This window comes from Streptomyces sp. NPDC006193, from assembly GCF_040613915.1.
Classification (GTDB): domain Bacteria; phylum Actinomycetota; class Actinomycetes; order Streptomycetales; family Streptomycetaceae; genus Streptomyces.
The window spans coordinates 56,703-113,405 of record NZ_JBEXTB010000012.1 but is presented as its reverse complement, the minus strand read 5'-3'; the positions used below and the strand labels follow the sequence as shown (position 1 = coordinate 113,405).

Annotated in this window: 45 protein-coding genes and 5 pseudogenes (1 of these 50 cut by a window edge); 28 read left to right on the top strand and 22 right to left on the bottom strand. The window is 74.7% G+C overall.

Annotated features, from left to right (window positions below):
• The 5 genes from cobN to cobI form a co-directional block, all read left to right on the top strand.
• Positions 1-3,224: the 3' portion of a cobaltochelatase subunit CobN gene (cobN, locus tag ABZ261_RS14485; RefSeq protein WP_356858923.1), read on the top strand. It extends 427 nt beyond the left edge of the window; 3,224 of the gene's 3,651 nt are visible here — the last part of the coding sequence; the start codon falls outside the window, past its left edge; it ends in the stop codon at positions 3,222-3,224.
• Between the two features lie 79 nt (positions 3,225-3,303).
• A complete protein-coding gene (locus tag ABZ261_RS14480; RefSeq protein WP_356858921.1) occupies positions 3,304-5,307 on the top strand; it encodes a putative cobaltochelatase in 2,004 nt (667 codons plus the stop codon).
• Positions 5,307-5,906, top strand: coding sequence for a cob(I)yrinic acid a,c-diamide adenosyltransferase (cobO, locus tag ABZ261_RS14475; RefSeq protein WP_356858919.1), 600 nt, complete (start codon positions 5,307-5,309; stop codon positions 5,904-5,906). The genes ABZ261_RS14480 and cobO overlap by 1 nt, the downstream gene beginning before the upstream one ends.
• Positions 5,903-7,273, top strand: a complete 1,371-nt coding sequence (locus tag ABZ261_RS14470; RefSeq protein ID WP_356859018.1) for a cobyrinate a,c-diamide synthase — start codon at positions 5,903-5,905, stop codon at positions 7,271-7,273. The genes cobO and ABZ261_RS14470 overlap by 4 nt, the downstream gene beginning before the upstream one ends.
• The gene (cobI, locus tag ABZ261_RS14465; RefSeq protein WP_356858917.1) at positions 7,270-8,001 is read left to right on the top strand and encodes a precorrin-2 C(20)-methyltransferase; all 732 of its coding nucleotides are present in this window, start codon (positions 7,270-7,272) and stop codon (positions 7,999-8,001) included. Before ABZ261_RS14470 ends, cobI begins: the two co-directional genes overlap by 4 nt.
• 14 nt (positions 8,002-8,015) lie before the next feature.
• Here cobI and ABZ261_RS14460 read toward each other — a convergent pair whose 3' ends face one another.
• Complete coding sequence (locus ABZ261_RS14460) at positions 8,016-8,747, bottom strand: ZIP family metal transporter (protein WP_356858915.1); 732 nt, start codon at positions 8,745-8,747, stop codon at positions 8,016-8,018.
• Positions 8,748-8,892: 145 nt separating this feature from the next.
• Here ABZ261_RS14460 and cobM point away from each other — a divergent pair, with 145 nt between their 5' ends.
• The 6 genes from cobM to cobC are packed head-to-tail and all read left to right on the top strand — an operon-like array spanning position 8,893 to position 15,219.
• Positions 8,893-9,711, top strand: a complete 819-nt coding sequence (gene cobM, locus ABZ261_RS14455; protein ID WP_356858913.1) for a precorrin-4 C(11)-methyltransferase — start codon at positions 8,893-8,895, stop codon at positions 9,709-9,711.
• On the top strand, positions 9,708-10,940 hold the full coding sequence (gene cbiE / locus ABZ261_RS14450) for a precorrin-6y C5,15-methyltransferase (decarboxylating) subunit CbiE (protein WP_356858911.1): 1,233 nt from the start codon (positions 9,708-9,710) through the stop codon (positions 10,938-10,940). The genes cobM and cbiE overlap by 4 nt, the downstream gene beginning before the upstream one ends.
• A complete protein-coding gene (cobJ, locus tag ABZ261_RS14445; RefSeq protein ID WP_356858909.1) occupies positions 10,937-12,643 on the top strand; it encodes a precorrin-3B C(17)-methyltransferase in 1,707 nt (568 codons plus the stop codon). Before cbiE ends, cobJ begins: the two co-directional genes overlap by 4 nt.
• A complete protein-coding gene (locus ABZ261_RS14440; protein WP_356858907.1) occupies positions 12,640-13,236 on the top strand; it encodes a precorrin-8X methylmutase in 597 nt (198 codons plus the stop codon). The genes cobJ and ABZ261_RS14440 overlap by 4 nt, the downstream gene beginning before the upstream one ends.
• Positions 13,233-14,162, top strand: coding sequence for a sirohydrochlorin chelatase (locus ABZ261_RS14435; RefSeq protein WP_356858905.1), 930 nt, complete (start codon positions 13,233-13,235; stop codon positions 14,160-14,162). The genes ABZ261_RS14440 and ABZ261_RS14435 overlap by 4 nt, the downstream gene beginning before the upstream one ends.
• Complete coding sequence (cobC, locus tag ABZ261_RS14430; protein WP_356858903.1) at positions 14,152-15,219, top strand: Rv2231c family pyridoxal phosphate-dependent protein CobC; 1,068 nt, start codon at positions 14,152-14,154, stop codon at positions 15,217-15,219. The genes ABZ261_RS14435 and cobC overlap by 11 nt, the downstream gene beginning before the upstream one ends.
• 800 nt (positions 15,220-16,019) lie before the next feature.
• Here the strand turns inward: cobC and ABZ261_RS14425 are convergent.
• The 4 genes from ABZ261_RS14425 to ABZ261_RS14410 are packed head-to-tail and all read right to left on the bottom strand — an operon-like array spanning position 16,020 to position 19,600.
• Positions 16,020-17,111: an amidohydrolase family protein gene (locus ABZ261_RS14425; RefSeq protein ID WP_356858901.1), complete on the bottom strand. Its 1,092-nt coding sequence runs from the start codon at positions 17,109-17,111 to the stop codon at positions 16,020-16,022.
• A gap of 19 nt (positions 17,112-17,130) precedes the next feature.
• Positions 17,131-17,925: an amino acid ABC transporter ATP-binding protein gene (locus tag ABZ261_RS14420; protein ID WP_356858899.1), complete on the bottom strand. Its 795-nt coding sequence runs from the start codon at positions 17,923-17,925 to the stop codon at positions 17,131-17,133.
• Positions 17,922-18,755: an amino acid ABC transporter permease gene (locus tag ABZ261_RS14415; RefSeq protein WP_356858897.1), complete on the bottom strand. Its 834-nt coding sequence runs from the start codon at positions 18,753-18,755 to the stop codon at positions 17,922-17,924. Before ABZ261_RS14415 ends, ABZ261_RS14420 begins: the two co-directional genes overlap by 4 nt.
• A complete protein-coding gene (locus tag ABZ261_RS14410; RefSeq protein WP_356858895.1) occupies positions 18,752-19,600 on the bottom strand; it encodes a transporter substrate-binding domain-containing protein in 849 nt (282 codons plus the stop codon). The genes ABZ261_RS14415 and ABZ261_RS14410 overlap by 4 nt, the downstream gene beginning before the upstream one ends.
• Positions 19,601-19,739: 139 nt before the next feature.
• Here ABZ261_RS14410 and ABZ261_RS14405 point away from each other — a divergent pair, with 139 nt between their 5' ends.
• Positions 19,740-20,840 (top strand): aminotransferase class V-fold PLP-dependent enzyme, encoded by a 1,101-nt coding sequence (locus tag ABZ261_RS14405; RefSeq protein ID WP_356858893.1) that lies wholly within the window; start codon positions 19,740-19,742, stop codon positions 20,838-20,840.
• 388 nt (positions 20,841-21,228) lie between these two features.
• On the opposite strand, the gene ABZ261_RS14400 is transcribed toward ABZ261_RS14405, so the two are convergent.
• The 3 genes and pseudogenes from ABZ261_RS14400 to ABZ261_RS14390 all read right to left on the bottom strand — a co-directional run bounded on the left by ABZ261_RS14400 (position 21,229) and on the right by ABZ261_RS14390 (position 24,169).
• The gene (locus ABZ261_RS14400; protein WP_356858891.1) at positions 21,229-22,290 is read right to left on the bottom strand and encodes an aminotransferase class V-fold PLP-dependent enzyme; all 1,062 of its coding nucleotides are present in this window, start codon (positions 22,288-22,290) and stop codon (positions 21,229-21,231) included.
• A 95-nt stretch (positions 22,291-22,385) separates the two neighbouring features.
• Positions 22,386-23,113: pseudogene (locus ABZ261_RS14395) on the bottom strand (DsbA family oxidoreductase).
• A gap of 60 nt (positions 23,114-23,173) precedes the next feature.
• Positions 23,174-24,169: a helix-turn-helix domain-containing protein gene (locus tag ABZ261_RS14390; protein ID WP_356858889.1), complete on the bottom strand. Its 996-nt coding sequence runs from the start codon at positions 24,167-24,169 to the stop codon at positions 23,174-23,176.
• Positions 24,170-24,239: 70 nt separating this feature from the next.
• Between ABZ261_RS14390 and ABZ261_RS14385 the strand changes: the two genes are divergently transcribed.
• On the top strand, positions 24,240-25,628 hold the full coding sequence (locus ABZ261_RS14385) for an MFS transporter (RefSeq protein ID WP_356858887.1): 1,389 nt from the start codon (positions 24,240-24,242) through the stop codon (positions 25,626-25,628).
• Positions 25,629-25,753: 125 nt separating this feature from the next.
• Here ABZ261_RS14385 and ABZ261_RS14380 read toward each other — a convergent pair whose 3' ends face one another.
• The gene (locus tag ABZ261_RS14380; RefSeq protein WP_356858885.1) at positions 25,754-27,283 is read right to left on the bottom strand and encodes an aldehyde dehydrogenase family protein; all 1,530 of its coding nucleotides are present in this window, start codon (positions 27,281-27,283) and stop codon (positions 25,754-25,756) included.
• A gap of 127 nt (positions 27,284-27,410) precedes the next feature.
• Here ABZ261_RS14380 and ABZ261_RS14375 point away from each other — a divergent pair, with 127 nt between their 5' ends.
• Together ABZ261_RS14375 and ABZ261_RS14370 are read left to right on the top strand one after the other, a co-directional pair.
• Complete coding sequence (locus tag ABZ261_RS14375; protein ID WP_356858883.1) at positions 27,411-28,181, top strand: IclR family transcriptional regulator; 771 nt, start codon at positions 27,411-27,413, stop codon at positions 28,179-28,181.
• Positions 28,182-28,277: 96 nt separating this feature from the next.
• Positions 28,278-29,732: a penicillin-binding transpeptidase domain-containing protein gene (locus ABZ261_RS14370; RefSeq protein WP_356858881.1), complete on the top strand. Its 1,455-nt coding sequence runs from the start codon at positions 28,278-28,280 to the stop codon at positions 29,730-29,732.
• A gap of 89 nt (positions 29,733-29,821) precedes the next feature.
• Here the strand turns inward: ABZ261_RS14370 and ABZ261_RS14365 are convergent, their stop codons facing one another.
• Entirely contained in the window at positions 29,822-30,619 is a 798-nt protein-coding gene (locus ABZ261_RS14365; protein ID WP_356858879.1) for an HAD family acid phosphatase, read from the bottom strand.
• A 304-nt stretch (positions 30,620-30,923) separates the two neighbouring features.
• On the opposite strand from ABZ261_RS14365, the gene ABZ261_RS14360 reads away from it, so the two are divergent.
• The 4 genes from ABZ261_RS14360 to ABZ261_RS14345 are packed head-to-tail and all read left to right on the top strand — an operon-like array spanning position 30,924 to position 34,757.
• Complete coding sequence (locus ABZ261_RS14360) at positions 30,924-32,042, top strand: beta-ketoacyl synthase N-terminal-like domain-containing protein (RefSeq protein ID WP_356858877.1); 1,119 nt, start codon at positions 30,924-30,926, stop codon at positions 32,040-32,042.
• Positions 32,039-32,587 carry a polyketide synthase gene (locus ABZ261_RS14355; protein WP_356858875.1) on the top strand — a complete coding sequence of 183 codons (549 nt, stop codon included), beginning with the start codon at positions 32,039-32,041 and terminating at the stop codon, positions 32,585-32,587. Before ABZ261_RS14360 ends, ABZ261_RS14355 begins: the two co-directional genes overlap by 4 nt.
• Positions 32,584-34,038: a class I adenylate-forming enzyme family protein gene (locus ABZ261_RS14350; protein WP_356858873.1), complete on the top strand. Its 1,455-nt coding sequence runs from the start codon at positions 32,584-32,586 to the stop codon at positions 34,036-34,038. Before ABZ261_RS14355 ends, ABZ261_RS14350 begins: the two co-directional genes overlap by 4 nt.
• Positions 34,035-34,757 (top strand): alpha/beta fold hydrolase, encoded by a 723-nt coding sequence (locus ABZ261_RS14345; protein ID WP_356858871.1) that lies wholly within the window; start codon positions 34,035-34,037, stop codon positions 34,755-34,757. The genes ABZ261_RS14350 and ABZ261_RS14345 overlap by 4 nt, the downstream gene beginning before the upstream one ends.
• 36 nt (positions 34,758-34,793) lie before the next feature.
• On the opposite strand, the gene ABZ261_RS14340 is transcribed toward ABZ261_RS14345, so the two are convergent.
• The 6 genes from ABZ261_RS14340 to ABZ261_RS14315 form a co-directional block, all read right to left on the bottom strand.
• A complete protein-coding gene (locus tag ABZ261_RS14340; protein WP_356858869.1) occupies positions 34,794-35,645 on the bottom strand; it encodes a hypothetical protein in 852 nt (283 codons plus the stop codon).
• On the bottom strand, positions 35,642-36,685 hold the full coding sequence (locus ABZ261_RS14335) for a methyltransferase (protein ID WP_356858867.1): 1,044 nt from the start codon (positions 36,683-36,685) through the stop codon (positions 35,642-35,644). The genes ABZ261_RS14340 and ABZ261_RS14335 overlap by 4 nt, the downstream gene beginning before the upstream one ends.
• 66 nt (positions 36,686-36,751) lie before the next feature.
• Positions 36,752-37,837, bottom strand: a complete 1,086-nt coding sequence (locus tag ABZ261_RS14330; RefSeq protein WP_356858865.1) for a histidinol-phosphate transaminase — start codon at positions 37,835-37,837, stop codon at positions 36,752-36,754.
• Positions 37,834-38,220 (bottom strand): cupin domain-containing protein, encoded by a 387-nt coding sequence (locus tag ABZ261_RS14325; protein WP_356858863.1) that lies wholly within the window; start codon positions 38,218-38,220, stop codon positions 37,834-37,836. The genes ABZ261_RS14330 and ABZ261_RS14325 overlap by 4 nt, the downstream gene beginning before the upstream one ends.
• Positions 38,220-39,293, bottom strand: a complete 1,074-nt coding sequence (locus tag ABZ261_RS14320; protein WP_356858861.1) for an SAM-dependent methyltransferase — start codon at positions 39,291-39,293, stop codon at positions 38,220-38,222. The genes ABZ261_RS14325 and ABZ261_RS14320 overlap by 1 nt, the downstream gene beginning before the upstream one ends.
• Before the next feature lie 79 nt (positions 39,294-39,372).
• Positions 39,373-39,702 carry an acyl carrier protein gene (locus ABZ261_RS14315; RefSeq protein ID WP_356858859.1) on the bottom strand — a complete coding sequence of 110 codons (330 nt, stop codon included), beginning with the start codon at positions 39,700-39,702 and terminating at the stop codon, positions 39,373-39,375.
• A 696-nt stretch (positions 39,703-40,398) separates the two neighbouring features.
• Between ABZ261_RS14315 and ABZ261_RS14310 the strand changes: the two genes are divergently transcribed.
• Genes ABZ261_RS14310 through ABZ261_RS14280 form a run of 7 tightly spaced genes read left to right on the top strand, consistent with a single transcriptional unit; the run spans position 40,399 to position 50,906 of the window.
• Positions 40,399-41,358, top strand: a complete 960-nt coding sequence (locus ABZ261_RS14310; protein WP_356858857.1) for a 2-dehydropantoate 2-reductase — start codon at positions 40,399-40,401, stop codon at positions 41,356-41,358.
• 25 nt (positions 41,359-41,383) lie between these two features.
• Positions 41,384-41,692, top strand: a complete 309-nt coding sequence (locus tag ABZ261_RS14305; protein ID WP_356858855.1) for a phosphopantetheine-binding protein — start codon at positions 41,384-41,386, stop codon at positions 41,690-41,692.
• Positions 41,689-45,759 (top strand): amino acid adenylation domain-containing protein, encoded by a 4,071-nt coding sequence (locus tag ABZ261_RS14300; protein ID WP_356858853.1) that lies wholly within the window; start codon positions 41,689-41,691, stop codon positions 45,757-45,759. The genes ABZ261_RS14305 and ABZ261_RS14300 overlap by 4 nt, the downstream gene beginning before the upstream one ends.
• A gap of 19 nt (positions 45,760-45,778) precedes the next feature.
• A complete protein-coding gene (locus ABZ261_RS14295) occupies positions 45,779-46,792 on the top strand; it encodes a zinc-binding dehydrogenase (RefSeq protein WP_356858851.1) in 1,014 nt (337 codons plus the stop codon).
• A 12-nt stretch (positions 46,793-46,804) separates the two neighbouring features.
• The gene (locus tag ABZ261_RS14290) at positions 46,805-48,046 is read left to right on the top strand and encodes a polyketide synthase (RefSeq protein WP_356858849.1); all 1,242 of its coding nucleotides are present in this window, start codon (positions 46,805-46,807) and stop codon (positions 48,044-48,046) included.
• A gap of 45 nt (positions 48,047-48,091) precedes the next feature.
• Positions 48,092-48,520 (top strand): nuclear transport factor 2 family protein, encoded by a 429-nt coding sequence (locus ABZ261_RS14285; RefSeq protein ID WP_356858847.1) that lies wholly within the window; start codon positions 48,092-48,094, stop codon positions 48,518-48,520.
• A 43-nt stretch (positions 48,521-48,563) separates the two neighbouring features.
• Positions 48,564-50,906, top strand: coding sequence for an amino acid adenylation domain-containing protein (locus ABZ261_RS14280; protein ID WP_356858845.1), 2,343 nt, complete (start codon positions 48,564-48,566; stop codon positions 50,904-50,906).
• Positions 50,907-50,964: 58 nt separating this feature from the next.
• On the opposite strand, the gene ABZ261_RS14275 is transcribed toward ABZ261_RS14280, so the two are convergent.
• From ABZ261_RS14275 to ABZ261_RS14260, 4 genes and pseudogenes are all read right to left on the bottom strand, one after another.
• Positions 50,965-51,918, bottom strand: a complete 954-nt coding sequence (locus tag ABZ261_RS14275) for a M28 family metallopeptidase (protein ID WP_356858843.1) — start codon at positions 51,916-51,918, stop codon at positions 50,965-50,967.
• A 271-nt stretch (positions 51,919-52,189) separates the two neighbouring features.
• A pseudogene (locus tag ABZ261_RS14270) lies at positions 52,190-52,421 on the bottom strand (dihydroxy-acid dehydratase); the annotation flags it as partial.
• Between the two features lie 80 nt (positions 52,422-52,501).
• Positions 52,502-52,897, bottom strand: a pseudogene (locus ABZ261_RS14265) (GntR family transcriptional regulator); the annotation flags it as partial.
• Positions 52,898-53,049: 152 nt separating this feature from the next.
• Positions 53,050-53,649 (bottom strand): TIGR03086 family metal-binding protein, encoded by a 600-nt coding sequence (locus ABZ261_RS14260; RefSeq protein WP_356858841.1) that lies wholly within the window; start codon positions 53,647-53,649, stop codon positions 53,050-53,052.
• A 189-nt stretch (positions 53,650-53,838) separates the two neighbouring features.
• Here ABZ261_RS14260 and ABZ261_RS14255 point away from each other — a divergent pair, with 189 nt between their 5' ends.
• Entirely contained in the window at positions 53,839-55,071 is a 1,233-nt protein-coding gene (locus tag ABZ261_RS14255) for an MFS transporter (RefSeq protein ID WP_356858839.1), read from the top strand.
• Here the strand turns inward: ABZ261_RS14255 and ABZ261_RS14250 are convergent.
• Both ABZ261_RS14250 and ABZ261_RS14245 read right to left on the bottom strand, forming a co-directional pair.
• Positions 55,008-55,298: pseudogene (locus ABZ261_RS14250) on the bottom strand (hypothetical protein); the annotation flags it as partial. The gene ABZ261_RS14255 and the pseudogene ABZ261_RS14250 overlap by 64 nt on opposite strands.
• Positions 55,296-55,517 (bottom strand): annotated as a pseudogene (locus ABZ261_RS14245) (dihydrodipicolinate synthase family protein); the annotation flags it as partial. The pseudogenes ABZ261_RS14245 and ABZ261_RS14250, both read right to left, overlap by 3 nt.
• 241 nt (positions 55,518-55,758) lie before the next feature.
• Here ABZ261_RS14245 and ABZ261_RS14240 point away from each other — a divergent pair.
• Complete coding sequence (locus tag ABZ261_RS14240) at positions 55,759-56,568, top strand: NAD(P)-dependent oxidoreductase (RefSeq protein WP_356858837.1); 810 nt, start codon at positions 55,759-55,761, stop codon at positions 56,566-56,568.
• The last annotated feature ends 135 nt before the right edge of the window (positions 56,569-56,703 follow it).

Sequence of the window (56,703 nt, the reverse complement as noted above, 5' to 3'; positions counted from 1 at the left end):
GCGCGTACGAACTCCGCGACGGCCGTCCGACCGTGGGCGTGCTGTTCTACCGGGCGCACGAACTGAGCGGCAACACCGCGTTCGTGGACACCCTGTGCGAGGCGATCGAGGCGCACGGGGCCAACGCCCTGCCGGTGTACTGCGGTTCGCTGCGCGGCGCGGACCCCGGGCTGTACGAGCTGCTGGGCCGGGCCGACGCGCTGGTCGCCACCGTGCTCGCGGCCGGCGGCACGCACGCCTCGCACGCCTCGGCGGGCGGCGACGAGGAGTCCTGGGACGTGGGCGCGCTCGCCGAACTGGACGTCCCCGTGCTGCAGGGCCTGTGCCTGACCTCGTCGAGGAGCGCCTGGGAGGAGTCCGACGCGGCCCTGTCCCCCATGGACGCGGCGATGCAGGTCGCCATTCCGGAGTTCGACGGCCGGCTGGTCACCGTGCCGTTCTCCTTCAAGGAGCAGGGGCCCGACGAGGTGCCGGTGTACGTCGCGGACCCGGAGCGGGCCGCCCGCGTCGCCGGGATCGCCGTCCGGCACGCCCGGCTGAGGCACAAGCCGAACGCCGAGAAGAAGATCGCGCTGGTCTTCACCGCCTACCCGACCAAGCACTCCCGCGTCGGCAACGCGGTCGGCCTGGACACGCCCGCGTCGGCGGTACGGGTGCTGGACGCGCTCCGGGACGCGGGGTACTCGCTCACCGAGTACCCGTCCGGGGGCGACGAGCTGATCCACCGGCTGATCGAGGCCGGCGGGCACGACGTGGAGTGGCTGACGGAGGAGCAGCTGGCCGCCGCCCCTGCGCGGGTGCCGCTGGCCGACTACCGGGCGTGGTTCGGGAAGCTCGACCCGCAGCTGCGGGACGCGATGACCGAGGCGTGGGGCGAGCCGCCGGGCTCGCTGTACGTCGACGGCGACGACATCGTGCTGGCGTCGCTGCGGTTCGGCAACGTCGTGGTGATGATCCAGCCGCCGCGCGGCTTCGGCGAGAACCCGATCGCGATCTACCACGACCCGGACATGCCGCCCTCGCACCACTACCTGGCGGCCTACCGGTGGCTGGAGAACAGCTTCGGCGCCGACGCGATCGTGCACATGGGCAAGCACGGCACGATGGAGTGGCTGCCGGGCAAGGGCCTCGGGCTCGGCGCCGGCTGCGCGCCGGACGCGGTGCTCGGCGACCTGCCGCTCGTCTACCCGTTCATCGTCAACGACCCCGGTGAGGGCACGCAGGCCAAGCGGCGCGGGCACGCCACGGTGGTCGACCACCTGGTCCCGCCGATGGCCCGCGCCGACACCTACGGCGACCTGGCCAAGCTGGAGCAACTGCTCGACGAGTACGCCCTGGTGAGCGACCTGGACCCGGCGAAGGCGCCGGCCGTCCGGGCGCAGATCTGGACGCTGGTCAAGGCGGCCGAGCTCCACCACGACCTGCACGTGGACGAGCAGCCGGACGACGACGAGTTCGACGAGTTCGTCATGCACATCGACGGCTACCTGTGCGAGATCAAGGACGTGCAGATCCGCGACGGCCTGCACATCCTCGGCGGCGGTCCGGTCGGCGAACCGCGCGTGAACCTCGTCCTCGCCGTGCTGCGCGCCTCCCAGATCTGGGGCGGCCGGGCCGATGCGCTGCCCGGTCTGCGGGCCGCGCTGGCGGCGCACTTCGGGCTGGACGAGAAGGAGCTGCTGGCCGAGCCGGGTGCGCCGGTGAAGGCGCCGGTGGAGCTGACGGACCTGGCCGAGGGGCCGGCCCGGACCGGGTCCGACGCGATCGACCTGCTGGAGCAGCTGTGCCGGCGGATCGCGGAGGGCATGGAGGACCGGGCATGGGACCGGGCGGCCGTGCCGGGCGTCCTGGACCGCGTGCTCGGCACGCGGCTCGAGAAGGCCGCGGCGGTGCTGGAGTTCGCGTGCACGGAGGTCGTGCCGCGGCTCGCCCGTACCACGGACGAGATCGGGCACATCCTCAAGGCCCTGGACGGCGGTTACGTCCCCGCGGGCCCGTCGGGCTCGCCCACCCGCGGTCTGGTCAACGTGCTGCCGACCGGCCGGAACTTCTACTCCGTCGACCCCAAGGCCATCCCGTCCCGGCTGAGCTGGGAGGTCGGCCAGTCGCTTGCGGACTCGCTGGTGCAGCGGTACCTGCAGGACACCGGCGCGTACCCCCGGTCGGTGGGCCTGACGGTCTGGGGCACGTCCGCGATGCGCACCCAGGGCGACGACATCGCCGAGATCCTGGCGCTGCTCGGCTGCCGCCCGGTGTGGGACGACGCCTCCCGCCGGGTGACCGGCTTCGAGGTGGTTCCGCTCGCGGAGCTGGGACGCCCGCGCATCGACGTCACCGTCCGGATCTCCGGCTTCTTCCGGGACGCGTTCCCGCACGTGGTGGGGCTGATCGACGACGCGGTGCGGGCGGTGGCCGAGCTGGACGAGCCGGCCGAGTCCAACTACGTGCGGGCCCACGTGGACGAGGACACCGCCGCGCACGGCGACCGGCGCCGGGCCACGGCCCGTGTCTTCGGCTCCAAGCCGGGCGCCTACGGCGCCGGTCTGCTGCCGCTGATCGACGCCCGCAACTGGCGTTCCGACGCCGACCTCGCCGAGGTGTACGCGGTGTGGGGCGGCTACGCCTACGGTCGCGGACTGGACGGGCGGGCGGCGCGCGGGGACATGGAGACGGCGTTCCGGCGAATCGCGGTCGCCGCGAAGAACGTCGACACCCGTGAGCACGATCTGGTCGACGCCGACGACTACTTCCAGTACCACGGCGGCATGGTCGCCATGGTCCGGCACCTGACCGGCGCCAACCCCGAGGCGTACGTGGGCGATTCGGCCACCCCCGACCAGGTGCGGACGCGCACGCTGGGCGAGGAGACGCACCGCGTCTTCCGGGCCCGCGTGGTCAACCCGCGCTGGATGGCGGCCATGCGCCGGCACGGCTACAAGGGCGCCTTCGAGATGGCGGCGACCGTGGACTACCTCTTCGGGTACGACGCGACGGCGGGCGTGGTCGACGACTGGATGTACGAGAAGCTGAGCGCGGAGTACGTCTTCGACCCGGAGAACCGGGACTTCATGCGGAAGTCCAACCCCTGGGCTCTGAGGAGCATCACCGAACGCCTGCTGGAGGCGGCGGACCGCGGTCTGTGGGCGGAGCCGGACCAGGAGACCCTGGACCGGCTCCGGGCGACCTACCTCGAACTCGAGGGAGATTTGGAGGGAGACGCATGATCTCCGCTCCCACGCCGTCGTCTCCGGGTCCGGCACCCGGCCAGGTCACACATGAGCCACTCGAAGGAGTGATCCCCGCATGAGCACGCCTTACCCGTTCACGGCCGTCGTCGGCCAGGACGACCTCCGCCTGGCGCTGCTGCTCAACGCGGTGAGCCCAGCCGTCGGCGGGGTGCTGGTGCGCGGCGAGAAGGGCACCGCGAAGTCGACGGCCGTGCGCGCCCTGTCGGCGCTGCTGCCCGAGGTGGCCGTCGTGCCGGGCTGCCGGTTCTCCTGCGACCCGGCGTCCCCGGACCCGTCGTGCCCCGACGGGCCGCACGAGCCGGGGCCGGGCGCGCACCGGCCCGCCCGCATGGTCGAACTCCCGGTCGGCGCCTCCGAGGACCGCCTCGTCGGCGCGCTCGACATCGAGCGCGCGCTCGCCGAGGGCGTGAAGGCGTTCGAGCCGGGCCTGCTGGCCGACGCGCACCGCGGCATCCTGTACGTCGACGAGGTCAACCTGCTCCACGACCACCTGGTCGACCTGCTGCTGGACGCGGCGGCGATGGGCGCGTCGTACGTGGAGCGCGAGGGCGTCTCCGTACGCCACGCCTCGAAGTTCCTGCTGGTCGGCACCATGAACCCGGAGGAGGGCGAGCTGCGGCCCCAGCTCCTGGACCGGTTCGGGCTGACCGTCGAGGTCGCCGCCTCCCGTGAGCCCGACCAACGGGTGGAGGTCGTCAAGCGGCGCCTGGCCTACGACGACGACCCGGCCGCCTTCGCCGCGCGCTGGGCCGAGGAGGAGGCCGCCGTGCGGCAGCGGATCGCGGCGGCAAGGAGGTTGCTGCCGCAGGTGCGGCTGGGCGACGGCGCGCTGCGGCAGATCGCGGCGACCTGCGCGGCGTTCGAGGTGGACGGCATGCGCGCCGACATCGTCATGGCCCGCACCGCGACCGCGCTCGCGGCGTGGGCCGGGCGCACCGACGTGCTCGCCGAGGACGTGCGGCAGGCCGCGCTGCTGGCACTGCCGCACCGGCGCCGACGCAACCCGTTCGATGCGCCGGGGCTGGACGAGGACAAGCTGGACCAGACGCTGGAGGAGTTCTCCGGCGAGTCCCCCGACGAGGATCCCGACCCCGACGGGCCGGGCGGGGGCGGTGGCGGGCCGGCGCCCGAGGCGGGTCCGCAGGGCGGCGGCGACACCGGGGCGCGGCCCGAGGAGGGCGACGGCGGGGAGCCGCAGCCGTCCGGTGCGGGCGCGGGTGAGCAGCCGGCCGCCCGGGCCGCCGAGCCCTTCCGGGCCAGGGTGCTGAGCGTGCCCGGAGTCGGCGAGGGCGTCGCGGGCCGGCGCTCGCGGGCCCGGACCGAGCACGGCCGGACCACCGGGGCCCGGCGCCCCCGGGGGGCCCTCACCAAGCTGCACCTGGCCGCGACCGTGCAGGCGGCCGCCCCGCACCAGCGGGCGCGGGGCCGCTCCGGGCCCGGTCTGGTGGTGCGCCGTGACGATCTGCGGCAGGCGGTGCGCGAGGGGCGTGAGGGCAACCTCGTGCTGTTCGTGGTGGACGCCTCCGGGTCGATGGCGGCGCGGCAGCGGATGAGCGCCGTCAAGGGCGCCGTGCTGTCCCTGCTGCTCGACGCCTACCAGCGCCGGGACAAGGTGGGGCTGGTGACCTTCCGCGGGAGGGACGCGCAGGTCGCGCTGCCCCCGACCTCCTCCGTGGACGCGGCGGCGGCCCGCCTGGAGTCGCTGCCGACCGGGGGCCGGACCCCGCTCGCCGCCGGGCTGCTGCGCGCCCACGAGGTGCTGCGGGTGGAGCGGCTGCGGGACCCGGCGCGGCGGGCGCTGCTGGTGGTCGTCACCGACGGCCGCGCCACGGGCGGCCCCGATCCGGTGGCGCTCGCCGGGCGCGCCGCGCGGCTGTTCGCGGCCGAGGGGGTCGCGTCGGTGGTCGTGGACTGCGAGTCGGGGCCGGTGCGGCTGGGGCTCGCGGGGCGGCTCGCGGGTGAGCTGGGCGGTACGGCCGTCACGCTCGACGAGCTGCGGGCGGACTCGATCGCCGGACTGGTCAGGGACGTTCAGGGGACTTCGAGGAGGGCCGCGTGATGCCGCAGGGACAGCCGAGTGTCGTACCGGACGACGGACTGACGACCCGCCAGCGCCGCAACCGTCCGCTGGTCGTCGTGCACACGGGCGTCGGCAAGGGCAAGTCGACGGCCGCCTTCGGGCTCGCGCTGCGGGCCTGGAACCAGGGGTGGCCGATCGGGGTGTTCCAGTTCGTGAAGTCGGCCAAGTGGAAGGTCGGCGAGGAGAACGCGCTGCGCGTGCTCGGCGCCTCCGGCGAGGGCGGCACCGTCGCCTGGCACAAGATGGGCGAGGGCTGGTCCTGGGTCCAGCGCGACGCGCAGATGGACAACGAGGAGAAGGCCCGCGAGGGCTGGGAGCAGGTCAAGCGGGACCTCGCCGCCGAGACGTACCGGCTGTACGTGCTGGACGAGTTCGCCTACCCGATGCACTGGGGGTGGGTGGACACCGACGAGGTGATCTCCGTGCTGCGGGACCGGCCCGGCACCCAGCACGTCGTGATCACCGGGCGGAACGCGCCGCAGAAGCTGGTGGACTTCGCCGACCTCGTGACCGACATGTCCAAGGTCAAGCACCCCATGGACGTGGGCCAGAAGGGCCAGAAGGGCATCGAGTGGTGACGTCGTCGGTGCCCCGGCTGGTCGTCGCCGCGCCCTCGTCGGGCAGCGGCAAGACCACCGTCGCCACGGGACTGATGGCCGCGTTCGCCGCGCGGGGGCTCGCCGTGTCCCCGCACAAGGTCGGGCCGGACTACATCGACCCCGGCTATCACGCGCTCGCGACCGGGCGGGTCGGACGCAACCTGGACGCCTACCTGTGCGGGCCGGAGCTGATCGCTCCGCTGTTCCTGCACGGGGCGCGGGGGTGCGACGTCGCCGTGGTCGAGGGCGTGATGGGGCTGTACGACGGGGCCGCCGGGGAGGGCGAGCTGGCGTCCACCGCGCAGGTCGCGAAGCTGCTGCGGGCGCCGGTGGTGCTCGTGGTCGACGCCTCCTCGCAGTCGCGGTCGGTGGCGGCGCTGGTGCACGGTTTCGCCTCGTGGGACCCCGGGGTGCGGATCGGGGGCGTGATCCTGAACAAGGTCGGCTCCGACCGGCACGAGGAGCTGCTGCGGGAGGCGCTGGACTCCTCCGGGGTGCCCGTCCTCGGTGTGCTCCGGCGCGCTCCCCAGGTGGACACGCCGTCACGGCACCTGGGGCTGGTGCCGGTCGCCGAGCGGCGCGCCGCGGCGGTCGAGGCGGTGGCGGCCATGGCCGCCCAGGTGGCCCGCGGATGCGACCTGGACGCGCTGGAGGCGCTGGCGCGGAGTGCCGGCGCCGTACCAGCAGGCTCCGCTCCCTGGACCCCCGATCGGCCCGGGGGGCCCGGTCCTCAATCGCCGGACGGGCTGGTGGTCGCCGTCGCCGGAGGGCCCGCGTTCACCTTCTCCTACGCCGAGCACGCCGAGTTGCTCGCCGCCGCCGGCGCCGAGGTCGTCCCGTTCGATCCGTTGCGGGACGAGGGGCTCCCCGAGGGGACGCGGGGGCTGGTCGTCGGGGGCGGGTTCCCCGAGGTGTACGCCGGTGAGCTGTCCGCCAACGAACGCCTCCGCAAGGCCGTCGCCGAGCTGGCGTTCTCCGGGGCGCCGGTGGCCGCCGAGTGCGCGGGGCTCCTCTACCTGTGCCGGGAGCTGGACGGGCAGCCGATGTGCGGGGTGCTCGACGCCACCGCGCGGATGACGGACCGGCTGACGCTGGGCTACCGGGACGCCGTGGCCGTCGGCGACAGCGCGCTGGCGGCGGCCGGGACGCGGATGCGGGGCCACGAGTTCCACCGCACCGTCGTGGAGCCGGGCGCCGGCGCCGCCCCCGCCTGGGGCGTGCGGGCCCCGGTCCGGCGGGTCGAGGGTTTCGTGCAGCAGGGCGTGCACGCGAGTTATCTGCACACGCACTGGGCGTCCGAGCCCGGTGTCGCCCGTCGGTTCGTGGAGAGGTGCCGGACGTCATGAGCAGCAGGCTGGTCGGAGTCGGGGTCGGTCCCGGGGATCCGGAGCTGGTGACCGTGAAGGGGGTCAACGCGCTGCGTGCGGCCGAGGTCGTCGTCGTCCCCGTGATGGACTCCGGGGAACGCGGGCGGGCCGAGGCGACCGTGCTGCACTACGTGCCCGCGGAGAAGGTCGTCCGGGTGGTGTTCGCGCTGAACGAGCGGACCGACCGGGCGCGCCGGGAGGCCGCCTGGGACGCGGCCGGGGCCCGGGTCGCGGACCTGCTGCGGCGGCACGGGTCCGTGGCGTTCGCGACCATCGGCGACCCGAACGTGTACTCGACGTTCACGTATCTCGCGCAGACCGTCGCGGAACTGGTGCCGCAGGTGGTCGTGGAGACCGTGCCGGGGATCACCGCCATGCAGGATCTCGCGGCGCGCTCCGGGGCCGTGCTGACGGAGGGCACCGAGCCGCTCACCCTCGTACCGGTCACGGCCGGGTCCGCCGTGCTGCGGGAGGCGCTGGCCGGGCCGGGGACGGTCGTGGCGTACAAGTTCGGGCGGCAGGCCGCCGAGGTCGCCGAGGCGCTGGCGGAGACCGGCCGGCTCGGGGGCGCCGTGTGGGGGTCGGCGCTGGGGCTGCCCGAGGAGTCGGTGCGTCCGGCCGCCGAGCTGGACGGGACGCCGCTGCCGTACCTGTCGACGCTGATCGCGCCGCCGCGGCGGGACGGCGGCCGGGGCGGCAAGCTGTGACACGGTCCGTGCGGTCAGCCGGACAGGCCGACCACCAGCCAGACGAACGCGGCCCCGGCCACCGTGCACAGCAGGGTGGAGCGGGCCGGGTGCTCGTGATGGGCCTCGGGGAGGATCTCGGCGGCGGCGAGGTAGAGCAGCACGCCGCCGAACAGGCCGAGATACCCGCCGAGCACCGGTTCGGGAAGGCGGAAGAAGGCCGTCGACAGCGCGCCGAGCAGGGGTGCGCAGGCGTCGGCCACCAGCATGCCGATCGCCCGGCGGCGGGCGTTGCCGTACAGGCTGGTGAGGGTGAAGGTGTTGAAGCCGTCGGCGAAGTCGTGGGCGACCACGGCGAGCGCGACGGCCGTGCCCATGCCGCCGCCGACCTGGAAGGCCGCGCCGATCGCCACGCCGTCCATGGCGCTGTGGCCGACCATCGCGCCGGCCGCGGTCAGGCCCACCTCGGGCGCCCGGTGCAGGTGCCCCTCGGCGCCGCCGTGCGCCGCCCGGCGGGCCGCCAGCGTGCGCTCCACCAGGTGGGCCAGCAGGAAACCGGCCACGAACAGCAGCAGCGCCGCGGGCACGCCGAAGACCTCGCGGCCGGCCGCGTGCAGCGCCTCCGGCAGCAGGTCCAGGCCGACCACGCCCAGCATCAGCCCGCCGGCCAGACCCAGGACCAGATGGCGGCGGTCGGTGACGCGCTGCGCCGTCCAGCCGCCGGCCAGCGTCATCAGGAACGCGCCGAGCGCGACGAGGACCGCCATGGGCCCTTCGTATCCGATGGACCGGCGTCCACGCACCTCCGGCGGCCGTTCACGTGACCAGCCGCCCGAGCAGTCCCGAACGCCCCGAACGCCCCCAACGCCCGACCGCCCCACACGCATGACCCGTAGGAGAGGACCGATTCCCATGGCCGATGCCCCCGCCGGCAAGGTGACCTTCGTCGGTGCCGGCCCCGGCGCCGCCGACCTGCTGACGTTCCGCGCCGCGCGTGCCATCGCCGAGGCCGACGTCGTGATCTGGGCCGCGAGCCTGGTCCAGGCGGAGGTCCTCGAACACGCCCGCGAGGACGCCGAGGTGCTGGACTCGGCGGCCATGTCGCTGGAGGACGTCGTCGCCGTGTACCGGCGGGCGCACCGGGACGGACTGAGGGTCGCCCGCATCCACTCCGGCGACCCGGCCCTGTGGGGCGGCACGCAGGAGCAGCTGGACCGCTGTCACGAGATCGGCATCGCCACCGAGGTCGTCCCCGGCGTGTCCTCGTTCTCCGCCGTGGCGGCGCTCGCGCAGCGCGAGCTGACCGTCCCGGAGGTCGCGCAGTCCGTGGTGCTGACCCGGCTGGGCGGCGGCAAGACGCCGATGCCGCCCGGGGAGGAGGTGCGCGAGTTCGCGCGCCACGGCACCACCATGGCGATCTTCCTGTCGGCGGCGCGCAGCGGGCAGCTGGTACGGGAGCTGCTGGAGGGCGGCTACCCCACGGCCACCCCGGTGGTCGTGGCCTACCAGGCGACCTGGCCCGAGGAGCTGATCGTGCGGTGCACCATCGGCACCCTGGAGGAGACGGTCAAGGAGCACAAGCTCTGGAAGCACACCCTGTTCCTGGTCGGCCCGGCGCTGGACGCGCACGGCACCCGCTCGCACCTGTACCACCCGGGGCACTTCCACGGCTTCCGCAAGGCCGACCCGGAGGCCCGGCGGGCGCTGCGGGAGCGGGGGGCCAACAGGTGATCACGGTCGTCGGCGCGGGGACGGGCGCGCCGGTCCCCGCGGACGTCCTCGCCGGCGCCGCGCTGGTGGCCGGCGGGCGCCGGCATCTGGACGCCGTACGGCTGCCGGACGGGGTGCGGCGGGTGGTGCTCGGCCCGCTGGCGCCCGCCCTGGACGCCATCGCGCGGTGCGTCGAGGAGGAGCTGCCGGTCGTCGTGCTGGCCTCCGGGGACCCGGGGTTCTTCGGGATCGTGCGGGCGCTGGCCGAGCGGTTCGGGCCCGGCCTGCTCGACGTGCGGCCCGGGGTGTCCTCGGTGGCCGCCGCGTTCGCGCGGATCGGGCTGCCCTGGGACGACGCGGTCGTGGTCAGCGCGCACGGCCGGGACCTGCGGACCGCTCTCAACGTGTGCCGGGCGCGGCCGAAGGTGGCCGTGCTGACCGGCCCGGGGGCCGGACCGGCCGAGCTGGGGGCCGCGGTGCCGGCGGGCCGGATGCTGGTGGTGGCGAGCGCCCTCGGGGACCCGGAGCGCGAGCGCGTGGAACGGGTGACGCCCGCCGAGGCCGCCGCCCGGGACTGGGGGACGGCGGTGAGCGTGGTGCTGTGCCTGGACGAGACGCGGGCGCTCGGCCCGGTGCGCACGATCGCCGGGGTGCCTGAGCCGCCGTCCCGGTGGGCGCTGGACGAGAGCCGCTTCACCCACCGGGACTCGATGATCACGAAGTTCGAGGTGCGGGCCCTGGCCCTCGCCCGGCTCGGGCCGCGTCTGGGCGACCTGGTGTGGGACGTGGGCGCCGGGTCGGGGTCGGTGGCGGTGGAGTGCGCGCGGCACGGCGCGGCCGTCGTCGCCGTCGAGAAGACCCCGGACGGGGTGGAGCGGATCCGCGCCAACGCCGCCGCCCACGGCGTCGCCGTGGAGGTGGTGCACGGCTCGGCGCCCGCCGCCCTGGACGGGCTGGACGATCCGGACGCGGTGTTCGTCGGCGGCGGCGGCCGTGAGCTGCCCGCCGTCGTCGCCGCGTGCGCGCGGCGGGCCCGGCGGACGGTCGTCGTCGCCGTCGCCGCGCTGGACCGGGTGCCGGCGGCGCGCGAGGCGCTGACGGGCGCCGGGTTCGCCTGTGACGGGGTGCTGCTGCAGTCGTCACGGCTGGCGCCGCTGCCGGGGGACGTGACCCGGCTCGCGGCCACCAATCCTGTGTTTGTGCTGTGGGGCGTGCGTACCCCGGCGTCGAGAGAAGGAGTGTCCCAGTGATCGGCCTCATTTCCGCCACCGCGGCGGGTGCGGCGGCGCGCGACCGGCTGGCCGCGGCATGGCCGGACCGCACGCGGGTGTACGACGGTCCCGTCGGGGAGGCCGTACGGGCCGCGTTCGCGGAGTGCGGGCAGCTGGTGTGCTTCCTGGCGACCGGGGCGGTGGTGCGGCTGCTCGCCCCGCTCCTCGGGGACAAGGCGGCCGACCCGGGCGTGGTGTGCGTCGACGAGGCCGGCCGGTTCGCGGTGTCGCTGGTCGGCGGGCACGGCGGCGGCGCCAACGCGCTCGCCCGCGAGGTCGGCCAGGTGCTGGGGGCCGAGCCGGTGGTGACCACCGCGACGGACTCCGCCGGGCTGCCGGGCCTGGACACGCTGGGGCTGCCCTGCGAAGGCGCGGTCGCCGCGGTCTCCCGGGCGCTGCTGGACGGCGAACCGGTCGCGTTGGAGGCGGAGGTGGCGTGGCCGCTGCCGCCGCTGCCGGTCGCCCCGCAGGGGGCGTACACGATCCGGCTGACCGACCGGGCCGTCCGGCCGGGCGAACGGGAGGTGCTGCTCAGGCCGCCGTCCCTGGTGGTCGGGGTCGGCGCGTCGCGGGGCGCGCCCGCCGGGGAGGTCCTCGGTCTGGTCGAGGAGGCGCTGCGGGAGGCGGGCCTCTCGCCGGCCTCGGTCGCCGAACTGGCCACCGTGGACGCCAAGGCGGAGGAGCCCGGCATCGTGGCCGCCGCCGAGCGGCTCGGGGTGCCGCTGGTGACGTACGCCGCCGAGGAGCTGGCGGCCGTGGCGGTGCCGAACCCGTCCGCCGCGCCGCTCGCGGCCGTCGGCACCCCGTCGGTCGCCGAGGCCGCCGCCCTGCTGCGCGGCGGTGAACTCCTCGTTCCCAAGCGGAAGTCGGCCATGGCGACGTGTGCCGTGGTACGGCGTCCGGGGCGCGGGCGGCTCGCGGTGGTCGGGATCGGGCCGGGCGCCCGGGACCTGCTCACCCCGCGCGCGGCGGCCGAGCTGCGCCGGGCGTCGGTGCTGGTCGGGCTCGACCAGTACGTCGACCAGATCCGCGATCTGCTGCGGCCCGGCACCCGGGTGCTGGAGTCCGGGCTCGGCGCGGAGGAGGAGCGGGCCCGCACCGCGGTCGCGGAGGCCCGCAAGGGGCAGGCGGTCGCGCTGATCGGCAGCGGGGACGCGGGCGTGTACGCGATGGCGTCGCCGGCGCTCGCGGAGGCCTCCGACGACATCGACGTGGTCGGGGTGCCCGGCGTGACGGCCGCGCTGGCCGCCGGCGCGGTCCTCGGCGCCCCGCTGGGCCACGACCACGTGTCCATCAGCCTGTCCGACCTGCACACGCCCTGGGAGGTCATCGAGCGGCGGGTGCGGGCGGCGGCCGAGGCGGACCTGGTGGTGACGTTCTACAACCCGCGTTCGCGGGGCCGGGACTGGCAGCTGCCCAAGGCGCTGGCGGTCCTCGCCGGGCACCGCGGGCCGGCCACGCCGGTCGGTGTCGTCCGCAACGCCTCCCGCCCGGACGAGTCCAGCCGCGTCACGACGCTCGCCGCACTGGACCCGGCGACGGTCGACATGATGACGGTGGTGACCGTGGGCAACACCGCGACCCGGATCGTCGCGGGGCGGATGGTGACCCCGCGCGGCTACCGCTGGCAGGAGACATCGTCGACGAGCGGCTCCGCCGCGGGACAGGAGGGCGGCCGGTGAACTCCGAGACCCGTGTGGTCCACCCCATCGAGCAGGAGTCCTTCCGGCGGCTGCGCGCCCGCCTGGACACCTCGCACCTCCCGCCGCTGACCCGGGCGGTGGTGGAACGGGTGATCCACTCCTCCGCCGACCTGGAGTACGCCGACGACCTGGTGATGCAGGAGCGGGACCTGGTGGCGGCGCACGCGGCGCTGCACGCCGGGGCGCCCGTCGTCGTGGACGTGGAGATGGTCGCGGCGGGCATCACCCGGCGCGAGACCGTGTGCCGGCTCAGGGACGCCCGGTCCGGCCCCGGACTGACCCGCTCGGCCCACGCGGTCCGGCTCGCCTACGAGGAGGTCGGGCCGGGCGCCCTGTGGGTGATCGGCTGCGCGCCGACCGCCCTGGAGGAGCTGCTGACCCTGGACGCCTCCCCCGCGCTCGTCATCGGCCTGCCGGTGGGCTTCGTCGGCGCCGCCGAGTCCAAGGCCGCGCTGCGTGCGAGCGGGCTGCCCGCCGTCAGCAACGTGTCCGAGAAGGGCGGCTCGGCGGTCGCCGCCGCCGCGCTCAACGCCCTGCTGTACCACCCCGTTACGTCTGAGGAGACCTCGTGACCACCCCGCCCGCCCTGCTCATCGCCGGACACGGCACCCGTGACGACGCCGGCGCCGAGGCGTTCCGCGACTTCGTCCGGGAGCTGGGGCGCCGCAACCCCGCTCTGCCCGTCGCGGGCGGCTTCATCGAACTGTCCCCGCCGCCGCTGGGCGAGGCCGTCGCCGAACTGGTCGGGCAGGGCGTGCGCCGGTTCGCGGCCGTGCCGCTGATGCTGGTGTCCGCCGGGCACGCCAAGGGCGACATCCCGGCCGCGCTGGCCCGCGAGAAGGAACGGCACCCCGGCATCTCGTACACCTACGGCCGTCCGCTCGGCCCGCACCCGGCGCTGCTGAGCGTGCTGGAGCGGCGGCTGGACGAGGCGCTCGGGGGGACCGCCCGCACCGCCGGGGACCGGGCCGACGTGACCGTGCTGCTGGTCGGGCGCGGGTCCACCGACCCGGACGCCAACGCCGAGGTGTTCAAGGCGGCGCGGCTGCTGTGGGAGGGCCGCGGCTACGCCGGCGTGGAGACGGCGTTCGTGTCGCTGGCGGCGCCGGACGTGCCGAGCGGCCTGGACCGGTGCGCCGCGCTGGGCGCGCGCCGGATCGTCGTGCTGCCGTACTTCCTGTTCACCGGCATCCTCCCGGACCGGGTGCGGCAGCAGACCGAGGACTGGGCCGCCGCGCACCCGCAGGTCGAGGTGCGGTCGGCCGACGTCATCGGGCCCGAGCCGGAGCTGCTGGACCTGGTGATGGAGCGGTACCGGGAGGCCGTCGAGGGCGACCTGCGGATGAACTGCGACTCGTGCGTGTACCGGATCGCGCTGCCGGGCTTCGAGGACAAGGTCGGTCTGCCGCAGCAGCCGCACTTCCACCCGGACGACGACGGCCACCACCACGGGCACGGGCACCACCACGGGGGGCACTCGCACAGCCATGCGCACTGACGACGCCGACGCGGCCGGGCACGACCTGCGCCACCACGGGGACGCCGAAGTGCGCGACGGCGGCGCCGCCCTGGTGGACCTCGCCGTCAACGTCCGCGCGGGCACGCCCCCGCGGTGGCTGCGGGAGGAGATCGCCGGTTCGCTGTCGTCCCTCGCGGCCTACCCCGACGGGCGGGCCGCACGGGCCGCGGTGGCCGCGCGGCACGGGCTGCCGGCCGAGCGGGTGCTGCTGACCGCGGGGGCCGCGGAGGCGTTCGTGCTGCTGGCCCGCGCCCTGGAGGTCCGCCGGCCGGTGGTGGTGCACCCGCAGTTCACCGAGCCGGAGGCCGCGCTGCGGGACGCCGGGCACACCGTCGGCCGGGTGCTGCTGCGGGAGGAGGACGGCTTCCGGCTGGACCCGGCGGCCGTGCCGGAGGACGCCGACCTGGTGGTGGTCGGCAACCCCACCAATCCGACGTCCGTCCTGCACCCGGCGGGGGCGCTCACCCGGCTGGCCCGCCCCGGGCGGACGCTGGTGGTCGACGAGGCGTTCATGGACGCAGTGCCCGGTGAGCGGGAGACACTGGCCGGGCGGACCGACGTACCGGGGCTCGTCGTGCTGCGCAGCCTCACCAAGACGTGGGGGCTGGCCGGGCTGCGGATCGGCTACGCGCTGGCCGCGCCCGACGTGATCGCCCGGCTGCAGCGGGCGCAGCCGCTGTGGCCGGTGTCCACGCCGGCGCTGGCCGCGGCGGAGGCGTGCGTGGGGCCGCGGGCGCTGGCCGAGGCGGAGCGGGCGGCGCACCGCATCGCCGGGGACCGGGCGCATCTGATCGCCGGGCTGGGCGCGTTCGCGTCCCGCGGCGTGCGGGTGGTGCAGCCCGCCGAAGCCCCGTTCGTGCTGGTGCGCATGGCGGGCGCGGACCGGGTGCGGCGGCGGCTGCGGGACCTCGGCTACGCGGTCCGGCGGGGGGACACGTTCCCCGGGCTCGGCCCGCAGTGGCTACGGGTGGCCGTGCGGGACCGGGACACCGTGGACGGTTTCCTGCGGTCGCTGTCGGCCGCCCTGCCCGCCTGAGCGGCCGCGGGCCCAGCCGTCACGGCAGCGCCGGTGCGCCGGCCGACGCCGGAACCCAGGCGCGCACGCCGTCACCGGCGCGCCTGCCCGACCACCCGCACTCGGGGTGGCGGGGCGGGCGCCCGGAGCGCGGTCACCGTCACCGCGCGCCCCGGAGGGCGACGGCGAGGCGGGGCATGCCCGTCCGAGGCGGGGCGCACCGCCGGACCCGGCGGGCGCCGGGCGCACGCGTCACCGGCACGCAGTGCCGACGATCCCGTCCTGGGCGACGAAGGACACGGCGGGACGGTCCGCCCCGACAGCGGTGCCGCAGCTCGGCGGAACCGATGGCGTCACTAGACGACCCGCCCCCCGGGCACCACCCGGCGCGGGGCCGCCGCCACCCGGACACCCGCTGTGGAGGCCGGGGCCGCAGGGCGGGGCCTGCCCGTTAAGGACACGGCGGGACGGTCCGCCCCGACAGCGGTGCCGCAGCTCACCGGCACCGATGGCGTCACCAGACGACCCACCCGCCGGGCACCACCCGACGCGGCGCCGTCGGCACCCTGACACCCGCCCTGGAGGCCGGGGCCACAGGGCGAGGCCCGCCCGTTGAGGACACGGCGGGACGGTCCGCCCCGACAGCGGTGCCAGCACCGATGGCGTCACTAGACGACCCGCCCGCCGGGCACCACCCGGCGCGGCGCCGCCGGCACCCGGACACCCGCTGTGGAGGCCGGGGCCGCAGGGCGGGGCAGGGCGGCGCGGTCCGCCCCGGGCCGGCGCGGCAGCGGTGCCGGAGTTCGGCGGCACCGCTGGGGTCACTCGACGATCCGCCCGTTGAGCACCACCCGGCGCGGTGCCGCCAGCACCCGGACGTCCGCCCGCGGGTCGGACTCGTACACCACCAGGTCGGCGGGCGCGCCCTCCTCCAGGCCGGGCCGGCCGAGCCACTCGCGGGCGGCCCAGCTGGTGGCGGCGAGGGCGTCGACCGGCGGGATGCCGGCGGTGACCAGCTCGGCGACCTCCTCCGCGACCAGGCCGTGGGCGAGCGAGCCGCCGGCGTCCGTGCCGACGTAGACCGGGATACCGGCGTCGTAGGCGGCGCGCACGGTGTCGTAGCGCCGCTCGTGCAGCCGGCGCATGTGCGCGGACCAGCGCGGATACTTGCTGTCGCCGCCTGCCGCGAGCCGCGGGAAGGTGGCGATGTTGACGAGTGTGGGGACGATCGCGACGCCCCGTTCCGCGAACAGCGGGATCAGGTCCTCGGTGAGGCCCGTCGCGTGCTCGATGCAGTCGATGCCCGCCTCGACCAGGTCGCGCAGGGAGCTCTCGGCGAAGCAGTGGGCGGTGACGCGGGCGCCGAGCCGGTGCGCCTCGGCGATGGCCGCCTCCGCGGCCTCGCGGGGCCAGCAGGGGGCCAGGTCGCCGAGGCCGCGGTCGATCCAGTCGCCGACCAGCTTGACCCAGCCGTCGCCGCGCCGCGCCTCCCGGGCGACGTGGGCGACCAGGTCCTCCGGTTCGATCTCCCAGGCGTAGTTGCGGATGTAGCGGCGGGTGCGGGCGATGTGCCGGCCCGCGCGGATGATCTTCGGGAGGTCCTCGCGGTCGTCGATCCAGCGGGTGTCCGAGGGGGAGCCCGCGTCCCGGAGCAGCAGGGTGCCCTTCTCCCGGTCGGTGAGCGCCTGCTTCTCGGCGGTGTCCGCGTCGACCGGGCCCTCGGCGCCCAGGCCGACGTGGCAGTGCGCGTCGACCAGGCCGGGCAGCGCCCAGCCCTCGACGGTGGTGTGGTCGCGGGCCCCGGCGGGGCGGTCGTAGGAGATCCGCCCCCCGACCACCCACAGCTCGTCGCGGACGTCCTCGGGCCCCGCCAGGACCCTTCCCTTCACGTGCAGCACCGCGCCATCGCTCATGCACCGCACCTTAAGCGACCTACGGCGCGGACTTTTCCACCCGGCCGGAGGCCTCCTCCTCGACCTCGGCCATGGCCGGGTCGAGCAGGCGGGAGAGGAAGTGGCGGGTGCGTTCGTGCTGCGGGGCGCCGATGACCCGGTCGGGGCTGCCGTCCTCGACGATCACGCCGCCGTCCATGAACACGACCCGGTCGGCGACCTCGCGGGCGAAGGTCATCTCGTGCGTGACGACCATCATCGTCATGCCCTCCTGCGCGAGGCGGCGCATGACGGCGAGGACGTCACCGACCAGTTCGGGGTCGAGCGCGGACGTCGGCTCGTCGAAGAGCATCACCTCGGGGCCCATGGCGAGCGCGCGGGCGATGGCCACGCGCTGCTGCTGCCCGCCGGAGAGGGAGGACGGGTAGGCGTCCGCCTTCTCGGACAGCCCGACCCGGGCCAGGTTCTCGGCGGCGATCCGCGCGGCGGTCTCCTTGTCCCGCCGCAGCACCCGGCGCTGCGGCAGCGTGAGGTTCTCGGTGACGTCCAGGTGCGGGAAGAGGTTGAACTGCTGGAAGACCATGCCGATGCGGCGGCGCACGGCGTCGATGTCGACATCGGGATCGGTGACCTCGGTGCCGCCGACGAAGACCCGGCCCTCGGTGGGCTCCTCCAGCAGGTTCACACAGCGCAGCAGCGTGGACTTGCCGGAGCCGGAGGGCCCGATGACGCAGACGACCTCGCCCTGGCCGATCTCCAGGTCGATGCCGCGCAGCACCTCGTTGTCGCCGAAGGACTTGCGGAGCCCGCGCACCTCGATCTCGGGGCGGCTCATCGGATCGCCTCCTGGGCCTTGGACTCCATACGTCGGACGACGAAGCTGAGCGGGACGGTGACCAGCAGGTAGCACAGGCCCGCGACGAGGATCGGCGTGGAGTTGGCGGTCGTGCTGGCCAGGTCCCGGCCGAACTTGGACAGTTCCCGCTCCTCCAGGGTGACGCCGAGGAACAGCACCAGCGAGGAGTCCTTGAAGAGCAGGACGAGCTCGTTGGTGAGCGGCGGCAGGATGATCCGGAAGGCCTGCGGGACGATGATGGAGACCATGGCCCTGGCGGGCGAGAAGCCGAGCGAACGGGCCGCCTCCATCTGGCCCTTGGGCACGGCCTGGATGCCGGCGCGGATGGTCTCGGCCATGTAGGCGGCCGAGACCAGGCCGAGCGCGATGGCGACCTTGCCGTAGGTGCCGCCGGGGATCTCCGTGCCGGGGAAGGCGAGCGGCACGGCGACGCCGACGAAGATGAAGATCAGCAGGGCGGGCAGGCCCCGGAAGATCTCGATGTAGACGCCGGCGAGCCAGCGGTACGGTCCCACGGAGGACAGCCGCATCAGCGCGATGACCATGCCGAGGACGAGCCCGACGACGAAGCCGGACAGCGTGTACAGCACGGTGTTCTTCAGCGCCAGGGTGATGACGTCCGGGAACATCCGCTGCGCGATGTCGGCCTGGGCGAACTGGTTCTGCAGCCGGTCCCAGTCGGCCGTGACCGCGAAGGCGATCACGGCGGCGGCGAACACGGCGTACTGCACACCCCGGGAGACGCTGCGCTTCTGGCGCCGGGTCAGGCCCTTCTTCTTCGGCTGGACCGCTGTGTCGAGGTCGGTCATGAGGCCGCGGGAGAGGCGACGGAGGCGTTGTACGGGCCGATCCACTTCTCGTAGATCTTCTTGTAGGTGCCGTCGGCCTTGGCGTCCTTGATCGCCTTGTTGACCGCGGCGAGCAGCGCCTTGTTGCCCTTCTTCACGGTGAAGCCGTACTGCTCACCGGTCTTGAGGTTGTCGACGACCTTGAACCGGTCCGCGTTCGCCTTGTCCTTCAGCCAGCCCTGGACGACCGGGTAGTCGATGACGACGGCCTGGACCTGGCCGGTGCGCAGGCCGTTGAGGACGGCGTCGGAGGACTCGAAGGAGATCGGGTCGTAGCCCTTGCCCTTGACGTAGTCCTCGCCGGTGGTCTGCGCCTGGGCGCCGAGCTTCCTGCCCTTGGCCTTGACGTCGGCGAGCGAGGAGAGGCCGCTCTTCCTGTCGACGAGGACCGCCTGGGTGGCCTCGAAGTACGGGTCGGAGAAGTCGACGTTCTTCTTGCGCTCGGCGGTGATGGTCATGCCGGCCGCGGCCAGGTCGCACTCGCCCGAGTTGAGGAAGGCGCCCGTCTTGAAGTTCTCGAACGGCGTGTCGAGGATCTTCTGCTTGACGCCGAGGTCCTCGGCGACGAGGTCGATCAGCGAGACGTCGAAGCCCTGCACCTTGCCGTCCACGTCCGACTGGAACGGCGGGTACGGCAGGTGGGTGCAGGTGGTCAGCTGCCCGGCCTTGGCGAGGTGGACCCCCTTGACGGTGGTCTTGCCGCTCCCCGAGTCGCTGGAGGAGCAGCCGGCCGCGGCGAGCACGAGTGCGGCGGTCGCGGTGGTGGCGGCCAGGAAGCGGGTCCGGCGCCCGGCGAGCGTTTTCATTCGGGGGATCTCCTAAGGGGAAACTGTGGGTTCCGATTATAAGGAAGGGTTTGAGTCTCTCAAATCAAACCCATGGCTACGGGGTCGCTCGACCTAAGATCGAGGGAGTTGGTACCCCGAAAGCGAAGAGAGCACCGCCGTGACCCACCCCTTCCTCGATCTGCCCCCGCTGAGTGCCGGACGTTTCGCCGCCATCGAGGACGGGGTGGCCCGGCTGCTGGACACCCGGCAGGACGTCCTGATCACACAGGGCGAGGCGCTGCTTCCGCTGGAGGGCGCGATCCGCGCGGCGGCCGGCCCGGGCACGGTGGCCCTGAACGTGATCACGGGCCCGTACGGGCAGACCTTCGGCAACTGGCTCCGGGACGCCGGGGCGACCGTGCACGACCTGTCGGTCCCCTTCCACACGGCGGTGACGGCCGAGCAGATCCGGCAGGCGTTCGCCGAGCACCCGGAGATCGACTTCGTCTCGCTGGTGCACGCCGAGGCCGCGACCGGCAACACCAACCCGGTGGCCGAGATCGGCGAGGCGGTACGGGAGCACGGGGCGCTGTTCTACCTGGACGCGGTGGCCTCCGTGGGCGCGGAGCCGGTGCTGCCGGACGCGTGGGGCGTGGACCTGTGCGTGATCGGGGCGCAGAAGGCGATGGGCGGCCCGGCAGGAGTGTCGGCGATCTCGGTGAGCGAGCGGGCGTGGGCCCGGATGGCCGCCAACCCGAACGCTCCGCGCCGCTCCTACCTCTCCCTCCTGGACTGGAAGGAGCGCTGGATCGACGCCGGCCGCACGGCGCTGCCGCACGCCCCGGCCCAGTTGGAGATGCTGGCGCTGGAGGCGTGCCTGGAGCGGATCGAGTCGCAGGGGCTGGAGACGGTGATGGCCCGGCACCGCGGCGCCGCGCTGGCCACGCGGGCCGGGGCGGTGGCGCTGGGCGGGGGCCTGGAGCCGTACGTGTACGAGGAGAAGGACGCGGCGCCGGTCGCGACCACGCTGCGCGTGCCGTCGGGCGTGGTGGCCTCCGAACTGGTGGCCCGCGCCCTGGAGGCCGACCCGGCCCTGCCGCTGGCCGCGGGCGGCGGCGCGCTGGCCCGGGAGATGATCCGCGTCAACCACTACGGCCCCGACGCGACCTTGGCCGCGGTGCAGAGCTGCCTGGCAGCCCTGGGCGCCGCGCTGGCCGCTCAGGGCCTGGCCGTGGACCCGGACGCCGCCCGGCGGGCCGCGGAGCACGCCTGGCGCTGACCGCCCCGGCCGGGAGGACCACGACGGCAACGGCGCCGCCCTCCCCCGGAGCCGCACCGGCAGGGTGCGGATGCCGGACCGGCACGGTGCGGATCCGCAGGGCCCGCTCGACAGGGTGGCGGGCACGCCCGGGACCGTTCGCCGCACCGGTGCGCCGGTGCGCCGGCGCCGCCCTCCCCCGGAGCCGCACCGGCAGGGTGCGGATGCCGGACCGGCAGGGTGCGGATCCGCAGGGGCCCGCTCGACAGGGTGGCGGGCACGCCCGGGACCGTTCGCCGCACCGGTGCGCCGGTGCGCGGGCGGCAGTTCATCGCCGCACGGGACATCACCCCGGTGCCGTGGCCCCCTTCCTGCGCCGGCCCCGGGCGGGCCGCGCCGGCGCGGCGGGTCAGCCGGCCAGTGCCTCCAGCAGGCGGTCCACGTCCGCGGCCGTGTTGTGGAGGTGGAAGGCCGCGCGCAGGTGACCCGCGCGGTCGGAGACCTCGATGCCCGCCTCGCTCAGCTCCGGCTGCCGGGAGCCGAGTCCGGGGACGGCGACGATCGCCGAGCCCGGCGCGGGCACCGGCTCCCGGCCGAGGTCCGCGAGTCCCGCGCGGAACCGGTCGGCGAGGGCCACGGCGTGCGCGTGGAGGGCGGACACCCCGAGCTCCTCGATCAGTTCGAGGGAGCGGCGCAGCCCCGCGTAGGTGAACAGGGCGTGCGAGAGGTCGAACCGGCGGGCCGAGCGGGCGAGTTCGGCCACCGGGCCGTAGCAGCTGTCCCACGGCACCTCGCCCGCGACCCAGCCCGCGAGGAACGGGGTCAGTCCGCCGAAGTCCTCGGGGACCGTGAGGAAGGCCGCCCCGTGCGGGCCGAGCAGCCACTTGAAGGCGACGGTGGCGGTGAAGTCGAAGGCGTCCGCGTCCACCGGCAGCCAGCCGGCGGCCTGGGAGAAGTCGACGTAGGTGCGCACGCCGTGCGCCCGGGCGGCCTCGCGCAGGGCGGGCAGATCGGCGATCCGGCCGTCGGCGGACTGGGCGGCGCTGACCGCGACGAGCGCGGTGCCCGGCCGGACGGACTCGGCGATCCGCTCCAGCGGGACGGCGCGCACCTTGAGGTCGCCGCGGACGTGGAAGGGGTTCAGCACGGACGTGAAGTCGCCCTCGGCGGTGAGGACTTCGGCGCCCGCGGGCAGCGAGGCTGCGATCACGCCGGTGTGCGCGGCGACCGAGGCGCCCGCCGCGACCCGGGTGGCCGGGACGCCGACGAGCCGGGCGAACGCGGCCCGGCTCGCCTCCACGTCCTCGTACAGCGGGAGCAGGGACCGGCCCTCGGCCCGCAGCAGCGCCGCCTCCTGGAGGGCGGCGACGGTGCGGGCGGGCAGCAGGCCGCTGCTGGCGGTGTTGAGGTGGATGCGCTTCGGACGGAACTCGGCGCGGACGACGCTCTCGAACGACTCCGTGGTCTCCATGTCCTCACTCTGCGGCCCGCGGAGCCACCCGTCCATTGCGATTTTGTGCGTGGATCCGCGTAGGCACGCTTATACGTGCCCGCCGACCTGCGCTTTCAGCCCTGCTGCGGGACCGCGCACCCGTCCGGTCCGCAGGCCGCCGCGTCATCTCCGCCCCCGCCGCCGGCCGGCTCCAGCGGGGGCGTTCGCCCCAGGCCCGGGCCAGGGCCTCGGTGAAGACCTCGGCGGGCTGGGCGCCGGAGACGCCGTACGTCCGGTCCAGGACGAAGAAGGGCACGCCGGTGGCGCCGAGGCGGGCGGCCTCGCGCTCGTCGGCGCGGACCTCGTCGGCGTACGCCTCGGGGTCGGCGAGCACCGCGCGGGCCGCGTCGGCGTCCAGTCCGGCTTCGGCGGCCAGCTCCACCAGGCGTTCGTCGCCCTCGGTGAAGACGGAGCGCTCCTCGGCGAAGTTGGCCCGGTAGAGGATCTGGATCAGCTCGTCCTGCCGGCCGCGCTCCTTGGCGTGGTGCAGCAGGCGGTGCATGTCGAAGGTGCTGCCGTGGTCCCGTCCGCGGGTGCGGTAGGGCAGGCCCTCGGCGGCGGCCTGGGCGCCGAGGGCGTCCTCGCCGGCCTCGGCCTGGGCCTCGCTCATGCCGTACTTCCGGGTGAGCATGGTGATCACCGGCTCCACATCGCCCTTGGCGCGGCCCGGGTCCAGTTCGAAGGAGCGGTGCACCACCTCGACGCGGTCGCGGTGCGGGAAGGCGGCCAGCGCCTTCTCGAAGCGGGCCTTGCCCACGTAGCACCAGGGGCAGGCGATGTCGCTCCAGATCTCGACGCGCATGTGTTCGGCTCTCTCGGGTCGTACGGGCGCGGAGGCTCTCTCCGGCCGGTACGTGAACGTTCAAACAGAGTGTCCCATTCCCGCGGCGTGCCGCGGAGCGGGCCGCGCGGGCTCGTGCCGGCTGAACTGGGCCCGGTAGGCGCTCGGGGTGAGGCCGGTGCGGCGGACCAGGTGGGCGCGCAGCGAGTCCGCGGTACCCAGTCCGCAGGCGGCGGCCACCTGGTCCATGGGCAGCCGGGTGGTCTCCAGCAGCTCCTTGGCCCGCTCGACGCGCTGGTGCAGCAGCCACTGCAGCGGGCTGACCCCGCTCTCGGCGTGGAACCGGCGGGTGAGGGTGCGCACGGAGACGCCCGCGTGCCGGGCCAGGTCGGTCAGGGTGAGCGGCTTGTCCAGGTTGCGCATGGCCCAGCCGCGGGTGTCCGCGCAGGCCGTGCCCCGCTCGGGCGGCAGCGGGGTGTGGGCGAACTGGGTCTGGCCGCCGGGCCGGACCGGGGCGACGAGGGCGAGCCGGGCGACCTCGTTGGCGACGGCGGCGCCGTAGTCGCTGCGGATGACGTGCAGGCACAGGTCGATGCCGGCGGCGTAGCCGGACGCGGTGACGTACCGGCCGTCCTGGATGTAGAGCACGTCCTGCTGGAGGTCGATGTGCGGGTAGCGCCGGCGCAGCTCCCCGGCGTGCGCCCAGTACGTCGTGGCCCGCCGGCCGTGCAGCAGCCCCGCCTCGGCGAGCTGGAAGACACCGGTGCACAGGGATGCGATGCGCTTGCCGGCGGCGTCCGCCTCGCTGACGGCGGCCACGATCCGGGGGTCCGGTTCGTAGGGCGTCCCGGTGCCCGCGACGACCACCGTGTCCGCCTCGCGCACCGCGTCGAGCCCGTGCCGCACCTGCAGGTCCAGTCCGCTGCTGGTGGGCACCGGCCCCGGCCGGGCGGCGCAGACGACCACCTCGTAGCCCGGCTCGCCGTCCACGCGGACCTTGCCGAACAGCATCTCCGGGATCGCGAGGTTGAACATCGACACGGGGGCGGACGCGATGACGGCGACGCGATGGGGCATGGCCAGAACCTCCGGATGCATGGCGTTCAGGCCACTACTGTAGGCCCACCCGGCCTCGCAGCATGGGGACATGTCGACGCATCAGATACCGCGGGCCGGCCGGCGCGCCTCCGCCGACGGCCCCGTCAGGACCACCGAGGCCCCCGCCGCGCTCACACTCACCGCATCCCTGCTCGGCTTCTCGCTGATCTGCATGGACGCCTCCGTGGTGAACGTGGCACTGCCCGCGATCGGCGACTCGCTGGGCGGCGGGATGTCCGGACTGCAGTGGGTCGTGGACGCCTACACGCTGGCGTTCGCGGCGCTGATGCTGTCCACCGGCGCCTTCGCGGACCGGGCGGGGGCGAGCCGGGCGTACGCGCTGGGCGCCGCCGTGTTCACGCTCGCCTCGGCGGCGTGCGGCCTGGCCCCGGACCTCCCCTTCCTCATCGGCGCCCGGGTGCTGCAGGGCGTGGCGGCGGCGGTCGTCCTGCCCGCCTCGCTGGCGCTGGTCCGGCAGGCGTACCCGGATGCCGCCCGGCGGGCTCGCGCGGTGGCCGCCTGGGCGGCGGGCGGCGCGGTGGCGGTGGCGCTCGGCCCGGTGGCCGGCGGTGCGCTGACCACCGCGTGGGACTGGCGCGGCATCTTCTTCGTCAACCTCCCGGTGGGCGCGGTGATCCTGCTGCTGCTGGTCCGGGCCCCGCGCTCGCGGCCCCGTCCGGCGCCGTGGGATGTGCCCGGGCAGCTGACGGCCGTGGTCACCCTGGTGGCGTTGTCGTTCGCGGTCATCGAGGGCGGCCCGGCGGGCTGGGCGGCGCTGGCGGTGGCCGTCGTCGCGGGCGCCTCGTTCCTGCGGATCGAGGCCCGCCGGCCGCACCCGGTGGTGCCGCTCGGGCTGTTCCGCGACCGGACCGTCGCCACGGCCGTCGCGGCCGGGTCCGCGGTCAGCGTGGCCTTCTACAGCGTGGTGTTCGTCTTCTCGCTGTTCTTCCAGCAGGTCCAGGGCCGCTCCGCGCTGTACGCGGGGCTGATGTTCCTTCCGATGACGGGACTGATCGCGGTGACCAACGTGGCCGCGGGCAAGCTCGCCGGCCGCTACGGCCCGCGGCTGCCGATGCTCGTGGGCCAGCCCCTCGCCGTCGCCGGGCTGCTGGTCCTGATGTACGTCGACACGGGCACGCCCTCCCCCGTGGTGGCCGCGCTGCTGGTCCCGCTCTCGCTGGGATGCGCGCTGACGGTGCCGCCGCTCACCGCCGCGATGATGGACGCCGTGCCCGCCGAGCGGGCGGGCCTGGCGGCCGGGGTGCTCAACGCGGCACGGCAGGTTTCGGGCGGACTCGGGGTCGCGGTGTCCGGGGCGCTGCTCGGGCAGGGGTTCGAAAGCGGCCTGCGGCTGAGTCTCGCCGTCGGCGCGGCGCTGCTGGCGGTGACGTCCGTGCTCAGCTTCCGTCTCCCGGTCGGCCCGGCCCGGCGGCCCTGAACCCGCTGCGGTCGTGCGGTCCTGCCGGGCCGCCGACGCCGGCACGGCCCGCTCGGCGCACGAAGCCCTCCTCACCGCCCGGCCGGGCGGGCGCGGCGCTCCGGCGGCCGCGCCCCGCGGGGGTGCTACCGCTCTAGGACCCCGTTGAAGCGCCGGGGCAGCCCGAGGGGGTTGTCGTCCTTCAGCTCGGGCGGCAGCAGCGCCTCCGGCGCGTTCTGGTAGACCACCGGCCGCAGCCACCGCTCCACGGCCGTGCCGCCCACGGAGGTCGAGGTGGAGGTGGTCGCCGGGTACGGGCCCCCGTGGTGCTGTGCCGGGGCCACGGCCACTCCCGTCGGCCACCCGTTCACCAGCACGCGCCCGGCCAGCGGGGTCAGCTCGGCGAGGAGCCCGGGTCCCCGGCCGTGGCCCGCGGCCTCCTGCGAGGACAGCTGGACCGTCGCCGTGAGGTTGCCCGGCAGCCGGGACAGCACCGCCTTCGCCTCGGCCTCGTCGGCGTAGCGGGCGACCACGGTGACCGGCCCGAAGCACTCCTCCAGCAGCAGGTCGTACGCCCCCCGCGCGGTCAGCCGGTCCGCCGGCACGGTGAGGAAGCCCGCGCGGACCGCGTGGTCGCCGGCCGCGCCGGGGGCGACCGGGGCCTCGACGCCGGGCAGCCGGGCGCGCTCGGCCACGCCGGCGACGAAGGCGTCGCGCATGCGGTGGTCGAGCAGCACCCCGGCCCCGGTGCCGGCGACGGCGTCGGCCAGGGACTTCACCAGCCGGTCGCCGGCCGCGCCGGACGGCACCAGCACCAGGCCGGGCTTGACGCAGAACTGGCCCACTCCAAGGGTCATCGACCCGGCGAGCCCGGCGCCGATCTCCTCGGCGCGCTCGGCCGCGGCGGCCCCGGTCACCAGCACCGGGTTCAGCGAGCCCAGTTCGCCGTGGAACGGGATCGGGACGGGCCGCGCGGCGGCGGCGTCGAAGAGGGCCCGTCCGCCGCGCACCGAACCGGTGAAGCCGGCCGCGGCGACCAGCGGGTGCCGGATCAGTTCGACGCCCGCCCGGAAGCCGTGCACAAGACCGACGACGCCCCCGGGGACGCCGTGCTCGGCGGCGGCCCGGCGCAGCACCTCGGCGACCAGCTCGGACAGGCCCGGGTGGTCGGGGTGGGCCTTGACGACGACGGGGCAGCCCGCGGCCAGCGCGCTCGCCGTGTCGCCGCCGGCGACGGAGAAGGCGAAGGGGAAGTTGGAGGCGGAGTAGACGGCGACCACGCCGAGCGGGACCTTGTGGCGGCGCAGGTCGGGGACGGGCGGGGTGGCCGTGTCGTCGGGGTGGTCGATGATGACGTCGAGGAAGGCGCCTTCGTCGACGATGTCGGCGAAGGCCCGCAACTGGTAGGTGGTGCGCGCGAGTTCGCCGGTCAGCCGGGTCGGGCCGAGCGCGGTCTCGGCGTCGGCGGTGCCGACCAGGCCGTCCCGGGCCGCGTCCAGGCCCGCGGCGGCCGAGCGCAGGAGGGCGGCGCGGACCGCCCGGTCGGCGAGGGCGCCGCGCACGGCGTGGGCCGCCCGGACGGCCGCGTCCACCTCCTGGGCCGTGGCCTCCACCGCGACCTGTTCGCGCTGCTTCCCGGTGCGCGGGTCGACACTCCAGACTGGTGCTGCTGCCACCGCGGGGTCCCTCCGCTCAAGGCCGTCGCCACTGGGCCGGCCCACAGCCGCGTTCGATATACTGAACATCGTCTCTGATGGTGAATTCCCGGAGACTATTTCCCGGCGAACGAAGGGGTCAAGGGCGATGCCGGCTGGCGAGACAGGCGGGGCGCAGGTCAAGTCCGCGGTACGGACCGTCGAGCTGCTCGAGTTCTTCGCCGGCCGGCCCGGCATGCACTCCCTCGCCGCCGTCCAGGAGGCGGTGGGCTACCCCAAGTCCAGCCTGTACATGCTGCTGCGCACGCTCGTGGAGCTGGGCTGGGTGGAGACGGACGCGACGGGCACGCGGTACGGCATCGGGGTGCGGGCGCTGCTCGTGGGCACGTCGTACATCGACGGCGACGAGGTGGTGGCCGCCGCCCGTCCCACCCTGGACCGGCTCTCCGACGACACCACGGAGACCATCCACCTGGCCCGGCTCGACGGCACCAACGTCGTCTACCTCGCCACCCGCCAGTCCCAGCACCACCTGCGCCCCTTCACCCGCGTCGGCCGCCGGCTGCCCGCCCACTCCACCGCCCTCGGCAAGGCCGTCCTCGCCACCTACACCGACGAGCAGGTGCGCAAGCTGCTGCCGGAGACCCTGCCCGCGCTCACCGAGAACACCCTCACCGACCGGGAGCGGCTCATCGAGGAGCTGCACCGGATCCGGGAGCAGGGCTTCGCCGTCGACCGCGAGGAGAACACGCTGGGCCTGCGCTGCTTCGGCGTGGCGATCCCGTACCGCACGCCGGCGCGGGACGCCGTCAGCTGTTCGGTGCCGGTGGCCCGGCTGACCCCGGCCCACGAACAGATGATCAAGGACGCCCTGTTCGACGCGCGGGACCGGCTGACGCTGGCGACCCGCAGACTCTGAGCACGGCGAGCCGTGCGAGCCGGTTTTCTGAACAGTCCATGAGAAAAGCGGACACAGGGGAACGATCACGCCCCTCCCGCTCGTCCTCGGGGCGGGATGAACGAAACGATCAGGCGGGCGTCCGTCTTCGCGCTGCTGCTCGTGCTCGCCCTGCTGGTCAGGGCGACCTGGGTGCAGTTCTACGACGGCACGGCCCTCGCGGACGACAAGGACAACCGGCGGAACGCGATCGAGACGTACTCGCGACCCCTCGGGAACATCGTCGTGGCCGGGAGCGCGATCACCGGCTCGGCGCGGACGAAGGGAGGCGATCTCGCCTACCGACGCACCTACACGGACGGCGAGTTGTACGCCGCCGTCACGGGCTACGCCTCGCAGGCGTACGCACCCACGCAGCTGGAGGGCATCTACAAGGACCTGCTCAACGGCACGGACGACCGGCTGAAGACCGTGATGGACACCGTCACCGGGCGGCGCGCCGACCCCGGCGACGTGCTGACGACGATCGACCCCGCCGTGCAGAAGGCGGGCTACCGCGCGCTGGGCGGCAAGAAGGGCGGCGCCGTCGCGATCGACCCGAGGACCGGCCGGATCCTCGCGGTGGTCTCCACGCCGTCGTACGACCCGTCCGCCCTCACCGACGCCAACACGGCCGGCGCGGCCTGGAAGAGGCTGAACGCGGACGCGGACAAGCCGCTCACCAACCGGGCGCTGCGCCAGCCGCTGCCGCCGGGCTCGACGTTCAAGCTGGTGGTGGCGGCGGCCGCGCTGGAGGACGGGCTGTACGAGAACGTGGACGAGCCCACCGACAGCCCCGACCCCTACACCCTGCCGGGCACGGTGCGCGTGCTGGAGAACGAGAACCGTTCGGCGCCGTGCCGGAACGCCTCGATCCGCGTCGCCCTGCAGTACTCCTGCAACAACGTCTTCGCCCACATGGCCGTCCAGCTCGGACAGGACAAGGTGCGGGCCATGGCCGAGCGGTTCGGCTTCGACGACGACGAGCAGGACGTGCCGGTCCGGGCCTACGCCAGCGTGTACCCGTCCGGCATGGACAAGGCGTCGACCGCCCTGACGGGCATCGGCCAGTTCGACGTCACCGCCACCCCGCTCCAGATGGCGATGGTGTCGGCGACCATAGCCAACGACGGCAAGTCGGTGGCGCCGCACATGGTGTCGCGCATCACGGACAGCGGCGGTGACGTGGTGACCGACTATGACGAGAGGGCCCGCGCCACGAAGGTCGTCAGCTCCTCCACCGCCGCGCAGCTGCGGTCGGCGATGGAGACCGTGGTGAGGGACGGCACCGGGACCAACGCGCTGATCGACGGGGTGACCGTCGGCGGCAAGACCGGTACCGCGCAGCACGGCGAGAACAACAGCAAGACGCCGTACGCCTGGTTCACCTCGTACGGCAGGTCCGGCAGCGGCAAGGAGGTCGCCGTGGCGGTGATGGTCGAGCAGTCGGACGCGGCGCGCTCGGAGGTCAGCGGCAACGGGCTGGCCGCGCCGGTGGCCAGGGCGATGATGGAGGCGGCGCTCAAGAGCTGACGCGGACCGCGGGCACGGCGGACGGCCACCGCGCCGCCGCGGCCGGCGACCGCGCCGGCCCGCGCCGTGCCCGGCGCGGGCCGGACGGCTCAGGAGACGAAGTACGTCGGGTTCGGCAGCTTGTACGTGCGGCCCGTCCAGCCGCCGTCCAGGTCCGAGTACTGGTCGCCGAAGTCGGCGATGATCTCGTAGCCGAGGTCGCGCTCGATGTGCCTGCGCGTGCCCGCCTTGTACTGTACGGTCGTGCAGTTCCAGACGCCCGGGGAGGCGCAGTCCTTCAGGTAGGCCGGCGGGGCCGCCTTGTCCTTGAGGAACATGTGGCCGGCGTCGAGGTTCACATCGGCGCCGACCTTCTTCAGGTTCTCGGTCGCGGCGGTGCGCTGGGCCTCGCTCAGACCGGAGTTGTAGAACACCTCCACACCCTTGGACGCGGCGTAGCGCACCAGCTGGGGGCTGCCGAAGACGGCCGGGCGGTCGGCGCGGTTCACGTAGTCGGCCCAGGTGGCGGCGTCGTACGTGTAGTTGTGGCGCTTCTCGTAGTCGAGGCTCAGCAGCAGCGTGTCGTCGATGTCGAAGACGACGGCCGGCTTCTGGCCGCGGTGGTGCGCCCTGCGGGCGGCCCTGTCGATGTAGCGCCGGGCGTCGGCGTCGATGCGCGCCAGGTCCTCGGCGTACGGGCTGTCGGGGGACGCCTGGTAGACGCCGTCGGCGTCGGCGGTGGTGCCGTAGTAGGCGTCGATGTCCTTCGCCAGGAGCCCGATGTTGTAGGGCTCATGGGTGGAGTTCGCCGTGGACGGGCCGGCGGTGGCAGCGCCCGCGCCGTACAGCGCCGCACCGGCGACGGCGCAGGCGGCACCGGCGGCGACCGCCTTGAGGGACTTCCGCATGGGTTCTCCGGATCTGCTGGGTGGAAGGGACGTTGCAGGTCACGCACTGTCTACGCGCATCACAAGCAGCGCGGGGCCCCTGTTATCCGATCGATACGCGCGCCCGGCGGGCGCCTGAGGCGCCGTCAGAGTCGCGCCGTCGGCGTCCCTTGCCACCCCAAACCCCGTCGTTTAAAATGCGATTGCGCTATGCAAATAAATCTCGATCGGCAAATCGAGGTCATACAGAGCTTCGCTCAGCGCATTTTCTGAGCACTTGGGGGATTAATTGGGGGGTTTTCGCGTCGCCGACCCCGATCGGGCCGTGTGCATCACCGGAACGGGCTGGACGACGGCCCTCGGTGACGGCCGGGACGAGGTCTGGCAGCACCTGACGAGCGGCCGCAGCGGTGTCCGGCCCCTTCCGGGCGACGGCCCGCTGCCCGCGCCGGCCGCCGCCCTCCTGACGGACGGCGGCCCCACCGGGCCCCCGTCCGAGCGCCAGGTCCGGCTGGCCCTGACCACCGCCTCCGCCGCCCTGCGCGACGCGGGCTGCCCGGCCGCGGACGCCGGCACGCTCGTCCTCGGCAGCAGTCTCGGCCCGCACCTGGACGACGCCGCCGCGATGTCGCCGCACACGCTGACGGCCGCCGTGGCACAGCGGCTGGGCGTGCCCCGGTCCGTCTCGGTGAGCACCGCCTGCTCCTCCGGCGCCGACGCGGTGCTGGCCGGCGCGGCCCTGCTCGCCCGCGGGGAGGCCGAGCGCTGCCTGTGCGGCGGGATCGACCTGCTGACCGCGGGCAAGCTCCTCGGCCACCAGGCGCTCGGCACCCTCTCCGCCTCCGGCGCCGTCCGACCCTTCGACACCGGCCGGGACGGCACCGTCTTCGGCGAGGGCGCCGGCTTCCTGCTGCTGGAGACCCGGCCCGCCGCCGCGGCACGCGGCGCCCGCGTCCTGGGCGAACTGGCCGGCTGGGGCGCCTCCAACGACGGCACCGGTCCGACCGCGCCCGACGACACCGGCGCCGGGGCGGTCCTCGCCGTCCGGCGCGCCCTGGCCCGGGCCGGCGCCGGCCCCGGCGACATCGCGGTGATCAACGCCCACGGCACCGGCACCCGCGCCAACGACGCGGCGGAGGCGGCCTGTTACGGCGCCGTCTTCGGCGGAGCGCCGGACGCGGTCGTCTTCGCCACCAAGCCCGCCCTCGGCCACACCCTCGGCGCCACCGGCGCCCTGGAGGCCATCGCGCTGCTGCTCGCGCTGCGGCACGGCACCGTGCCGCCGGTCCTGCACACCGGTGCCGTCATGCCGGAGCTGACGTTGCCCCTGGCCACCGGCCGCCCCCGCAAGATCACCGGCTCCCTGGGCCTCAGCCTCACCCTGGGCTTCGGCGGCTTCAACACCTGCCTCGTGCTGGCGGCGCCCGAAGGGGGGACCGCGTGAACCCCGCCGAGTGGTGCCCCGACGGGGCCCTGGTCGCCGCCGCGGCCACCGTCGAGACCGACGATCCCGGCACGGCCCGGCGCCGCGTCGCCGGCACGTACGCCGACCCGGTCGCCTGGCTGATGGCCGAGGCGGTGGCGCGCGCGCTGGAGGAGTGCGCCGGGGCAGCACCGCAGCGGGGCGGGGAGGTCGGGGTGATCGGGGTGAGCGAGCACGCCACGCGGCACACCCTGCGCGCACTGGCCGACGCGGTTCCGCGCGGCCGGCTCTCCCCCATGCGGTTCGCCGGCGCCGGGCCGGGTTCCCTGGTCGGCGTGGTGTGTTCGGCGTTCGGCTTCCACGGGCCGGTGTCCATGCTGCCCATGCCCCTGGCGCCGGCCGTGCCGGCGGCCAGGGCCCTGTGCGGCGACTGGCTGCTCGGCGATCCGCCGGACGCCGCACACGTCCTGGTCGTCGCCCACGCCACGACCGACGAAGGCAAGCACCGGGCGCACTGCCTGGTCGTCAGTGGGCCGACGCCCACGCGGAGGCCCCACCGAACATGACCCCGCAGAACCCGACGGCGCAGAACCCGACCGCGCTGAACCCGACCGCGCTGAACCCGACCGCGCAGGACTCGACCGCGCAGCTTCTCGACCCCGTAGTGGTCGGCGACTTCCTCGGCCGCGTCCAGGAGGTGTCGCCGACACCGGACCCGCCGCGGCTGCACGCTCTGGTGGACCGGTTCGCGGCACTGCCCGCCCCGCCCGGCGCGGTCGTCGTCATCGCCCTGCCGAACGGCGTCCGCGCCCTGCGCTTCTTCTTCGCCGTCTCCCTCGCCGGGCACACCCCCGTGCTGCTCTCCCCCTCGACGCCGGTCACCCGGGTCCGGGAGGTGGCCCGTGAGCTGGGCGCCTGCGCGCTGGTGCGGGCGGCCGTCCGGACCGAGGGCGTGACCGGCGTCACCCGCACCGGCGGCGCCGAGGTCGGGATCTTCACCGACTGGCCGTACCGGCACCACGGGCCGGGGCACGTGATCCTGATGAGCTCCGGCACCTCGGGCATGGCCACGGGCTGTCTGCACCGGGTGGACGCCCTGCTGCGCAACGCCCGCCGCCACAGCCGGTCCGTCGGCCAGCGGCCGGCCGACACCGTGCTGGTGAGCCTGCCCGTGTACTACTCGTTCGCGCTGGTGGCGCAGGTCCTCGGGGGTCTGGTCAGCGGCTCGCGCCTGGTCATGGCGGGCCCGCCGTTCTCGGTGGCCGGCTATCTGGAGACGGTCGCCGGCCGGGGGGTCACCCTGTCCTCCCTCACCCCGAGTCTGGTGAAGTCGGTCGTCACCGCCGGCGGCGAGCTGCCCGCGCCGCTGCGCACGCTCACCGTCGGCGGCCAGGCCCTCGACCCGTCGTACGTCTCCCGGCTGCTGAAGCTCAATCCGGAGCTGGGCCTGTACGTGACCTACGGGCTGACCGAGGCCGGGCCGCGGGTGTCCACGCTCGCCGCGCACCGCGAACCACCGCACCGGCACGGCTCGGTGGGCCGGCCGCTGGACGGCGTGGAGGTCCTCACCCGGGCCGCCCACACCGGGGAGCGGGAGCTGCTGGTGCGCTCCGACACGGTGTACGTGCGCCGGGTCGGCGAGCCGGCGCCGTCCAAGCGGGGCGACCTGCTCGAGCCGGGCCTGCTGGCCACCGGCGACATGGGGCACGTGGACGACGACGGGTACGTGTACGTCCACGGCCGCTCCTCGGACTTCGCGACGGTGCGCGGCGAGAAGGTGTCCACGGCGACCGTCCGCCGGGCCGCCGAGGCGCTGCCCGGCGTGGTCCGGGCGGCGACCAGGATCGCCGGCGCCGACGACGACTCGGCCGTGGTGGAGCTCGACGTCTACGTCGACGGCGCCGTGCCCCCCTCGGAGGCGGAGATGCGGCGGCACCTGCGGTCCCTGCTGACCCGCAACGAACTGCCGCTGACGGTCCGCATCCAGCCCCTGCGCACCGGCGAGCACCACAAGTGACGGCGCCGGACCCGCTCACCCTGTACTGCGTGCCGCACGCCGGCGGCTCCGCCCGCAGCTTCGTGCGCTGGCGGCGCGAGCTGCCGCCCCCGCTGCGGGCGCTGCCGCTGGAGATCGCGGGCAAGGGGCTGCGCTCGCGCGAGCCCCGGCAGGCGACCCTGCGGGAGGCCGCCGCCGATCTGGCCGCGCGCATCGACCCGCCCGGCCGCTACGCGCTGCTCGGCCACAGCATGGGCGGCCTGCTGGCGTACGAGACCGCCCGCGCCCTGCACGCGCTCGGCCGTCCCGCGCCGGAGTTCGTGCTCGTCGCCGCGGCCCGGCCGCCGCACCTGCTCGGCGACTCCCCCTACGGCCCGCTGCTCGCCGGGGGCGACGACGACGCCCTGCTCGACGCGCTCGCCGGCCACGGGCGGATCCCGCCCGAGGTCCGCAGGTCCCCGATGCGCCACCAGTTCGTGCCGGTCATCCGCGGCGACCTCGCCCTGCTCGCCGGCCACCGCCCCGACCCCGTGCCCGAACCCCTCCCGAGCGACCTCGTCTGCTGGTACGGCACCGGCGACCGGGACACCCCGCCCGCGGTGATGGCGGGCTGGCGGCCCTACACGCGGGGCGAGCACCGCGTCGAGGCCTTCGAGGGCGGCCACTTCTTCCCGCACGAGCGGTTCGAGGAGGTCGCGGCCCGTCTCGCGGACCTCGCACAGCAGCGAGCGGGCCGCTGACCCGGAGGTCCGCGGCCCGCTCGCACGGCGGCCGGCTCAGTGCTGCACGGGACAGCCGTTCGAGCCGCCGCGCACCGGAGCGTCGGTGTCGTGCCGGGTGCCGAGCAGCCAGTACGCCTCTTCCGCCGCCCGCCACAGCTCCGGGAACAGCGTCAGCTGGGAGCGGGCCTCCAGCGTGGCCAGGGACCGGCCGCCCAGGCTCTGCGGCAGCTCGGCCGCCTCGTCCTCGGCCGTCTCCTTGCGCAGGCCGGGCTGCCCGCCCAGCTGCGACCAGACCATGATCAGGTGGTGCTGCTTCCAGCCGAGGACGCTGCCGTCCAGCCGCAGCATCGCCTCGCGGACCAGGGCCAGGGACTGGGCCTGCGGGGAGGCCGGGCCGGTGTAGCCGTCGTCCTGCCGGGCGATCACGTCCTGCAGGGAGAGCCCGGCGCGCTCCACCGCCTGCTCGTACGCCTTCCACACCGGGCGGGCCAGCCGCCGCAGGTTGCGGTAGCCGGGCGAGTCCAGGCCGGTGGCGTCCTCGGGCAGGGCGTTGCGCATCATCAGCAGGGCGTGCTGCGGCAGGTGCTCGGTGAGCAGCCGCACCGCCTGCACGGTGATCTCGCTGAGCGCGGTGGCCCGGTCGAACAGCCGTACCGCCTGCGGGTGGCGGTCGTGGTCCAGGTGGGTGAGGGCCCGGCGCAGCTCGTAGTGCATCTGCACCCAGGCGTACTCGGTGATCAGGTGGGCGACCTGGAAGAACCGCTGGTCGGGGTGTTCGGTCTCGCTCTCGGGGACCAGGGCGCCGAGGGCCTCGGTGAGGTTCAGGACGCTCTCGTAGTTGCTGCCCCGGTTGAAGTCGTACGACAGCAGGGCGTTGGTCTCGTCCGGGTTCAGCGAGCGCTTCACCGTGTCTCCCCCTTGGTGAACTCGATCAGCCAGTGGCCGGGCAGCTCGAACCTCCTGGCGTCCGTGAGGGTGAGCCCCACCGCGCCGCCGAGGGCGCGCAGGTCCTCCTGGCTGCGCTCCCGGCCGCCGAGGAGCACCAGCATCAGCAGGTCGGCGTAGCTCGCCATCACCGGATCCTTGCCGCTGTCCAGCAGCCGCTCCACGACCACGACCCGTCCGCCCGGTGCGAGGGCCTCGGCGCAGCGGCCGAGGATGCGGCCGGCGTCGCGGTCGCTCCAGTTGTGCAGGGTGTTGGCGATCAGGTAGACGTCGCCGCCGGCCGGCATCGGCTCGAAGAAGCTGCCCGCTACCAGCTCGCAGCGGTCGGCCACCGGGGTGGTCGTCCCCCTGGCTTCCTCGATGACGCTCTCGAGCTCCAGCAGGGTGCCCCGCAGCGACGGGTGTTCGGTGAGCAGCTTCAGCAGCAGGGAGCCGTTGCCGCCGCCGACGTCGACGACGTGCCCGACGGACGCCCAGTCGTAGATGCGGGCCAGTTCGGGGACGAGCCGGCCGGCGATGCGGGCGATGCCCGCGTTGAAGGACTTCTCGATGTCGGGGTGGGCCGCGAGGTCCGCCCAGAAGGGCCGTCCGTGCGCCTGCTCGTACACCGGCTCACCGGTGCGCACGGCGTCCATGAGGCGGGCGATCGCCGGTTCGAAACGTGCCTCCATCGCCCGGCTGGGGTCCTCGTAGTCCAGCCAGCGGCGCAGGTTGCTCGGGTGGTCGCCGAGCAGCACCCGGCCCACGTCCGTCAGCTCGTAGGTCTTGCCCCCGCCCTGAGGGGCCTCGGTTTCCGTGAAGAGGCCGAGGAGGCTGACGTAGTGCAGGACGCGGCCCAGGGACTGCTCGTCGGTGCCGGTCTCGGCGGCCAGGGCCGCCGCGGTCCGGTGCCCCTGCTCGACCAGGTCGGGCAGGCGGAGGGTCGCGGTCACGCGCACGGCGGTGGGGGTGAACCCGGAGCCCAGCGCGAGGATCGTGTTCAACGGGTCGTGACGGAACACGCAATTGCTCCTTGTCGTTCTGTTCAGCTTTTTCGCCGGGCGTGCCGGAGGAGATCACCGGGCGGTTCAGTGCGTTTTCTCGAGGGCGTCGAGGGCGTCGAGGAATCGGATCAGATCCTCTTGGCTGCCGAGCGACGTGCGCAGGTATCCGGGGAATCCGAACAGCCCCGCATTGCGAACGAGAATGCCGAAATCGGCGGCGAGCCGGTCCTGTGCCGACGCGCAGTCCCGGGCCGCGACGGCGACGAAGTTGGTCGTGGAGGGCAGGTGGGCGCGTCCGCGGCGGTCCAGTTCGGCGGTGAACCAGCGGCGCCGTTCGGCGGTGGCCCGGCGCACCCCGTCGAGGAAGTCCCGGTCGCCGAGGGCGGCGGCCGCCGCCGCCTGCGCGAGCCGGTTGACGCTGAACGGCAGGGCGCGCAGCGTCTGGCGCAGCGGGGCGATCAGCGCGGGCGGGCCCACGGCGTAGCCGATGCGCAGCCCGGCCAGGCCGTAGGCCTTGGAGAAGGTGCGCAGCGCCAGGACGGGCGCCCCCGTGTCCAGCAGGTCGCGGGTCTGCGGGGTGGCCGGCGCGGCGAACTCCATGTAGGCCTCGTCGAACACCAGCGGGACCCCGCCGCGCCGGGAGGCGTCGGCCAGTGCGGCCAGTTCCTCGCGGGTGTGGGCGGCGCCGCTGGGGTTGTGCGGGTTGCACAGGTAGCCGATCCCGTGCTCGGGCAGCCGTGCGGCGAACGCGTCCACGTCGACGTCCGTGCCGGTGAGCGGCACGGCGGTGCAGCCGCGCCGGGTCAGCTCCAGGCAGGTGCGGTACCCCGGGAAGGTGCCGTCGGTGACGAGGCCGGGGCGGTCGCGGTCGCCGAGGGCGAGGGCGGTGGCCAGGACGAGTTCGTCACTGCCGTTGGCGACCGCGATGTGGTCCGGGCCGACGTCCCAGTGCTCGGCGAGCGCGTGGACCAGGGCGTGGCGCTCGGGGTCGGGGTAGACGTTGACCCGCTCCAGTTCGCGCTCCGCCGCCTCCAGGGCCGCCTTGCTGGCGCCGTGGGGGCTCTCGCTGAGGTGGAGGCGGATCAGGTCGTCGGCCCCGGGGATGCTCGCGTTGAACGTCCCCGCGGGAGCGGCGGGCGCCGCGTCCCCGGCGGCGGGAGGCCGGGTCACAGACGGTCCCCCAGCAGGACGCCGAAGCAGTAGCTGCCGACCTCGGCCTCCAGGGTCAGGAAGCAGTGCTCGCCGCCTGCCGGGATGCGCATCACCGCCGGGGAGACCAGTTCGTATGTCTCGCCGTCGAGCCGGACCTCGATGCGGGCGCCGCCCTTGTTCGGGGACACCAGCAGGTACAGCTCGTCCACCGGGTGGGTGTGCGGCGCCGCGACGGGCTTGCCGACCAGGGCGCTGAGTTCGCCGCCGGCGAGCTGCACGGGCAGGCCGCCGAACATGTCGGCGGTCAGGTAGAACGGGGCGGGCTGGTGGTGGCCGGCCACGGCCAGGGGGATGGGCAGGTCCTCGACGATCTCGGCCTCGCCCGGACGTCGCTCGCTCATCACTGCGCCTCCAGGACGAAGAGGTAGGTGTGGGGCGCGCCGAAGGGGATGGTCCGGCGCAGGTGCAGGCCGCCTTCGCGGAAGAGGTCCTCGTACTCCTCGCGCGTGTAGATCGGCACGCCCATGAGGGCGTGCGCCAGCTCGAAGCCGCTGGAGAAGACCGGCAGGGCGCCGTCCCCGGAGCGCGGGCGGACGGTGGTGTCGCCGAGCAGGAAGGTGTGCGCGTTGGGGAACGCCTTGCGCAGCGCCGGGATGACGTCCATGCGGGTGCTCGGGTCCACCAGCAGGTCGTGCAGGAACATGAAGCTCATCGCGATGTCGACCCGGTCGGCGCCCTCGATGCGGCGGCCGCGGAAGAGGACGTCGAGGACGTCGGCGCAGATGGGCTGGACGCGGTCGGTCAGGCCGTGGCGTTCGACGGTGCCGGCGGCCAGCTCGGTGGCGGAGGCGCTGATGTCCAGCCCCAGCCCGCGGGCGCCGGGGCGCGACTTGACGAGGCGGCTCACCCGCTCGCTGATGCCGCTGCCGAGGTCGGCGATGACGGAGAAGTCGAGTTCGGCGACCTGCTCGTCGAGGATGTGCCGCATCAGCGCCAGATCGGCCTGGGCGGAGCCGAGCGCCACCATGGCCTCGTCGCGCAGGACGTCCTGGCCGAAGACGCGGTCCCCGCGTGCGAGGGACGCGGCGCTCGCGAACACGTCGTGGTATCCGCCGACCCCCCAGGTGAAGAACCCTATTTTCTCCCTGAGGTCGCTCCACGCCGGTGTGGGCGTCACCCGGTCGCCGGTCACGACGAGATACCCGAACGCCTCCGCGGCGGACAGCAGCCGACGGAAAACGGTTTCTCGCAGGTGGTGCGTCCGGCAGTACTCCGGGACGTCGAGTCGGCCGGCGTCGTCGAACCAGGTGAAGACACCCAGTTGCGCGAGGGCGAAGACGACGTTCGTGGAAATGAATCCGTTGAACGCGGTGTCGGCGTCGAGCGGGGTTTTCGCGTCTCCGCGCCAGTCCGCGGGGAGGACGACGCTTTCCCCTGCCTCTTGGATGCCGTCGCGGGAAACGGGAGCAGTCACAAGAAAGCCTTCCTACTTCAGTCGATGCCGACGACATCGCGGTCCGTGCCGACGACTTTCCGGTCTTCTCGCGGACCGGTCACGCGAGGGGGGATGTGGCGGCGACACGTTCCACCGCGGCCGCGAGTTCACGCACGGTGGGGTGATCGAAGAACAGCCGGTTGGGCAGGCGCACGCCGAGATCGCGGCGGAGCCGGAGGAGCACCTGCGCGGCTTTCAGGGAATGGCCACCCGCTTCCAGGAAAGGGGTGTCGTCATCGAAGTCGTCATGACCGAGGACCTCGATCCATGCGGCTCTGACCTGCTGTGTCATCGTCCCGGCCGGCAGGGGGACGGACGCTGCGGAATGCGTTGCGGAATGCGCTGCGGAACGCGCTTCTGGGCGTGTCTTCACACCGTCGTCGGTCAAAAGGGATTCCCCCGTGTCATTACGGCTGACGGTTTGTGGCCTCGGTACGGCGCAGCCGCGGAACGGCAGCGCACACGGGCACGACTGCTTGGACTTTCTGTTGGTGATCCCCCGTGGAAAGGACGCACAACCGGTGGATCAGAACGGTTCGGTCCCTGAATCAATTGCTCACCGTGACGGCCAGATTGCCGTCGTCGGAGCGTAGGCAGCAGGCATCGAGCCAGTCAAGGGTCGGTTGTCGGCCACACCCTCCCGCCGGCCTGGACCAACACATCCACGCATCATGTCAACCGCCTGCGCAAGGCATGTGCACCGGCCAGTCCCTTGGCTGAAAAGCACGTTGACGGCCGAAAGTTGACGCCCATACAGTCGGTGCGTCGATTGTGAACGCGGTATTTCAGGACTGCGCCGGATGAGAGTGTGATCCGGCGCGACAGGGGGAATCATGTACGCCGCTACGGGGGACCACGCACAGGCCGGTCGCCCCGGCCGGCGCAACAGCGGAGTCACTTCCGAACTCCGCTGAACAATCACGATACGTTCGGCCGGCTGACCCGCCGCCGTTTTCCTTTCGGGGCCGTGATCGGCCTCCGTTCCGGTTCCACTTTTCCTTCATCCGGCGTCCCCTTCGGCCGACCGCGCCACGCGGCCGGCCCGCGGCCGCCGGTGTTCTCACGAGACGCACCGAGGAACGTGTTGAGGCATGCGATTCTGGGCGCCGGAGGAGTCGGGCTCGCCCTGGGGGCGGCCCTGTCCCGCGGCGGCCACGACGTCACCCTGGTGATGCGGGAGTCCGCTCTGGCCCGCTACCGCGGCGTGATCGACGTCCGCAGCGCGCTGCGCGGCGACCACTGCGCGCCGGCCCGTGCGGTCGGCCGGCTCGAGGAGCCCGTCGACGTCCTCTGGGTGACCGTGAAGGCGCCCGCGCTGGAGGCCGCCCTGGCGCGGACCGACCCGGCGCAGCCGCCGGGCGCGGTGGTGCCGCTGCTCAACGGGCTGGACCATCCCCGCGTGCTGCGGGAACGGTTCGGGCCCCGCCAGATCGTCGGCGCCGTCCGCATCGAGGCGGAGCGGACGGGACCGGGCCGGGTGACGTGGAACTCGCTGTTCGCCGAGGTCGCGCTGGCGGCCGACGCCGGTCCGCCCGCCGCCCCCGGCTCCGGCTCCGGCTCCGGCTCCGGCGCACCGGACGCCGCCGCGTTCGCCGGCGTCACCGCGGCCCTCGCGGACGCGGGGATCGGCTGCACGGCCGAACCGGATGCGGCGAGCGTCCTGTGGCGCAAGCTGGTCCTGCTGCTGCCGCTGGCCCTGGCCACCACCGCGGCCGACGGCCCCCTCGGCGTCGTCCGCCGCCGGCCCGAGCTGCTCACGCTGCTGCACCGGGCCGCGCACGAGGCGGCGGCCGTCGCGGCGGCCGAGGACGTCGCCGTGGACGAGCCGGCCCTGCTGCACACCCTCGGCACGCTGCCCGGACGGACGGACACCTCACTGCACCGGGACGTGGCCGCCGGAGTCCGGCCGACCGAACTCGCCGCGCTCACCGCGCCGGTGCTGCGCCGCGCCCACGACCGGGACGTGCCCGTGCCGGCGATCACCGAGCTGGCGCGCCGCGCGGCGGAGCGGGAACGGCCGGCCGGGGCTCCTGCACCGCACTGATCCACCTACAGCAAGGAGAGACGTGATGACTGTCGGTTCGGGCGAGAAGCAGGCCGAGACCCTGGAAGCGACGCTGAAGGAGATCCTCGTGGAGGACCTCTTCCTCGACGTGCCCGTGGACGGCATCGGGGACGACGACGGTCTGCAGGACGTCCTGGGCCTGGACTCCCTCGGTTTCGTGGAGCTGCGCGCCCAGTGCGAGCAGCGCTTCGGTGTGAGGATCACGGACGCCGCGTTCACGCCGGTCCACTTCCGCTCCGTGCGCACGGTGGCCGACCTGGTGCGCACCCTGCGCGCGGACACCGCCGGCGAGCACGTGGCGGTCCCCAAGTGAGGGAACCCGCCACGTCCGAGCAGCTCGACGTGTGGCTCGCCTGCCAGCGCGAGCCGGAGTCCGACCGCTACAACGTCACGGTCGACCTGGAGTTCACCCCCGGCGTCGACGTGCCGGCGCTGCGGGCCGCCCTCGGCGACGTGCTGCACGCCCACCCGGCGCTGCGCAGCGCGTTCTCCACCGAGGACGGCGAGCTGTGGCGCACGGTCGGCCGGGCCGCTCCGCCGGCGTTCGTCGGGATACGGCTGCCCGGCCGCTACGACCGTGCCGAGGCCCTCGCCCGGGCGGTCGTCGCCGGCCGCGCCCCGTTCGACCTCGCCACCGCGCCGCTGCTGCGGGCGACCCTGCTGACCGGGGACGGCGGCGCCCTGCTCGCCCTGACGATGCACCACATCGTCTCGGACGGCTGGTCCAGCCGGATCCTCGCCGAGGACCTGGTGGCGGCGTACCGTTCGCGGGCGGCCGGCGGGCCGGGCCTCGCCCCGCGCCCCGCGCCGGACGCGGACGCGGGTGCGGACGCCGTCGCCGCCCCCGACGACCGGGCCGACGCGGAGGCGGAGGCGGAGGAGTACTGGGCCTCCGTCCTGCGCGACGCCCCCGCCTCCCTCGCGCCCCCGCACGACCTGGTGCCCGAGGACGGTTTCCCCGGCCCCTCCGGCCGGGTGGAGGTGCTGCTGCCCGAGGAGGTGACCAGGGGCGTCCAGGCGCTGGCCGCGGCCGGGCGCGGCTCCCCCGCCGTGGTGGTGCTGGCGGCCTGGTCGGTGCTGCTGCACGCGTGGGCCGGGGAGCCGGAGGGCACCCTCGGCATGGTCTTCGCCGGCCGCCGGGACGCCGACGCCGAGCGCGTCGACCTGTTCAGCCGGGTGCTGCCGATGCGCGACCGGCTGGACGCCGAGGACCGCTTCCGGGACGTGGCGGCCCGGCTGCGCGAGCAGATGCTCGACGCGATGGAACACGCCCACCTGCCGATGCGGCGGCTGCGGGAGATCCGCAGCGAGCAGGCGGACGGCCGGGGCGTGGAGCGCACGGCCTTCATGTACACGCCCGCCTACGAGGACGAGTGGCGGGCCGGCGGGGTGACCGTACGCCGCTTCGACCACCCGGACGAGACCACGAAGTACGCCTTCTCGGTCAACGTGCTGGAGAGCGCGGCCGGCACCCGCCTGTGCGTCTACTACGACACCGCCCGCTACCGCCCCGCCACCGCCCGGCTGTTCGCCGAGGAGCTGGGCGAGCTGCTGGCCCGCGCGGTGGCGGCCCCCGACAGCACCTGCGGCGACCTGCTCGCCGCGTGCGACCCCGGCCTGTCCGGGGTGGCCGCGCACGGCGCACCCGTCGCGGCGCCGGCGCCCGGCATCCCCGAACTGGTGCTGCGGCAGGCGGCCGACCGGCCGGACGCCGTCGCCGTACGCCACGGCGACCGCGTCCTCACCTACGGCGAACTCGGCGCCCGCGCCGGGGAGCTGGCCGGCTGGCTGCACCAGCGGGGGGTGCGGCCCGGCGACACCGTGGCCCTGCTGCTCGCCCCCGGCGTCGACACCCCGCTGTTCTGGCTGGCGAGCGCCCTGGCCGGGGCCGCCTACCTGCCGCTCGACCCGGCCTACCCCGAGGCCCAGCTCCAGCTGATCGTGGACGACGCCCGCCCGGCCGTCCTCGTCGCCGACGCCGACTGCGGGCACGCGCTGGACGTGCCGGAGGGCACCGCCGTGCCCCTGGGCGAGGTGCCGGCGCAGGCGCGCGGCCTGTCCGCGCCGCAGGTGCCGTACGACGACGCGGCGACCCTGTGCGTGCTCTACACCTCCGGGACGACGGGCCGGCCCAAGGGCGTCGTGCTGCCGCACCGCGGGCTGTCCCGGCTGTTTCGGCGGCCCGACTTCATCCCGCTGGACGAGACGGACGTGGTGGCGCAGCTGTGCCCGCTCAACTTCGACGGCGCCAGCTACGAGATCTGGGGGGCGCTCACGCACGGCGCCGAACTGGTCGTCCTCGACAAGCACCTGGTGCTCAGCCCCCGTGAGATGCGGACGGTGGTCCGTGAGCGCGGGGTGACGACGCTGCTCGTGACGACGCCGCTGCTCAACCGGATCGTGGAGGACGCCCCGGACACGCTCCAGTCGCTGCGGCGCGTCTACTTCGGCGGCGAGCTGATCTCGGTGCCGCACATGCGCCGCGCGCTGCGCTGGAGCCGTCCCGGTGTGCTGCTGCACAGCTACGGCCCGACCGAGAACTCCTTCACCTCGACCTGGTTCGCGATCACCGAACTCGCCGCGGACGCCCGCACCGTCCCCATCGGCCGTCCGGTGCCCGGCACCGAGGTGCGGGTGGTGGAGGAGGGCGGTACCCGGCCGGTGCCGCGCGGGGTGCCCGGCGAACTCCTGCTGGGCGGGGTGGGGCTGGCCGACGGGTACCTGAACGCGCCGGAGCTGACCGCCGACCGCTTCGTCACCGTCGGCGGCACCCGGCTGTACCGGACCGGCGACCGGGTGCGGTGGACACCGGAGGGCCTGCTGGAGTTCATCGGCCGCAAGGACAACCAGGTCAAGATCCGCAGCCAGCGCGTCGAGCTCGGCGAGGTGGAAGCCGTGCTGGACGCCCATCCGGCCGTCGAGTCGGTCTTCGTCACCACCCGGGTCAACCGGCGCGGCGAGAAGGAGATCGTCGCCTACGCGGTCGCGGGGCCCGGCACGGACGCCGACGAGATCGGCCGGCACGCCAAGCTGCGGCTGCCCGCCTTCGCGGTGCCGAGCCACCTGGTGCTGGTCGACGCGCTGCCGCTCACCCCGACCGGCAAGATCGACCGTCGCCGGCTGCCGGACGTCGACCGGGGGACGGCGGACCGGGAGCCCTCCGGTGACGCGCCGGCGCACGCCGTCGCCCCGGCTGCCGCCCCGCGGTCCGGGCTGGACGGCGTGCGGGCCGCCTGGCGGGCGGTGCTGGAGCACGACGGCTTCGGGGACGACCGCAACTTCTTCGACGCGGGCGGCCATTCGCTGCTGCTGGTCAGGCTGCGCGAGCAGCTGCGGCTCACGACCGGCGCCGACGTCCCGGTCATCGACCTGCTGCGGCATGTCACGGTCCGGGAGCAGGCCCGGCTGATCGCCGCGGCCCACCGGCCGGCGGCCGCCGGGCCGGGCTCCCCGTCCGTACCCAGACGGCGCACGCCGCGGACGCCGTCGGCGCACCGGGCACCGGAGCGCGGGACGGCGGCGGAGCGCGGGACGGCGGCGGAGCGCGGGACGGCGGCGGAGCGCGGGACGGCGGCGGACGGGGCGGTCGCCCACGTCCTCGCCCTCTCCGCGGTCACCGCCGAGGCCCTCTGCGCGGCCCGGGAGCGGCTGGCCGGGTATCTGGAGGCGAGGCCCGAGGCGGACCTGCGGGATGTCGCGCACACCCTGGACCGGGGCCGGGAGCGGTTCGCGCACCGGTTCGCGGTGGTGGCGGCCGACCGGGAGCAGGCGGTGCGGGCCCTGCGCGACACCGGCGGCCACCCGGCCGCGCCGCCGGTCCCGGGACCGGCGCCCGCCGTGGTGTTCGCCTTCACGGACGCCGCCGCGGGCACCGCCGGCGCGAGTGCCGCCGACGCGCACATCCGCCAGGTGCGCCTCGCCGGACGGCTCGCCCGTCGGGGCGTGACCCCGGCGGCGGTGTTCGGCGCCGGACCGGGCCGGATCGCGGCCGCCGTGGTGAGCGGCGCCCTCGGGGCGGAGGAAGGCCGCCGCCTCGCGGCCGGCGGCTCCGGGGCCGTCCCCCTGCCCGGCCGCCCCACCGTGCTGTGGAGCACCGCGCTCGGGCCGGTCGCGCCCGACGGCCCCGCCCCGCAGCGCGAGCACCTCACCGCCGAGGCCGAGCCCGCCAAGCTGCTCCAGGCCGCCCGCGACCGGCTCGGCGAGGTGGCCGTCGTGGACCTGCCCGCGGCGGACCCGGACGACGCGGCCCTGCTGGGGATCCTCGCGGCGCTGTGGTGCCAGGGCGCCGAGGTGCGGCTGAGCCCCGAGGGCCCGGCCCGCCGGCTGCGGCTGCCCGGCCACCCCCTGTCCTGGGCGCACGGCGCCCGCTCCGAGTCGTGAACACCGAAGGAAGGTCCGCATGCCGCAGGTACGTGGCGAAGCAGCGATTCTCGTCGAACCCGGGCGCCTGGAGGTGGCGGAGGTCGCCTTCCGGGAGCTGAGCGAGGACGAGGTCCTGGTCCGCAACACCGTGGCCGCCATCTGCGGCAGCGATGTGCACCGGGTGCGCGCCGAGTCCCCCTTCTTCCGGGACATGCGCGACCACCCCTACCCGTGCCCGGCCGGGTACCCGGGGCACGAGGGCGTCGGCGAGGTGGTGGAGAGCCGGTCGGCGCGGTTCGCTCCGGGCGATCTGGTGCTGACCGTGCCGAACCACGCGTACATGGCGTCGTTCGCCCGCTACCAGACCATCGCCGACCGGTTCCTGCTGCCGCTGAAGGACACCGGCAGGCCGGCCGTGCACCTGATGGCGCAGCAGCTCGGCACGGTGGTCTTCGCGCTGAAGCGGTTCTGGCCGGAGCCGGTGCCGGAGGGCCGCACGGCCGCCGTCGTCGGGGTCGGCTCCGCGGGCCTGCTGTTCCTGCAGCTGCTCAAGCACCGCGGCTTCGAGAAGGTGGTGGCGGTCGACCTGGACGCCGGCCGGCTGGAGGTGGCCCGTTCGGTGGGGGCCGACGCGACCGCGCACGTGCCCGGGCAGAGCGCCGAGGAGGTCGTCATGGAGGTGACCGGCGGCGCGGGCGCCGACCTGGTCGTGGAGGCGGCCGGCACCGACGGGGCGCGCGAGCACGCGCTGCGCATGGTCGGGCAGCAGGGCCGGCTGGGCTTCTTCGGCATGCCCGAGGACTACGACATGCGGATCCCGTACGCCCATCTCTTCGTCCGCAACGCCCACCTGATCCACGCCGTGGGCGGCGCCCAGCTGGAGCCGGGGCTCGCCTCCTTCCGCACGGCGCTGGACCTGATCGGGGACGGTTCGATCCGCGTCGACGACCACATCACCCACACCTTCGACATCAAGAACATCGCCGACGCCTTCGACCTCGCGCACACCCGCGCGGACGGAGTCGTCAAGGTCGCGCTCACCTTCGACTGAGGCAGGGTCCGCATGTCAGAACTCTCCAAGCGCTCCGATCCGGTCGCGGTCGTCGGCGTGGGCGGCCGTTTCGCCGAGGCGCCCGACGTCGAGGCGTTCTGGGACAACCTCGTCGCGGGCCGCGACTGCTTCCGGCGGGAGCCGGTGCCGGTCGTGGAGGACCTGGGCGGCGGCCGGCTGCGGGTCCACTCCTGGGGCGTGGCGCCGCACCGGGACGCCTACGACAGCGCGCTCGTCGGCGTCGAGGGCCTGGACCCGCAGCACGGCATGCTCCAGGAGTCGCTGTGGCAGGCGGCGGAGGACGCCGGGGTGCGGCTGTCGGCGATCGCCGGCCGGACCGCCGTGTACGCCGGCTGCGCCCGCACCAAGCACGTGCCGCGGGCCGCCTTCGACGACGTGGTGCACGTCGACCCGACGTTCGCCGGGCCCTACTTCTCCTATCTGCAGGACCTGTGGGGCGAGTCGCTGATGCTGGACTCGGCGTGCGCCACCTCGGCCGTCGCCGTGCATCTGGCCTGCCAGAGCCTGCGGCTGCACGCCTGTGACTACGCCCTGGCCGGGGCGGTGGCCGTGCAGGAGGACGCCGACGGCTCGTACGTGCGCACCCCGCGCAGCATCTACTCCACCGAGGGGATCGTGCGCCCCTTCGACCGCCGGCACAACGGTGTGGTACCGGGCGACGGCTCCGGAGCCGTGCTGCTGCGCCGGCTGGAGGACGCGCTCCGCGACGGCGACCCGGTCTACGCCGTCATCCGCGGCAGCGCCGTCACCAACGACGGCCGCGCCAAGCCCGGTTTCGTGATCCCCGGGGTCGACGGCAAGGTCCGCGCGGTACGCCGGGCCCTGGAGGCCGCGGGGCTGACCGGGGCGGACGTCGACTACGTCGAGACGCACGGGGTCGGCATCCCGCTGAACGACCAGATCGAGGCGACCGCCCTGATCGAGGCGCTCGGCACCGAGGGCGAACCGGTGGCCGTCGGCTCCGTGAAGGCCTCCGTCGGCCACTGCGACACCGCGGCGGGCATGGCGGCCCTGATCAAGACCTGTCTCGCGCTGGACCGCGGCTTCCTGCCCGCGACGCCCAACACCGCGGACCCCATCGAGGAGTTCACCGGGCGCGGCGCGCGCTTCGGGATCCTCCCCGAGGGCCGTCCCTGGCCCGTGAACGGCCGCCCCCGCACGGCCGGCCTGATGTCGGCCGGCGTGGGCGGCACCAACGCCTTCCTCGTCCTCGAGGAAGCCCCGTCCGCCTGACCGTCCGCCAGTTCTCCACCGATCACTCATCAGCGAGGAGCACCCATGTCCGTCACCGCCGACCTGTACATCGAGGTCAAGAACTTCTACGCCCGCCAGATGCGCGTCCTGGACGATCTCGACATCGAGCAGTTCACCGCGACGTTCACCGAGGACGGCTCGGTCGCCCATCCCCACCGGGGCGAGAAGGTGGAGGGCCGCGAGGCGATGCGCGCCAAGATGAAGAGTATGCTCCCGATGTACGAGGGGCTGGTCACCCGGCACTGGTTCGACCACTTCCTGATCGAGCCGGCCGGGGACGACGGCCTGCGCGTCACCTACTACTCGCTGGTGACCCAGACCAACACGAAGGACGAGGTCCACTTCTTCTCCTCCTCCAGCGTCGAGGACCGCATGGTGCGCGAGAACGGCGAGCTGCGCATCCGGGAGCGGGTCATCCACCGCGACAACCCGAAGTTCGGCCGTGTGATCTGACGAACCATCACTTGAGGGGCGCCTGAGAGGGAGGGCAGAGCAGATGGCAGAGCCCTGGGAGCTGCCGCCGGCCGCGTGGAACGACACGGCACGGCCGTTCGAGGACCGGGTGAGCATGATCGACCTGATCGAGCGGCGGGTACGCCAGAACCCGGACGCCCCGGCCGTCCGCCTCGGCGAGGGGGAGGTCAGGACGTACGGGCAGCTGTGGGAGGACTCCGGTCTGCTCGCCCGCTTCCTGGGCGGTCAGGGGGTGGGGCGGGGCGCGTTCGTCGGCATCCTGCACGAGAACTCGTACGACAGCGTGCGGGCGGTCGTCGGCGTGCTGCGCACCGGCGCCGCCTACGTGCCGCTGGACGCGCGGTGGCCGGCCGCGCGGATCGCCACCCCGGTGCGCCAGCTGGGCATCGGCTGGATCGTCACCGGGCACGCCCTGGCGCGCCGCGCGGAGGAGGCCGGGCACCTCGCGGACACCGGCCTCCGGCTGGTCTGCACGGACCTGCCGGAGGACGCCCCGGACCCGCTGGACGCGGAGGCGGTGGGCCTGCTCTGGGACACCGTCGCCGAGGACGAGGACCAGGCCCGTGCGTCGGGCTTCCACCGCGACCCGGCCGACGGCGTCGGTGCCGACGGGGTCGGCACCTACGTCACGCACGTGCGCGACCTGGTGCTGTCGGCGGCGGCCGGCCGGCCCCGGGTCGTGGAGGTGGGCTGCGGCGCCGGTCTGATCGCCTGCGCGCTGCGCGGACGGGTCGCCGCCTACACGGGCGTCGACGTGTCGTCGGTGGCGCTGGAGCGGGCGGCCCGCGAGTACGGCGGGGGCGCCCGCTTCGCGCAGGCTCCGGCCGACGAGCTCGGCCGCGTGGTGGAGCCGGGGAGCGCCGATGTGGTGGTGCTGGCGAGCGTCGCCCAGTTCTTCCCCGGCTTCGCGTACCTGCGGTCCGTGCTCCGGGAGGCGTTCCGCCTGCTGGCGCCGGGCGGGGCGGTGGTCCTCGCGGACCTGGCGGAACCCGGCGAGGGCGGGGAGCCGGGCCACCTGCTGGTGCCCGCCGCGTGGTTCGGCCGGCTGGCCGCGGGGCTCGGCCTGCCGGTGCGGGCGGAGGTCCGCCGCCGTGGGGGCGACGCCTGGCCGGCGGTGCTGCGGGACCGCTACGACGTCGTCCTGCGCCTGGCGCCGGCGGAGGCGGCGGTGCCGCACACGCCGGTGATCAGCGCGTGGAGCGACGTCGAGGCCGCGCGGGAGCTGCCGCTGCCGGCCGGTCCGGGCGCGGACGACACGGCGTACGTGATCTTCACCTCCGGCTCGACCGGGGTGCCGAAGGGCGTCTCGGTGCGGCACCGCAGTGCGGTGAACGTCATCCAGTGGGTCAACGAGACCTATGCGGTGGGGCCGGAGGACTGCCTGCTGTGGGTCACCGCGCTCACCTTCGACCTGTCGGTGTACGACCTGCTGGGCATCCTGGCGGCGGGCGCCAGCCTGCGCGTGGTCCCGGCGGCCGAACTCTCCGACGGGGAGCGGCTGCTGGAGATCATGCTGCGGGAGCCGGTGACCTTCTGGGACTCGGCGCCGGCCGCGCTGAGCATGGTGATGTCCTGTGCCGGGGAGCCTCCGCGCGACGCCCCGGCGCCCGGCCTGCGGCTGGTGTTCCTCAGCGGCGACTGGGTGCCGCTGGCCCTGCCCGGCCGGGTCCGGGCCCGCTTCCCGGCGGCGCGGGTGGTGGCGCTGGGCGGCGCCACCGAGGCGACCATCTGGTCCAACCACTTCGACGTCGGCGAGATCGACCCGGAGTGGACGAGCATCCCGTACGGCAAGCCGATCCAGAACGCCCGCTACTACGTCCTGGACGAGGACCGCAAACCGCTGCCGGTCGGGGTGGAGGGCGACCTCTACATCGCGGGCGTGGCGGTGGCCGACGGGTACGTGGGCGATCCGGAGCTGTCGGCGCGGAAGTTCACGGCCGACACGGTCAGCGGCCTGGAGGGCGAGCGGATGTACGCCACCGGTGACCGGGCCCTGTGGCGGGCCGACGGCAACCTGGAGTTCCGGGGCCGCCGGGACGACCAGGTGAAGGTGCGCGGCTACCGGATCGAGCTGGGCGAGGTGCTGGCCGCGCTGCGGCGCGTGCCGGGGGTGGCGGACTGCGCGGTCACCACGCTGCGCGGCGACGACGGCCCGCAGATCGTGGCGGCCGTCGCCACCGGCGCCGCGGGGCGGGAGCTGTCCGGCGGCTTCGTGCGCCGGCACCTCGCCGGGGCGCTGCCGAGCTACATGCTCCCGGAGCACGTGCTGGTCCTGCCGGCCCTGCCGGTCGGCCCCACGGGCAAGGTGGACCGCGACGGGCTGGCCCGGCTGGCGGCGCGCCCCCGGGGACGCCGGCCGCGCTGACGGCGCGGGGGCGCCTTCCCGGCGGTCCGCCGGGAAGGCGCCCCCGTGCTTGGCCCGGCTACTTGCGGACGCCGAGCTTCCACACCATCGCCGCGATGGCGTCGGCGTTGACGTCGAGGGTGTGCTTGTCGATGTTGGCGGGGGTGTCGCAGGCCTGGTGGTAGCACTTGTCCATGGCCTCGCCGGCGGTCCCGCCCCACTTGGCGGCCTGCTCCGGGGTCTTGATCTCGGCGGACCCGGTGAAGATGCCGCCGACCGGGACGCCCTTGGCCAGGAACGGCTCGTGGTCGCTGCGGCCGTTGAGCGCGGTGGCGGGCTCGGTGGGGATGCCCTTGGCGTCGAAGTACCCCTGGAAGTGCCGGGCGACCTCGGGGCTCTGGTCGTAGACGAAGTAGCCGGCGTTCGGCGAGCCGATCATGTCGAAGTTCAGATAGGCGGTGATCCGGGACAGTTCGGCCGGCGGCAGGGTGTTCACGTAGTGCGTGGAGCCGATGTAGGTCTCCTCCTCGGTCCCCCAGAAGGCGAAGCGGAGGTGCTGCGAGGGACTGGCCTTCCTGGCGGACACCGTGAGCGCGGTCTCCAGAATGGCGCCCACGCTGGATCCGTTGTCGTTGATTCCGGGGCTCGTGTCCACCGAGTCGAGATGCGCACCGACCATGAGCACCTTTCCGGACTTTCCGCCGCGCGGCCAGTCGGCGATCAGGTTCCAGCTTTTCTTCCCGCCGAATTCGAATTCCTGGAGCGAGGTGCGGTATCCGGCGGCGTCCAGCTTCTCCCTGACATAGTCGACGGACGCCTGATAACCGGCCGTGCCGTGGGCCCGGTTTCCGTTGTGCGCGTCGGAGATCCGCTGGAGCGCGTCGAGGTGCCGCATCACCTCGGCGACGGAGATGTCGGGCGTCGCACCCCCTGCGTGAGCAGGCTCTTCGGCGTGCACGCCGGCCGTGCCGAGAAGCAGCACGGACAGGGTGGAGGCCGCGACGACGGCGGAACGGGACGTTGTGAAAGGCACTGCGAATTCCCCTCTTCGGTGCGGGTGCGTGAATGTCCGATCAGGGATTCCCCCGTGATCCAGGCGAATATTTCACGACACCCGGCGGCACGCCAGCGCTTTCACAAACGGAATGAACCGGACGGTCGTTTTGCGCCAGGGTGAGAATGACGGACGAACCACGCGGCCGAGTACGGGCATCACGCATCCCGGCTATGGCGCCCCGGAAATACGGGTTGCATTCATGGCGCAATTCGTGCCCTGCTCGGGACACGGACCCGCGAGCGGCGCTTCAGCCCGCGTACGGGTCCGGCGCCGGGCCGGGCCGCCAGGAACTCGACGTCGCAGCGGTGTCGGCCTGCGTGACCTGCTGGTCGTAGAGGGCGCCGTGGCCGCGCGCGCAGCGGGCGGGCGGGCGGGGTCCACGCGGCCCTGCGGCGTGCCGGCTCCGCGTCGTCCACGTGGAGACGCAGGCTGCGGGCCGGGACGTCCAGGGTGATCAGGTCTCCGCCGCGGACCGGGGCGCCGTCCTCGGCGAAGGGCGTCACCGGGACGGCCACCACGTCGGCCGGGGCGGCGCGCCGGGCCGCGGACGTCACGCCGCTCACCGACGGCCTTGCGTCGAGGGGGACGGGGGGAGCGCCCGGCGCACGAAGGAGGCGATGTGTGCGGGCAGGGCGCTCGCCGCGCCGTCCGCGTCACCGTCCAGCGCGAGCCGCAGGATCTCCCGGTGCTCGGCGGCCTCCCGCTCCCAGGAGGGGTCCGCCGAGCAGCGGATCGCCGCACGGCAGGTACAGGGCGCGGTGGAACTCCCGGTTCGCCAGGGCGCGTGCGGCGGCGTCGGTGGCGCCGTCGGCACGGGTGAGCGCGGCGCGGGCGGTGCCGAGGGGGCGCCGCGCCGGACGGTCCTGCGCCGCGCCTCGGGCGCCGGCAGCAGCCGCACGTCGTGGACGTCGCCTGCCATGTCCGCGTCCACGCTGCGCACCGTGACGCCCTTGTACGGGCGTCGACCGTTGAAGGGGGCCGACTGTTCGTCGATGCCCGCGGCACAGGGCACTCGGGAAGCCCGCGGGCCGGCCGCGCCGCCGGGCGGACCGGGGCAGCGCGGCGCCGCGGACCGGCCGGGGGCTCACGCCGTGCCCGGCCCGCCGCTCAGCCGCGTGCCGTGGCCCCGGGCCGCCAGCCCGGGTCGCGTCCGCTGAGGCCGACGGCCCGGTCCAGCAGCGGGGCGTCGGGCGGGACCGGGACGACCGGGCCGAAGGGGCCGTCCCCGCGGCCGGATCCGTCGGCCGCGGCCCGCAGGAAGCCGTGCGCGGCCTCCAGAGCGGCCGGGTCGGGTGCGTAGTCCTGGCCGGTGGCGCGGGCCAGGTCCCAGCCGTGGATCACCAGTTCGTCGAGGGCGACGGCCCCGGCGACCGCGCCCGGCAGGTCCACCCCGCCGGCGCGGGTGCTGCCGGCCCAGGCCGCCGGGTCGCGCCAGGCGCCGGCCAGTTCGTCCAGCGCCCGGGGCAGCTCCTCCCGCCAGCCGGGGCCGATGTCCGGCACGTGGGCGTCCGGGCCGGCGGCGGTGGTCGCGCCGAGGTCCTTGCGGGCGGCGTCGCGGAAGGCCGCGGACAGCATCAGCAGGTGGCCCAGCAGGTTCCGCACCGTGTAATCGGGGCACGGTGTGGCGGCCGTCAGCTGTGCGTCGGTCACGGACGCGGCGAGCCGTGCGACGAGCCGGGTCTGCGGGCCGAGGTCCACCATGGTCATGCTCACTCCTTCGTCGGTGGCTGCTCCGTGAAGTGCTGACCGCCCGGAGCCCCGGACCTCATCGGCGCCGGGGGCCGGAGACCGGTACACGTGCCGTATCGCGGCGGACCGCCGCCGCGGTGCCCCGCGGCGGATCCACGGCATCCTGCCGATCCGAGCACGCCCTCCTCAGAGCCACGATGACCGGGCATGACGACTTCCTCGACCCTGCTCCGCGTGCTGCGCGACCGCACCGCGGGGCCGTATCTGGCGGCGGTGGCGGTCTCCGCCTTCGGCACCTCCTCGCTGTGGCTGGCCTCGGGCGTGTGGGTGAAGGACCTGACGGGCTCCGACGGACTGGCCGCCCTGTGCGCGCTCGCCCTGTGGGCGCCCACCCCGGCCGGCCCGCTGCTGGGCACGCTCGCCGACCGGTTCCGGCGCAGGCCCCTGCTCATCGCCCTGGACCTGGGCCTGGCGGGCCTCCTCCTCACGCTCTTCGCCGTCGGCTCCCCCGGCGACCTGTGGCTGCTGTTCGCGGTGCTGTTCGTGTACGGCGCCGCCGGCGCCGTGCACGACGCCGCCGAGTCGGCCCTGGTCGGCGCCGCGGTCGCACCGGACCTGCTGGGCGACGTCAACGGGCTGCGGACGGCCGTCACGGAGGGCATGAAGCTCGTCGCCCCGCTGACGGGTGCGGGCCTGTACGCGGTCCGCGGGGGCCCGGCCGTGGCCTGTCTGGACGCGCTCACCTTCGCCCTGGCCGCAGGGCTGTGCGCGCTGCTGCGGGTGCGCGAGGAGAGGCCCGCCCCGGCCGGTGAGGGCCGGTGGAAGCGGACGGCGGCCGGCGTCCGGCACCTGTGGGGCCATCCCGTGCTGCGCCCGCTGGTGGCGGCGGGCGGTGCGACGATGCTGCTGACCGCGCTGGCCGGCTCCACGGTGTACGCCGTCGTCGACCGCCTCGGCCACTCCCCCGGCTACGCGGGCGTCCTCTACGCCGTCCAGGGCGCCGGTTCGGTGGCGGCCGGGCTGGTGGCGGGGCCCGCGGCGCGGCGGCTAGGCGGACGCCGGTTCGCGGCGGCGGGGATCGCGCTCACGGGGGCCGCGACGGTCGCGCGCGCCGTGCCGTCGGACGCGGTGGCCCTGGTGTCGAGCGCGGCGAGCGGTCTGGGCCTGCCCTGCGTGCTGGTCGCCGCGTTCACCGCCGTCCAGCGGGAGACCCCCGGCCCGCTGCTCGGCCGTGCGACGGCCGCCGCCGGCACGCTGGTGTCCGGCCCGACCGTGGCCGGCCTCGGCCTCGGCGCCGGCCTGGTGGAACTGGCCGGCCCGGCGCCGCTGCTGCCGCTGTACGGCCTGGCGCTGCTCCTGACGGCGGCCTGGCTCGCTCAGCGTCCGGACAGCGCCGACCGCACCGCCGCGAGGTCCCCGTCCGACGCCGGCCCCGCGTGATGCAGCCGCAGTTCCGTCGCGCCGGCCGCACGCGCGCGTGCCGCGTCCGCCGCGAGCGTGCCGGGACTGCCGCCCATGCCCAAGGCCACGGTGAGGTTGGCGGCCAGCACCGCGCCGGCCCGCGCCTGCGCGGCGAAGGGCGCCAGCAGGGCGGTGCCGCCCGTGCAGGGCACCACCACGCCGTCGGCCACGGACAGCACGTGGGCGGGGTCGACGCCCGCGTCGGCGGCCCGTACGCAGGCGTCGAACTCCTCCGGCAGCAGCGCGTGGAACTCACCGGTGCCGCAGCAGGCGAACACGGCGGCGGCGCCGGCCTCGACGCCCCGGCGCACATGGGTGCGGTAGGCGTCGAGGTCGAGTGAGCCGCCGGGGCCGAAGGCCGTGACGGGGAAGAAGAGCGGCCCGCTCCGGTCGCGGAGCCGGGCGGCGAGGGGGGCTGGCGTCACAGGCGCTCCCCGTCGGTGCATGTCCCTGATCGTCGTCCATATTCATGAACGATGTCACGCTACGGACCCCGGTCGGAGCCGGTCAAGCGCGCCGAATCCCGGCCCTCCGGCGGATGCCCCCTGCCAGGCGCCCTTGACCGGACCGGCCCCGCTCTCTAGCGTGTCCAAGCTTGTGAATATCGTCCACGTACGCATGCGGCCGTCGGTTCTCGGACCTCACCGCCCCCAAGGAGATCGACAGATGCCCGCTCCCCGAACGGTCCTGCTCACCGGCGCCGCCGGCGGGCTCGGCACCCTGATGCGGTCCCTGCTGCCGGAGTACGGCTACACGCTGCGCCTGTTCGACGTGCGCCCCGTCGAGGACGCGCCGGACGCGATCACCGCGGACCTCGCCGACGCCGAAGCCCTGCGCGAGGCGGTCCGGGGCGTGGACGCCGTCGTGCACCTCGCCGGGATCTCCCTGGAAGCGCCCTTCGAGAAGATCCTGGCCTCGAACATCCGGGGCACCTACCACCTGTACGAGGCCGCCCGCCGGGAGGGCGTGCGGCGGATCGTGTTCGCCTCCTCCAACCACGCCGTCGGATTCACCCCCACCCCGCGCCCCGGCGAGCCGCCGGTCCCCGTGGACACCCCGCGCCGCCCGGACACCTTCTACGGCCTGTCCAAGTCCTTCGGCGAGGACCTGGCCCAGCTCTACTGGGACAAGCACGGCCTGGAGACCGTCTCCGTGCGCATCGGCTCCTGCTTCCCGGAGCCGACCAGCGTCCGCATGCTCTCGATCTGGCTGAGCCCGGCCGACGGCGCCCGCCTCCTCCACGCGGCCCTGACCGCCGAGGACGTCGGCCACACGGTCGTCTACGGCTCCTCCGCCAACACCCGCCTGTGGTGGGACCTGACCGGCGCGCGGGCGCTCGGCTACGAACCGCAGGACGACTCCGAGCCGTACGCCGCGAAGCTGATCGCCGAGCAGGGCGAACCGGACCCGGAGAACCCCGCCCACAACCGCCTCGGCGGGCACTTCGTCACCGACCCGCCGATCTGGCCGCACTGAGCCCGCGGACCCCCCGCCGCGGCGGAAAACGATCGCTCCCGGCGGCGAGCGGGCACCGAACGGGCGCGTCCGCCACCCCGTTCGGGCGCCCAGGACGCCCGCTCTCACCTCCGGACGCGCGCCGCCGCAGGTCCG

Excerpts from the sequence above, each read along its gene's own strand:
- cobO (WP_356858919.1), top strand. The coding sequence starts at position 5,307 with ATGCCGCAGGGACAGCCGAGTGTCGTACCGGACGACGGACTGACGACC.
- ABZ261_RS14325 (WP_356858863.1), bottom strand. The coding sequence starts at position 38,220 with ATGAGCGAGCGACGTCCGGGCGAGGCCGAGATCGTCGAGGACCTGCCC.
- cobC (WP_356858903.1), top strand. The coding sequence starts at position 14,152 with ATGCGCACTGACGACGCCGACGCGGCCGGGCACGACCTGCGCCACCAC.
- ABZ261_RS14290 (WP_356858849.1), top strand. The coding sequence starts at position 46,805 with ATGTCAGAACTCTCCAAGCGCTCCGATCCGGTCGCGGTCGTCGGCGTG.
- ABZ261_RS14390 (WP_356858889.1), bottom strand. The coding sequence starts at position 24,169 with ATGCCCCATCGCGTCGCCGTCATCGCGTCCGCCCCCGTGTCGATGTTC.
- ABZ261_RS14460 (WP_356858915.1), bottom strand. The coding sequence starts at position 8,747 with ATGGCGGTCCTCGTCGCGCTCGGCGCGTTCCTGATGACGCTGGCCGGC.
- ABZ261_RS14385 (WP_356858887.1), top strand. The coding sequence starts at position 24,240 with ATGTCGACGCATCAGATACCGCGGGCCGGCCGGCGCGCCTCCGCCGAC.
- cobM (WP_356858913.1), top strand. The coding sequence starts at position 8,893 with ATGGCCGATGCCCCCGCCGGCAAGGTGACCTTCGTCGGTGCCGGCCCC.
- ABZ261_RS14295 (WP_356858851.1), top strand. The coding sequence starts at position 45,779 with ATGCCGCAGGTACGTGGCGAAGCAGCGATTCTCGTCGAACCCGGGCGC.
- ABZ261_RS14365 (WP_356858879.1), bottom strand. The coding sequence starts at position 30,619 with ATGCGGAAGTCCCTCAAGGCGGTCGCCGCCGGTGCCGCCTGCGCCGTC.
- ABZ261_RS14305 (WP_356858855.1), top strand. The coding sequence starts at position 41,384 with ATGACTGTCGGTTCGGGCGAGAAGCAGGCCGAGACCCTGGAAGCGACG.
- ABZ261_RS14420 (WP_356858899.1), bottom strand. The coding sequence starts at position 17,925 with ATGAGCCGCCCCGAGATCGAGGTGCGCGGGCTCCGCAAGTCCTTCGGC.
- ABZ261_RS14400 (WP_356858891.1), bottom strand. The coding sequence starts at position 22,290 with ATGGAGACCACGGAGTCGTTCGAGAGCGTCGTCCGCGCCGAGTTCCGT.
- ABZ261_RS14410 (WP_356858895.1), bottom strand. The coding sequence starts at position 19,600 with ATGAAAACGCTCGCCGGGCGCCGGACCCGCTTCCTGGCCGCCACCACC.
- ABZ261_RS14280 (WP_356858845.1), top strand. The coding sequence starts at position 48,564 with ATGGCAGAGCCCTGGGAGCTGCCGCCGGCCGCGTGGAACGACACGGCA.
- ABZ261_RS14350 (WP_356858873.1), top strand. The coding sequence starts at position 32,584 with ATGACCCCGCAGAACCCGACGGCGCAGAACCCGACCGCGCTGAACCCG.
- ABZ261_RS14255 (WP_356858839.1), top strand. The coding sequence starts at position 53,839 with ATGACGACTTCCTCGACCCTGCTCCGCGTGCTGCGCGACCGCACCGCG.
- ABZ261_RS14370 (WP_356858881.1), top strand. The coding sequence starts at position 28,278 with ATGAACGAAACGATCAGGCGGGCGTCCGTCTTCGCGCTGCTGCTCGTG.
- ABZ261_RS14285 (WP_356858847.1), top strand. The coding sequence starts at position 48,092 with ATGTCCGTCACCGCCGACCTGTACATCGAGGTCAAGAACTTCTACGCC.
- ABZ261_RS14240 (WP_356858837.1), top strand. The coding sequence starts at position 55,759 with ATGCCCGCTCCCCGAACGGTCCTGCTCACCGGCGCCGCCGGCGGGCTC.
- ABZ261_RS14260 (WP_356858841.1), bottom strand. The coding sequence starts at position 53,649 with ATGACCATGGTGGACCTCGGCCCGCAGACCCGGCTCGTCGCACGGCTC.
- ABZ261_RS14375 (WP_356858883.1), top strand. The coding sequence starts at position 27,411 with ATGCCGGCTGGCGAGACAGGCGGGGCGCAGGTCAAGTCCGCGGTACGG.
- cobI (WP_356858917.1), top strand. The coding sequence starts at position 7,270 with ATGAGCAGCAGGCTGGTCGGAGTCGGGGTCGGTCCCGGGGATCCGGAG.
- ABZ261_RS14415 (WP_356858897.1), bottom strand. The coding sequence starts at position 18,755 with ATGACCGACCTCGACACAGCGGTCCAGCCGAAGAAGAAGGGCCTGACC.
- ABZ261_RS14425 (WP_356858901.1), bottom strand. The coding sequence starts at position 17,111 with ATGAGCGATGGCGCGGTGCTGCACGTGAAGGGAAGGGTCCTGGCGGGG.
- ABZ261_RS14480 (WP_356858921.1), top strand. The coding sequence starts at position 3,304 with ATGAGCACGCCTTACCCGTTCACGGCCGTCGTCGGCCAGGACGACCTC.